This is a genomic window from uncultured Flavobacterium sp. (genome assembly GCF_963974175.1).
In the GTDB taxonomy this organism is placed as follows: Bacteria; Bacteroidota; Bacteroidia; order Flavobacteriales; family Flavobacteriaceae; genus Flavobacterium.
Map to the genome: position 1 here is coordinate 1 of NZ_CAXBBR010000018.1, position 56,538 is coordinate 56,538.

The 56,538-nt window shown below is 33.3% G+C and carries 45 protein-coding genes; 16 read left to right on the top strand and 29 right to left on the bottom strand.

All coding sequences use genetic code 11. The annotated features are described in order from the left end of the window. Positions 1-1,149 precede the first annotated feature (1,149 nt). Positions 1,150-1,560: a response regulator gene (locus tag AAC069_RS17030; protein ID WP_339921635.1), complete on the bottom strand. Its 411-nt coding sequence runs from the start codon at positions 1,558-1,560 to the stop codon at positions 1,150-1,152. Between the two features lie 4 nt (positions 1,561-1,564). After that, positions 1,565-3,277: a PAS domain-containing protein gene (locus AAC069_RS17035; RefSeq protein ID WP_339921636.1), complete on the bottom strand. Its 1,713-nt coding sequence runs from the start codon at positions 3,275-3,277 to the stop codon at positions 1,565-1,567. Positions 3,278-3,436: 159 nt separating this feature from the next. Here AAC069_RS17035 and typA point away from each other — a divergent pair, with 159 nt between their 5' ends. Beyond that, complete coding sequence (typA, locus tag AAC069_RS17040; RefSeq protein ID WP_091087641.1) at positions 3,437-5,233, top strand: translational GTPase TypA; 1,797 nt, start codon at positions 3,437-3,439, stop codon at positions 5,231-5,233. Positions 5,234-5,318: 85 nt separating this feature from the next. On the opposite strand, the gene AAC069_RS17045 is transcribed toward typA, so the two are convergent. The 8 genes from AAC069_RS17045 to AAC069_RS17080 form a co-directional block, all read right to left on the bottom strand. Then, positions 5,319-8,102: a T9SS type B sorting domain-containing protein gene (locus AAC069_RS17045; protein WP_339921637.1), complete on the bottom strand. Its 2,784-nt coding sequence runs from the start codon at positions 8,100-8,102 to the stop codon at positions 5,319-5,321. 82 nt (positions 8,103-8,184) lie between these two features. Continuing rightward, positions 8,185-13,242, bottom strand: a complete 5,058-nt coding sequence (locus tag AAC069_RS17050; RefSeq protein WP_339921638.1) for a T9SS type B sorting domain-containing protein — start codon at positions 13,240-13,242, stop codon at positions 8,185-8,187. Positions 13,243-13,266: 24 nt separating this feature from the next. Further along, entirely contained in the window at positions 13,267-14,724 is a 1,458-nt protein-coding gene (locus tag AAC069_RS17055; RefSeq protein WP_339921639.1) for a T9SS type B sorting domain-containing protein, read from the bottom strand. Positions 14,725-14,787: 63 nt separating this feature from the next. After that, positions 14,788-15,549 (bottom strand): choice-of-anchor L domain-containing protein, encoded by a 762-nt coding sequence (locus tag AAC069_RS17060; RefSeq protein WP_339921640.1) that lies wholly within the window; start codon positions 15,547-15,549, stop codon positions 14,788-14,790. Between the two features lie 69 nt (positions 15,550-15,618). Further along, positions 15,619-16,455, bottom strand: a complete 837-nt coding sequence (locus AAC069_RS17065) for an ABC transporter permease (protein WP_339921641.1) — start codon at positions 16,453-16,455, stop codon at positions 15,619-15,621. A 4-nt stretch (positions 16,456-16,459) separates the two neighbouring features. After that, positions 16,460-17,374: an ATP-binding cassette domain-containing protein gene (locus AAC069_RS17070; RefSeq protein WP_339921642.1), complete on the bottom strand. Its 915-nt coding sequence runs from the start codon at positions 17,372-17,374 to the stop codon at positions 16,460-16,462. A 72-nt stretch (positions 17,375-17,446) separates the two neighbouring features. Then, positions 17,447-17,839 (bottom strand): response regulator, encoded by a 393-nt coding sequence (locus tag AAC069_RS17075; protein WP_339921643.1) that lies wholly within the window; start codon positions 17,837-17,839, stop codon positions 17,447-17,449. Beyond that, entirely contained in the window at positions 17,829-19,658 is a 1,830-nt protein-coding gene (locus AAC069_RS17080) for a PAS domain-containing protein (RefSeq protein WP_339921644.1), read from the bottom strand. Before AAC069_RS17080 ends, AAC069_RS17075 begins: the two co-directional genes overlap by 11 nt. A gap of 340 nt (positions 19,659-19,998) precedes the next feature. Between AAC069_RS17080 and AAC069_RS17085 the strand changes: the two genes are divergently transcribed. Both AAC069_RS17085 and AAC069_RS17090 read left to right on the top strand, forming a co-directional pair. Beyond that, the gene (locus tag AAC069_RS17085; protein WP_091087619.1) at positions 19,999-21,063 is read left to right on the top strand and encodes a hypothetical protein; all 1,065 of its coding nucleotides are present in this window, start codon (positions 19,999-20,001) and stop codon (positions 21,061-21,063) included. 45 nt (positions 21,064-21,108) lie between these two features. Beyond that, a complete protein-coding gene (locus tag AAC069_RS17090) occupies positions 21,109-21,987 on the top strand; it encodes a hypothetical protein (RefSeq protein WP_339921645.1) in 879 nt (292 codons plus the stop codon). On the opposite strand, the gene AAC069_RS17095 is transcribed toward AAC069_RS17090, so the two are convergent. Next, entirely contained in the window at positions 21,970-25,698 is a 3,729-nt protein-coding gene (locus AAC069_RS17095) for a metallophosphoesterase (RefSeq protein WP_339921646.1), read from the bottom strand. The genes AAC069_RS17090 and AAC069_RS17095 overlap by 18 nt on opposite strands. 25 nt (positions 25,699-25,723) lie before the next feature. Between AAC069_RS17095 and AAC069_RS17100 the strand changes: the two genes are divergently transcribed. After that, complete coding sequence (locus tag AAC069_RS17100; RefSeq protein ID WP_339921647.1) at positions 25,724-26,926, top strand: Pycsar system effector family protein; 1,203 nt, start codon at positions 25,724-25,726, stop codon at positions 26,924-26,926. On the opposite strand, the gene AAC069_RS17105 is transcribed toward AAC069_RS17100, so the two are convergent. The 8 genes from AAC069_RS17105 to AAC069_RS17140 all read right to left on the bottom strand — a co-directional run bounded on the left by AAC069_RS17105 (position 26,923) and on the right by AAC069_RS17140 (position 34,054). After that, on the bottom strand, positions 26,923-29,292 hold the full coding sequence (locus tag AAC069_RS17105; RefSeq protein WP_339921648.1) for a GAF domain-containing protein: 2,370 nt from the start codon (positions 29,290-29,292) through the stop codon (positions 26,923-26,925). The two genes, AAC069_RS17100 and AAC069_RS17105, sit on opposite strands and share 4 nt — an antisense overlap. 394 nt (positions 29,293-29,686) lie before the next feature. Further along, on the bottom strand, positions 29,687-29,929 hold the full coding sequence (locus tag AAC069_RS17110) for a hypothetical protein (protein ID WP_339921649.1): 243 nt from the start codon (positions 29,927-29,929) through the stop codon (positions 29,687-29,689). Positions 29,930-30,168: 239 nt separating this feature from the next. Beyond that, a complete protein-coding gene (locus AAC069_RS17115) occupies positions 30,169-31,227 on the bottom strand; it encodes a nucleoid-associated protein (RefSeq protein WP_091087598.1) in 1,059 nt (352 codons plus the stop codon). Positions 31,228-31,319: 92 nt separating this feature from the next. Beyond that, positions 31,320-31,859: a hypothetical protein gene (locus AAC069_RS17120; RefSeq protein ID WP_339921650.1), complete on the bottom strand. Its 540-nt coding sequence runs from the start codon at positions 31,857-31,859 to the stop codon at positions 31,320-31,322. A gap of 100 nt (positions 31,860-31,959) precedes the next feature. Then, a complete protein-coding gene (locus AAC069_RS17125; protein ID WP_339921651.1) occupies positions 31,960-32,568 on the bottom strand; it encodes an HPP family protein in 609 nt (202 codons plus the stop codon). Between the two features lie 273 nt (positions 32,569-32,841). Next, positions 32,842-33,231, bottom strand: coding sequence for a VOC family protein (locus AAC069_RS17130; protein WP_339921652.1), 390 nt, complete (start codon positions 33,229-33,231; stop codon positions 32,842-32,844). Position 33,232: 1 nt separating this feature from the next. Continuing rightward, entirely contained in the window at positions 33,233-33,493 is a 261-nt protein-coding gene (locus AAC069_RS17135; protein ID WP_339921653.1) for a hypothetical protein, read from the bottom strand. Positions 33,494-33,496: 3 nt separating this feature from the next. Next, positions 33,497-34,054, bottom strand: coding sequence for a sugar O-acetyltransferase (locus AAC069_RS17140; protein ID WP_339921655.1), 558 nt, complete (start codon positions 34,052-34,054; stop codon positions 33,497-33,499). Between the two features lie 278 nt (positions 34,055-34,332). On the opposite strand from AAC069_RS17140, the gene AAC069_RS17145 reads away from it, so the two are divergent. The 6 genes from AAC069_RS17145 (at position 34,333) to AAC069_RS17170 (ending at position 40,228) form a co-directional block, all read left to right on the top strand. Further along, the gene (locus tag AAC069_RS17145) at positions 34,333-36,492 is read left to right on the top strand and encodes a TonB-dependent receptor (RefSeq protein ID WP_339921656.1); all 2,160 of its coding nucleotides are present in this window, start codon (positions 34,333-34,335) and stop codon (positions 36,490-36,492) included. Between the two features lie 215 nt (positions 36,493-36,707). Beyond that, the gene (locus AAC069_RS17150) at positions 36,708-37,358 is read left to right on the top strand and encodes a hypothetical protein (RefSeq protein ID WP_339921657.1); all 651 of its coding nucleotides are present in this window, start codon (positions 36,708-36,710) and stop codon (positions 37,356-37,358) included. Between the two features lie 39 nt (positions 37,359-37,397). After that, complete coding sequence (locus AAC069_RS17155) at positions 37,398-38,735, top strand: 2TM domain-containing protein (protein ID WP_339921658.1); 1,338 nt, start codon at positions 37,398-37,400, stop codon at positions 38,733-38,735. Positions 38,736-38,737: 2 nt separating this feature from the next. Further along, positions 38,738-39,049, top strand: a complete 312-nt coding sequence (locus tag AAC069_RS17160; protein WP_339921659.1) for a 2TM domain-containing protein — start codon at positions 38,738-38,740, stop codon at positions 39,047-39,049. 15 nt (positions 39,050-39,064) lie between these two features. Further along, positions 39,065-39,418 carry a 2TM domain-containing protein gene (locus tag AAC069_RS17165; RefSeq protein WP_339921660.1) on the top strand — a complete coding sequence of 118 codons (354 nt, stop codon included), beginning with the start codon at positions 39,065-39,067 and terminating at the stop codon, positions 39,416-39,418. Positions 39,419-39,472: 54 nt separating this feature from the next. After that, positions 39,473-40,228 (top strand): LytTR family DNA-binding domain-containing protein, encoded by a 756-nt coding sequence (locus AAC069_RS17170; RefSeq protein WP_339921661.1) that lies wholly within the window; start codon positions 39,473-39,475, stop codon positions 40,226-40,228. A gap of 108 nt (positions 40,229-40,336) precedes the next feature. Here the strand turns inward: AAC069_RS17170 and AAC069_RS17175 are convergent, their stop codons facing one another. From AAC069_RS17175 to AAC069_RS17200, 6 genes are all read right to left on the bottom strand, one after another. After that, complete coding sequence (locus AAC069_RS17175) at positions 40,337-40,519, bottom strand: CsbD family protein (RefSeq protein ID WP_339921662.1); 183 nt, start codon at positions 40,517-40,519, stop codon at positions 40,337-40,339. Between the two features lie 220 nt (positions 40,520-40,739). Continuing rightward, a complete protein-coding gene (locus AAC069_RS17180; RefSeq protein WP_339921663.1) occupies positions 40,740-41,513 on the bottom strand; it encodes a CDP-alcohol phosphatidyltransferase family protein in 774 nt (257 codons plus the stop codon). 61 nt (positions 41,514-41,574) lie between these two features. After that, on the bottom strand, positions 41,575-42,597 hold the full coding sequence (locus AAC069_RS17185) for a COX15/CtaA family protein (protein WP_339921664.1): 1,023 nt from the start codon (positions 42,595-42,597) through the stop codon (positions 41,575-41,577). 60 nt (positions 42,598-42,657) lie between these two features. Continuing rightward, positions 42,658-44,085 carry an HD domain-containing protein gene (locus AAC069_RS17190; RefSeq protein ID WP_339921665.1) on the bottom strand — a complete coding sequence of 476 codons (1,428 nt, stop codon included), beginning with the start codon at positions 44,083-44,085 and terminating at the stop codon, positions 42,658-42,660. Between the two features lie 74 nt (positions 44,086-44,159). Beyond that, complete coding sequence (locus AAC069_RS17195; RefSeq protein ID WP_339921676.1) at positions 44,160-44,729, bottom strand: L-threonylcarbamoyladenylate synthase; 570 nt, start codon at positions 44,727-44,729, stop codon at positions 44,160-44,162. Between the two features lie 130 nt (positions 44,730-44,859). Next, positions 44,860-45,936 carry a glycosyltransferase family 1 protein gene (locus AAC069_RS17200; protein ID WP_339921666.1) on the bottom strand — a complete coding sequence of 359 codons (1,077 nt, stop codon included), beginning with the start codon at positions 45,934-45,936 and terminating at the stop codon, positions 44,860-44,862. A gap of 205 nt (positions 45,937-46,141) precedes the next feature. On the opposite strand from AAC069_RS17200, the gene AAC069_RS17205 reads away from it, so the two are divergent. After that, entirely contained in the window at positions 46,142-46,912 is a 771-nt protein-coding gene (locus AAC069_RS17205; RefSeq protein ID WP_339921667.1) for a lipopolysaccharide kinase InaA family protein, read from the top strand. Here the strand turns inward: AAC069_RS17205 and AAC069_RS17210 are convergent. The 3 genes from AAC069_RS17210 to AAC069_RS17220 all read right to left on the bottom strand — a co-directional run bounded on the left by AAC069_RS17210 (position 46,909) and on the right by AAC069_RS17220 (position 49,647). Further along, positions 46,909-47,703, bottom strand: coding sequence for a glycosyltransferase family 2 protein (locus AAC069_RS17210; RefSeq protein ID WP_339921668.1), 795 nt, complete (start codon positions 47,701-47,703; stop codon positions 46,909-46,911). The two genes, AAC069_RS17205 and AAC069_RS17210, sit on opposite strands and share 4 nt — an antisense overlap. Continuing rightward, positions 47,693-48,766, bottom strand: coding sequence for a glycosyltransferase family 9 protein (locus AAC069_RS17215; protein ID WP_339921669.1), 1,074 nt, complete (start codon positions 48,764-48,766; stop codon positions 47,693-47,695). Before AAC069_RS17215 ends, AAC069_RS17210 begins: the two co-directional genes overlap by 11 nt. 65 nt (positions 48,767-48,831) lie before the next feature. After that, positions 48,832-49,647, bottom strand: coding sequence for a 2,3,4,5-tetrahydropyridine-2,6-dicarboxylate N-succinyltransferase (locus AAC069_RS17220; RefSeq protein WP_074722901.1), 816 nt, complete (start codon positions 49,645-49,647; stop codon positions 48,832-48,834). Positions 49,648-49,969: 322 nt separating this feature from the next. Here AAC069_RS17220 and ruvX point away from each other — a divergent pair, with 322 nt between their 5' ends. After that, on the top strand, positions 49,970-50,386 hold the full coding sequence (gene ruvX / locus AAC069_RS17225) for a Holliday junction resolvase RuvX (protein WP_339921670.1): 417 nt from the start codon (positions 49,970-49,972) through the stop codon (positions 50,384-50,386). Positions 50,387-50,507: 121 nt separating this feature from the next. Beyond that, complete coding sequence (locus AAC069_RS17230) at positions 50,508-52,004, top strand: malate:quinone oxidoreductase (protein ID WP_339921671.1); 1,497 nt, start codon at positions 50,508-50,510, stop codon at positions 52,002-52,004. Between the two features lie 24 nt (positions 52,005-52,028). Here the strand turns inward: AAC069_RS17230 and AAC069_RS17235 are convergent, their stop codons facing one another. Further along, positions 52,029-54,257, bottom strand: a complete 2,229-nt coding sequence (locus tag AAC069_RS17235; RefSeq protein ID WP_339921672.1) for an FUSC family membrane protein — start codon at positions 54,255-54,257, stop codon at positions 52,029-52,031. Between the two features lie 199 nt (positions 54,258-54,456). Between AAC069_RS17235 and def the strand changes: the two genes are divergently transcribed. From def to mazG, 3 genes are all read left to right on the top strand, one after another. Next, on the top strand, positions 54,457-55,044 hold the full coding sequence (gene def, locus AAC069_RS17240) for a peptide deformylase (RefSeq protein ID WP_339921673.1): 588 nt from the start codon (positions 54,457-54,459) through the stop codon (positions 55,042-55,044). Between the two features lie 96 nt (positions 55,045-55,140). Further along, a complete protein-coding gene (locus AAC069_RS17245) occupies positions 55,141-55,620 on the top strand; it encodes a DUF5606 domain-containing protein (RefSeq protein WP_339921674.1) in 480 nt (159 codons plus the stop codon). 111 nt (positions 55,621-55,731) lie between these two features. Continuing rightward, the gene (mazG, locus tag AAC069_RS17250; RefSeq protein WP_339921675.1) at positions 55,732-56,514 is read left to right on the top strand and encodes a nucleoside triphosphate pyrophosphohydrolase; all 783 of its coding nucleotides are present in this window, start codon (positions 55,732-55,734) and stop codon (positions 56,512-56,514) included. Positions 56,515-56,538 lie beyond the last annotated feature (24 nt).

The window sequence follows — 56,538 nt, forward strand, 5'->3', positions numbered from 1 at the left end:
GTCGCCTTTCTTTGAAAACCCCGTTCTAACGAACGGGGTTTTTTGTTTTTAACCTAATTACAAAACGAATCAAGTTCCTGATAAACCCTATTCATCTATTTGAATAGGGTTTTTTCGTTTGTGCGAAAGTCAAGGGAAACTGTTGTAGGTGTAAAGTTTAGAAAATGGCATATATTTTTCTGTTTGAAAAGGGAATTCAATATTCTTAAGACTACTAAATTCCATTATAAACACTTTTGTTTAGCATTATAAGGTTGCACTGAAGTACTAAAAGATCTCTTGTCATAGTATTTCTAAATGGTTTGATATTAGTTAATAATTAAGTTGATCGATAGATTGTGTTGTATAACCTGAAGCTCGATAGATTTACTTTTTCCATCCATGGATCTTGTTTTGTAGCCCTCTTATTTTTATTTGACTTTTTTTAAAATAGTTTACGTTAATAATTGTATGGGATTATTGGCTCTTTAGATTTTAGAATAAAATTCAAATGATACAGTGTTTACTTTTTGCTTTCGCCATAGGTTTTTCTATTGTTTTGTTTTCTAAGTCTTTGACTTTCTGTCTGTATTTAATTTTCTTCTGATTTTTTTTGTAAGTTTTTGAATATATATGCCTTAGACGTGGTATGGTTTCTGATTTTATGAAATATAAAAAGGAGAGAAGTGTTTCGTAAATTGTATGGAAATTTGTAAATATTCCGTGCTAATTTTTCCGTATTAGCTGCCTTCGAAAGCATTAATTCAATCACTGGGTTTTGGTATATCAGTGACCTTTATTATTTGTTTCGGAACTAGAATGTTAGTTTAAGGTGCTGTAGGTATGAGTGCTATAATTCTTTTTCCTTGAGGTAATAATTGCTTAATACGGTTGATTTAACTATGAATTTCAATCTATAGCTACACATAGGTTAGACTATGCTATCGTCGTAAATTGGCTGTTATTTGACATAAATTTTGTTGCTCCAGCTTTAAAATAAAACAAAATATAGAAGTGCTCAGTTTTAATTTCAGCTAAGGGTAAATTGATAATTATGCCATCGTTAGATGGTATTTATTTGTAATAGTAAAGTATTAATTTTCCTTTTTTATAGATTTTAAAAATTATAATATTACTTTAATTTAGGCCTTTAGACGGTCTTAATCTTTTTTAATTATGCTTTTTATTTGATAAGTAATCTAGCATAGAAAGGGTAATTGGTTTTGATAAAAAGTCAATTACCATGGGATATTTTTTTGCTTTTTCTAAATCTTCAGGATCAATTGTTGACGAGAGTATTACCACTTTTGTAGTGGTGTTAAAGGCAGAATAGTTTGAAGTACAAAAAGAATCTAAGAATTCCCACCCGCCCATCACAGGCATGTTCAAATCTAAAAAAATTAATTGAGGTTGTTTCTGGGATTCAGTATCATTAAGTTTGATTGAGTCGAAATATTTGAGGGCTTCTTCACCATTTTGCGCTGTAATAATTTCATTTGAAAATGTGGTTTTGCAAATTACTTTTTTGCATAACATTAGTGTTATAGGATCGTCATCGACACATAAAATTAAGTCTAGCATTGTATTATTTGTTTTTGAATGTTAAAGTAAAAATAGTTCCTTTGTCGACCTGGCTATCAATACTGATAGTGCCTCCCATAGCTTCGACCTGTGATTTTACAAGGTATAACCCCAATCCTTTACTATCTGGGTAGTTGTGAAACCTTTGGTAGAGACCGAAAACTTTATCGTGATTTCTTTCTAAGTCGATTCCTATTCCATTGTCCTCAAAAATTAATTTTGTGTAGTTCTCAAGTTCATAAGTAGAGACAGATATTTTTAGTATTTTATTTTCTGATTTATATTTTATTGAATTAGTCAAAAGGTTCAATAAAATACTCTCGATATAGGGTTTATTGATCTCTAATACGGGGGCTTTCTCAAAATCAATTGTTACGATTGGTTGATGAGTATTAATTTGTAAAGTGAGCTGGCTAAATATATTTTCAAATACTTCTTTTAATATAACTACTTCTTTTTGAATGGAAGGGTTGTCCTTAATTACCATTACTTTTGTCAGGTCATTAATCGTTTCGTTTAATAGATGGGTCGATTTGTTGAAGCCGTTTAAAATCTCTTGCAGTTCTGGATTTGTAACGGGGATGTCTTCGAGTAAATTCAATAAACCGGTTAAGTTAGATAGTGGAGCTCTAAAATTGTGAGAGGTTATGTATGAAAATTGCTTTAAATCCTTATTGTTTTGAGTTAATTCTCGCATGAGTTGTTCTTTTTCATTTTCTTGCTTTTTTTCTTCAGAAACATCTCTTTGTATGGAAACCCAGTTTGTCAAGTCATTTTCAGAATTATAAATAGGAATCATTGAAAATCGCAACCAAAACTCTTCTTCGTTTTTGGTATAAGCTATCATTTCTATTGTACTATCTTCTTTGTTTTTTATAGCGCTTATTATCTTTTTAATGTTCTTTTTATCGGAATTACTTCCACGTAGTAGATCTGGAGATTTTCCTATAACTTCAAAAGAAGAGTAGCCAGTCATTATTGAAAAAGCAGGATTTACATAAACTATTTTTGGTAATTTACGTTTGTTAAAGTTAGCTTCTGTGATGATTATTGAGTCTTTGGTTTGAACAATTACTGTTTCTAATAATTTTAGTCGTAGTTCTTCTTCCTTTTGCTTTGTGATGTCTTGAATTGCTCCGATCATTCTAATGGCTTTGCCATTTGCGTCTTTTAGAAGAAAACCTCTGTCAAGTACATATTTATAGGTGTTGTCAGCACATTTAAAGCGATATTCATCTTGCCAATTTTGTGTTTTTTGCTCAATAAAAGAATATAATTTAATAGACATTTTAATGCTGTCTTCAGGATGTATGTTGTCAAACCACCATTTTGAACTATCTCCAATTTGTTCTTGGTCGTAACCAAAAACACTTTTTATTCCTTTGCTCCAAAGTAGGTTGTCTTCCTGTATTTTCCAGTCCCAAATGGTATCACTTGTAGCCTTGGCAACAATGTCATATTTTTCATTCGATTCTTTAATTTCGTCATTTGTTTTCTTAAGTTTTTCAAAAATAACCTTGTTTCTATTGTCGTTTGCAGATAGAATATATCTAAAGGTGATGCCGGTTACAAAAACTAAAACGAGGTCTTTCGAGAAATTGTAAAGTTGATAATTGTCTAAGTAAGAGTATTGTATAGAAAGCTTGTGAAAAACGATAGCCACGAAGACGGCTATTAGTATATAAATGGTAGTTAACTGGTTGGATTTGCTTTTCATTACTCAAATGTAATTAATTATAATGAATTATAAAATACCCTTATCTACTTATTTTTTAACTTAATTTTAATATCTAAAACGTTAACAATATGTAAACTATTGTATAAATATTTTTTATATCAAAATAAAGTGTACCTTTGCACCCATTAAAAATCACAGATGGAATCTATTAGAAACATTGCAATTATTGCCCACGTCGATCACGGTAAAACAACTTTGGTTGATAAAATTATGTATCACTGTCAGTTATTTCGTGACAACGAAAACACAGGTGACTTAATCCTTGATAACAACGACTTAGAGCGTGAAAGAGGTATTACCATTACTTCTAAAAATGTTTCGGTAGTATACAAAGGAACAAAAATCAACATTATTGATACTCCTGGTCACGCCGATTTCGGTGGAGAGGTAGAAAGAGTATTGAATATGGCTGATGGAGTTTGTCTACTTGTAGATGCTTTTGAAGGACCGATGCCACAGACACGTTTTGTATTACAAAAAGCACTTGACCTTGGTTTGAAACCATGCGTTGTAATCAATAAAGTTGATAAAGAAAACTGTACTCCTGAAGAAGTTCATGAGAAAGTATTTGACTTAATGTTTGAATTAGGAGCTACTGAAGAACAATTGGATTTTCCAACTGTTTACGGTTCTGCTAAGAACAACTGGATGTCTGACCATTGGGAAAACGTTACTGATAATGTTGAAGCGTTATTAGATATGGTTATTGCTAATGTTCCAGCTCCTAAAGTTTCTGAAGGAACTCCTCAAATGTTGATTACTTCATTAGACTTTTCTGCTTTTACAGGTCGTATCGCTATTGGTCGTCTTGAAAGAGGTGTTTTGAAAGAAGGAATGCAAATATCTTTATGTAAAAGAGACGGCGTTATAGTAAAATCACGTATTAAAGAATTACATACTTTTGAAGGATTAGGTCGTAAAAAAGTTCAAGAAGTAATTGCTGGAGATATTTGTGCAATTGTTGGAGTTGAAGGTTTTGAAATTGGAGATACAATCGCTGATTTTGAAAATCCTGAAGCATTACAAACAATTACTATTGATGAGCCAACAATGAGCATGTTGTTTACAATTAATGACTCTCCTTTCTTTGGTAAAGAGGGTAAATTTGTAACTTCTCGTCATATTAGAGACCGTTTGACAAAAGAATTAGAGAAAAACTTAGCAATGAAATTAGGTGAAACTGATTCAGCTGATAAGTTTATGGTTTTTGGTCGTGGTGTACTTCACTTATCTGTTCTTATTGAAACAATGAGAAGAGAAGGGTATGAAATGCAAATCGGTCAACCACAAGTTATTATCAAAGAAATTGATGGTAAAAAATGTGAGCCAATTGAAGAATTAACTATTGATTTACCAGAGAGTCTTTCAGGTAGAGCAGTTGAATTCGTTACTTTGCGTAAAGGTGAAATGCTTTCTATGGAAACTAAAGGGGAGCGTATGATTGTGAAATTCAACATTCCATCTCGTGGAATTATTGGATTACGTAATCAATTGCTTACTGCTACAGCTGGTGAGGCGATTATGTCACACCGTTACATAGGATACGAACCTTTTAAAGGACCAATTGCTGGACGTAACAAAGGATCATTAATTTCTATGGAAAAAGGAAAAGCGATTCCTTATTCTATCGATAAATTACAAGATCGTGGTAAATTCTTCGTTGAACCAAGTACTGAAATCTACGAAGGTCAAGTAATTGGAGAAAACTCTCGTGCTGATGATATGTGTGTAAACGTAACTAAAGAGAAAAAGCAATCTAACGTACGTTCTTCTGGAAATGATGATAAAGCGAGAATTATACCTCCAATCATTTTCTCATTAGAAGAAGCTTTAGAATACATTCAAAAAGATGAATATGTAGAGGTAACTCCAAAATCGATTCGTTTGAGAAAAATATATTTGACTGAAACAGATAGAAAAAGATTTAAAATCTAATTTTATTATTTTATATAAAAAAGCCATTCGAAAGAATGGCTTTTTTTTGCTTGCTACTTAAAGTAAGAAATAGTCTGGTGACTATTTATCGTTTTAAACTAAAGTGACCCTTTGCTTCTCTACCATCTTCTAACTTAATAGTAAACCAATAATCATCTGCTGGGAGGGTAGATTTGTTATAGTTACCATCCCATCCAGGACTCGTAGGGCTTAATTGTTTGAGGAATTTTCCGTAACGGTCAAAAATGTATATTACTGCATTCTTATAAAAGGTAGTATTTAGTCCTTTTAAATTCCAATAGTCGTTATAACCATCGTTGTTAGGAGTAAAAAAGTTAGGCGCTTCTAATATTGAAAAACTTTTAATTACTTGACCACAACCATTTAAGTTTTCTACTATTAATTCGTGAAAGCCGCCAGGTACGTTTTCGAATATGACTGAATTTTGAAATGGTGTTGACGTACCATTTTGAAAACGAATCATGTATCTATAATTGTCAGGATTCTCTAAATTAACTATAATATGATTTGTAGGTACTAGATCATGAACCTCGATATCTTTTATTTTTGCCAGGTAAGACATCGTTACTTTACAGGTTCGTGTCGTTGTACATCCAACATTGTTTTTCACTACTACAGTATACTCTCCTTCTTTTGATACTGATATGGAGGCTGTGTTTTCCCCTGTTGACCATAAGTAGGTGTAGTCGCTAGTTAGTGCTGGAGCTTTTACGCCGGAGTCTAGAACTATAGTCGGATTTGGACCTTCACATAAAATCCTTTCCTCATAAGTATTTATTTTTGGAGTGGGTTCTACAATGATATCAAATTGACCTGTTCCGTAGCAACCTTCGTCATTTTCAGCTCGAATATAAAGTGTTCTGGAAGCGGAAGTATATTTCTCTTCTAATTCATTTAGTCCATGTGAAGCATTTTGTTCACTTGAATAAAAATGCAATCGCACACCTGACGGAAGATTTAATTCGGTTTTTATTGATTCCTTTTTTAAATCCAATTGGAAAAGTGCCTTTCCAGCACCTAAGTCACATTCATGCATGGGTTCTGGGAGTAATAAATTATTTTCATTGGCATGTAAAATTACGGTCCCAATTTTATAACAGGATGAATTTGGCTGGGTGACTTTAGCGTATACAACTTCGTCTGGAATACTGTTTTGGTATAGAGGTGGAATAGATTCGGTATTATTTAGATCATTCTCAGCTTCAGCTATACTATGATAGAAAAATACCTCATATTCAGTGTTTCCAAGACTAATGGGTTCACTAGCTAAATCGAGATTAAAGATTGATAGTCCATCCTTTGGGTTTGCATCTTGTGTGTCACATTGTATGAGCTTATATGGGTTCTCAGAAATAACTGGGGCTTCATATATTGTAATTGTTTTTTCTATTGGTTCCCTAGTCTCACCATTTACTGTTTTGGTTAAAGTAACGGTATAATCACCAATGTTTTGATAGGTGTGGTAAGCATCTAAATCAGTTGACGTAGTCCCGTCACCAAAATTCCATAGAACCGAATCTACTGTTTCTACCGTATTGATAAAAAAATGAGTTGAGTCTCCTAGACAATTAAATTCATACGCAAAGGAGTAAAGAAATAGTGAGGTTATGAATGGGGGTAGCCCCAGTTTTGATAGTTTGAAATTCAAATCAATTGCATTCTGTAGGTAGTTACTACTTGTTCCGTCTAATTCAGGATTATTTATGACGGATAATTTATTAAAGCCATCGGCAAAAAGAGGATAACCCGCACGGTATATTTTTTCATCTATAGCAAGCTGTAATGCTCCCGCCACATTATTTGAATTATTTATAAGTGTATTTGAGCCTGGAATATTTGAATTTTGTAAATCGAACTGAAGTAGGGAACTTCCTGAGGAGACTCCTTCTGAATTAAAATTATTTGTCGTTACGTATAACTTTTTTGTTTTTGAAGAAAATTCTACACCGTATGGGTTCGCATTATTTAATAATGTTATTCCATTATTTACAGCTCCTGTTCCGGAATTAAAATCAAAGAGTAACACATTTCCTGTATTGTGTACTTCATTTCCTTTTGGGTCTCTTTCGTTTGTTCGTCTTGTTGCAGTATTTGCTATGGCTATTTTTTTTCCATTTGGAGAAGCCTTTAAATAGCCTATAGAATTTGGCAGATAACCGCCAAGAGGTATGTTAAGAGTAGTTGTAGATTTTACGGGCGCAGTGTCGACTCCTTGAGTACTTATTTTAAATGAATAAAAATTATTTATAAAATGGGTAATTACCCAAAAAGAAATACCATCTCCATGCTGAACAGCAGTTATTTTTTCAGAACATTTAAATTTAAATTCTTCGTTATTATTAGGGTTATAAGTGATTAGATGAACATTTTTTTCAGTGTTAACAACGTCTCCAAGACCATTGTTAAGTCTCATGTCAACTTGAGAGTAGTTTAAACCATGATTTGGAGGAGGATCGTTCCTGTCGATGGTACCATTAGGGTTTTCAGGAAGTGGTTGATCTACTGTAAAAATATAATAAATATAAGGATTTCTGGGTTTTGGGACAATTATGGCAGACTGTGTACTAGATCGATTTCCCAGTAACCCAAAACCATTAGTCATTATTTGATGACTTTTATTGTATACTGTTGAGCCATCTGTATAAAAAAGTAAATTTCCGTTTTTATCAGAAATGCTAGCGCAACCTTCGCTGGTATTTAAACTTCCATTTGTTAGAGAGACAGGACTTCCTGAATTAAAATCTAAACCAGCACCATATCCGAAATACCATATCGCTGCTTCCTTTTGAGCATATGCTGGAGCTAGGATAATAGAGAAAAGTAAAATAAAAAAAGCCCTGATTGTCATAGTAACTCAAATGTAGTGAATTCTAAGTAATATTGAATTAATAATAATAAATCACTATTGCATGTTAAATATGTGAATTCACTTATCTTTTTAAGCTAAAGTGTCCTTTTACTTCCCTTCCATCCTCTAACTTAACTGTAAACCAATAGTCATCTGACGGTAGTGGGTGTCCATTAAATGTACCATCCCATCCAAGATCTGAGGGGTTGATTTTTTTAAGCAGTTTACCATAACGGTCAAAAATATAGATTAAGGATGTAGAATTAAAGTCTTTATTTGCACCTTTTAAATTCCAGTAATCATTGTACCCGTCTCCATTTGGAGTGAAAAATTTAGGTAATCCGAGAACGGCTATTGTTTTACTTATAGTTCCGCAGCCATTACTATCATTTATGTATACTTCATGAATCCCGGCTGCTACATTATCAAAGAAATTTGATAATTGAAATGGACCGTTCGGTTCGTCCAAACTATATTCATAGTTACCTTGACCAGTAACATTTACAGTAACGGTATTGGTATTTGCTAAATCTACGACAGTTATGTTTTGAAGATGTGCTATGTCTGATGCGGTGACTTTGATCGTTCGTATTCTACTGCAGCCAAAAGGACTAGTTACATTTACGGTATATAAGCCTACTGCATTAACATTCAAAAAGTCCTTCGTTTCAGTAGTTAAATTTATATTGTCTTTTGTCCATTGATAGGTGTAATTGCTTGAAGAAGTCCCATCCTGAATTGCGGCATCTAACCTTACAAAAAATGTAGGAAGATTGGAGCATACTAATTCATTCTCGTTTCCATTTGTATTTAAGTTTATATTTGGCAAAGGGTGAACAATAAAAGGAATAGTTAGTGACGCTTTACATAATGTGTTTGCTGTATTCTCAACTGTAACTCTAATATTCTGTGTTCCAGTAAGAAATGGATTTGGTAATGGGCTAGTCAATGGGTTTCCATTTTGGTCAAAGTATTTAACGACCATCCCACTTTGTCCTTTTAGAATTGTCCCTTCAAAAGTTGTTGTGTCGAAAGCAAATTTTCCGTCTTGAAGTAAGGGATTTAACTCATCATCGCATACTGTCGTTAAGGAAGTAGGTATTGAAAAAGTTTGTGGTAATGCATCGACTGTAAATTTTATTAGAGTGTCGTCATAACATTTTAATGTCGAATTATTGGTCACGACCGCTTTTATGGTTTGCGAAGTCGTTGAAAATGTGGTAGGGAATGGACTTGGTAAAGGATTATTATTTGAATCAAAATAGGTAGTTGTAATGTTGGTTTGTCCATTTAGCAATGTGGATTCAAGATTTGCCGTGTTAAAAGTGAAAATCCCATCCTGATTGTCGTCACATTGTCTAGGAATAGTTACAATATTTGCAAATGGTAGTTTTTCAACAGTAAGCGAGACATAAGGTCCAAGGCCATAACATGCATTATCAACATCACTATCGACTCTACCCCAAATTTCTTGCGTGTTTTGATAACCAATATTTCTGTAATTTGAAATATTCGTGATAATATTAATTTCTGCTAGGGCATCAGCTTGATTGCGATAAAAAGTTACAGTATAATTTCCAACTGGCAATAAAGCCTTTATAGCAGTTGCAGCACTACTAAAGTTAAAAGAAGTGACTCCATCTCTTTTATTATTGTTTGAGTTGTTGTTCCCGTTTAGATCTAAGAAATCGTCGCATTCTGTATACGTTCGCTTGAATGTATTTGGAATTTGCGTAGCCAAGACCTTCAAGGTTAATTCAGCCACACTAAAGCACCCGTTAGTATTCCTGACTCTTGCCCAAACTTTCATTACACCAGGAGTTGTATTGGTAAAAGCTAAAGGACTGCTTATTAATTCTGCCGAGTTTGCAGTTGTAGCTCCCGACAGAGAAGTATAGTATGTGAAACTTTCATTTACATAATTACTCGAAATCACATTGTTTTTCACAGTTAGATTGAATGTTGTTACCGCGTCTAAATCATCGTCACATTGAATGATCGTTACATTGTTTACAACGGGTAAAGTGTAAACGATTAATGTGGCGTCAGTTGAAAGTAAACCACAAGAATTACCAACTTTATTTAGTTGAACACGATATTTATATCCGTTCATGGCATTTTTTACACTTGTTATTAATAAAGTTTTAGTTGTAGTTCCGGAGTAGGTTGCGTTATTTGTTATTGGACTCCAAGTAGTTCCATTTGTGGATAGTTGCCATTGGTACGTGTTACCACCATTATCTATTACTGTCACTGTTGCATTTTGTAATTCACAAGTAGGTGAAACACTAGGTTGTGTTGTAATAACTATGGGTGCAGCAGTAATGTAATGGCTGTTTGGAGCCGTATAGCCAGCAGCACTAGTTACTTTGCCATTTATGGGGTCAACGGATAAAGGGCTGTTTCCTAACAAACCATCATTATTAGGGTCTAAAAATCCTGCTTCAACAGTATCAAAACACAAGTCATTATCACTGTCTAATTCAAGATAATTTTTAATCCCATCGCTATCTGTATCTCTAATGGTATAGTTAATGATGCCACTTTCGGGTACGGTTTCTAGGTTGTTTGCTAGACCATTAGCTCCAAAATTAGTGCCGTCGATAACTCCATCTAAATTGGTGTCAGGAGCATTAGAACCAGATTCAACTAAATCGTAAATTCCATCATTATCACTGTCTAAATCCAGATAATCTTTTATTCCATCATTATCACTGTCAACAGGACTTAACCCCGTTCCGAAAGCATCACTTAGTCCATCTTTATTAATATCTACAGCTGAATAGGCTATAAAAGTATTTGCCCCTTGTGCTTCGACAGTATCTGGAATTCCGTCATTGTCACTGTCAAGGTCCAATTGGTCAGGTATTCCATCAAGATCAGTGTCTTTTGGTATACATGTAGCAACAATTGAAAATGAAGCTTTATTAATTTCTGTATCAGATAAGTTTTTCTGTGTAAAAGAAATTGATTCTGTCATGAAAGAACGAAAACTAAATGTACCTGTACCAGCTGCTAATGGTACAGCGCTATTTAATCTAAATCGAATTTCGAAAGAAGAAAACTCGGTTATATTACTTTCAAAAATCCCATCATAATTAGTGTCAATTAAGAGTTGATTATTTGGGTTTAATACTGTAATAGTTTTATTAGTGGGTGATTTTAAAATAAATTCGGAATTAGAATTTAGCAAGTCACTACTGTTTGCTACTGTAATGTACTCTAACGCTAATGATACTGGTTTAGTAAAATTCATCTGATAAGTAAGGGAATTTCCACTACCAGCGGGGATCTCAGTAGTGAAATCTCCATTCGTTTTGCCTGTAAAAGTGGAAGTAGCTGTAGTAGGATTTGAAGTTAGTACTCCAGTAAAGGAGTTGGTATAATTATTTTTATTAATGATGCCGCTACTTAGATTTGAGGTGTCGATTCCAAGATTACCATAAGACTCAGTACAATTTGTAATCCCATCATTATCATTGTCGATATCAACATTGTTATTTATTCCATCATTATCAGAATCTAATGCACAGTCACTTACGGGTATTTTATCTGAAAATACATTACTTACACATCCTAGAATACCACCTTTTACTTGATAATAACCTGGTTGAGTAGGAGTATATGAGTTTGAATTTGCTCCTGTAATTGGGATGTCATTAAAATACCATTGGAATGTGTCATAGGAAGAAAAAGTACTAATATTTAGGTTTACATTTGGGATGCAGTTTGTGCTATTTATGGCTAAATTATCAGTCACGATTTCAGGCTTAGTATCAAAACCAGAATAATAACCCCCATAAGTTGCTGCCCCATTAGTTCCAAAATAAGAAACATAGACTTGTTTCGTGGATTTAACGGTAATATTACCGGAAAGACCATTTATGGTATATCTTTCGAAATTTAGATTTCCAGCTATTGAAACGGCTGTTGTTGCAATTGGCCTGCCATTGATTGAAACTGATGCGCCAGTTTCTGTTACTATGTTTAGTCCTCCATTATAGGTTATATTTCCTATTGATTCGATTAAAGGTATGTTGTCAACAATGTTTGGTGTTGAGCAGTTTATTGGCGGTACAAAAAATAAGTTTTGATTAGCTGGTGCGGCAGTGCCTCCTATACATTGATAGGCAAATAAGTTCTCAGATGAATTTACATATAAGTTTCCATTAACGAAATTACTACCATTTAGAACATAATAGCTTCCAGCGTTAATTGTTGCAATAGGAGTTGAATTTCCATTAGTAAATATTTGAGTATTATCGCTATGAGCAACTAAAATTATACTTTCTAATTCATCAGTCCCATTCCCTCTTACAAATATATATTCCTTACCTGTTTTTTCTAATGGCACAATTTGATCAAACCCTACGTCGCGGCCAGTTCCCATTGGAGCTGCTCCTGTAACTATTGTATTATTGCTTCCTCCAAATGAGCCTGAATTTACAGCTATAGGTTTATCAGACTCTACAAGAGCGCCTATCATTTTAGAGCTATTAGAAGTTGTATTCGAATAGTTTTCTAAAGCTAAAACATAACTTTCATTTTTATTTAGCAGTATTGAAATAGGACCGGTAATTGTAGTTCCGTCAGTTAAAACAGTGCCAACAGGAATGTTTGAAATAGTTACTCTAGTGCTGTTTTCAGTTGAAATAATGGAAGCGAAATTTAGCAGAGACGTATCGTATAATGGATTCAACATTGCACCTAATCTAAATACTTTCCCTAAAGCACTTTTCCCTTTAGAGACTAGACCTCCAGCATGATTATACGTTCCGTTGATATTTAAGCCGGAGTTTACTCTGACACTAGCATAAATTAAATTTTCGGATTCTATAATGTAACCTTTATTTTGAATTGTTCCAATTGTTGTTTTTGGGGTAAATAATTGAGAATTATTTCCCTGGCCAATATAATATACAAAGGGAGCAGTATTGTTGACAGTGCCTGAAATTACAGCGCCTCCATTCTCAATGATCTTGAAGTTAACGTTGGTAGTACTTGGTGTCGAAATATACAAATAATGATCTCCTACCAAATTATTTTGAGCAGTAATTGGCGGTATATAATGTGTTTTACTAAACTGGGAGAAACAGCTTATTGATAAAAAAGTAAAGAAAATAAGTAAAGTTTTTTTCATGGGCTAAAAATAGGGAAATAAGTATTATCTCTTTAAAGAAAAATGGCCTTTTATGATTTTTCCATCTTCAAACGTTAAATTAAACCAATAATCATCAGCAGTTAATGGATGTCCATTGAATGTACCATTCCATCCCACGCTTGTAGGACTTATTTCTTTTAATAATTTTCCATAGCGATTAAATATGGTTATCGTGGATTTTGGTAATAGATCTAGGTTTTCAATATTCCAATGATCATTATAGCCATCTCCGTTAGGGGTGAAATATCTAGGATAATCTAATACATAGAAGACAAAAGGAGTTGATATACCACAACCATTTTTATCTCTTGCATAGGCGATATAGGTTCCTGCGGCTACGCCTTCAAATTGTGGATTATCCTGAAAATAGGAACCATCAATTGAAAATTCGTAATCTCCTGGACCTGTATATTCTATTAACACTGAATTTTCATTTCCTGCGAAATCATTTATCGTAGTTCTGTTTATGGTCGCGATTCCCGAAGCAGTTATATAAAACCTTTTAGTTGCTAAACATCCGTTTGAATTGGTAACTGTAACGGCATAGTCTCCGGCAGCAGCTACTGCAATTGAATTTGTTGTTTCGCCAGTATTCCATAAGTAGCTGGTGAACCCCGTAGCGACTGATATATTTATCGTATTCCCGTTACATAAACTTGAGTTTGAATCTTGGAAATTTGGAGGAATAAAAGTATCTATAATCAGTGTAATAGGGGTAATGGCATAACAGTCGGGGCCGTTTATAATTTTTGCATAAATAATTTGTTGATAGGGAGTCGTGTTTTTAAATACATTTGGAATTACATTCTTTTTTGAAAGAGCGTCAGCTGTATTCAAATAGTATTCTACATTTAATCCATTCGGCAGTCCATTTAAAACCGTTGGCGTTATTTCTGCATTTAAATCAAAAATAGATAAGCCATCTTGAGTGGTATCTACATCGCAGGTCATAAATGGATTTAATGGCCCAATAATTTTATTAGAAATTTGGAGTGTTAGTTCAGCATAATTTACACAACCGTAAGAATTGGTAACTCTTGCGTACAGGATTTGATTTTGGGATTTGTTAGCATACGATGTCGAATTTGTAATCGCGTTTACTGAGCCTGTGGCTTCTGCCAATGATTCATAATAAACAATCGGACTTAAAGAAGAATCATTATTCTTGATTTGAGCATCTACTTTAGTTAAGTCAAAAAAGGAAACTCCGTCTCCATTGTCATCGCATTGCACCAAAGTTGTATTGTTCAATACAATTTCAGGAGTGTATTCAATTTTTATTTCATTCGTCGCGGTGCACGTTGTGGGGTTTAGCGTGATTTCAACTTTGTAAGTTCCGGAATCTTTAACGGTATACGATGGGTTTACTTCACCAGCGATTAATGTATTGTTTTTATACCACTTATAACTATAAGTTGTAGGTAGTTTAGTATCTATAATGTAATTTTCGCCAAAACACACACCGTTATTTGTGGCCAGTAACCTATCTGCGCCTAAATCTATTTTAGATACAAAACTACCAGCTTAAAGGAAAACAGCGGAGTCGAAATATTCAAACTCATCATCTGCGATTACCAATTTGATATGATATAAAGTTCCTGCAGTAACAATTGTTTCTGCGGTCATTACTTTTGTTTGTCCACTATAATTTATAGGGCTTGAATTAGGTATACTAGTATTTAGTTGCCCAAAATAGTTTTCATTTATTGCAGCGCAGGATTTAGTAGCTCCTGAAGTAGGATTTGTATAGCTGATAGCGGGATGTATGTTTGTAGATGAGACTGGGGTAGAAGACCCAGGAATTACGGCCAAATTTTTGTAACTACCAGTACTTCCTTTTTCTTTTATTAAAAATGCAAATCCATCGGAATATTCGCAAGGGAAAGCGTCTTGATATTCATTTGAAGCGAAAATATAATTGAAACTAATGAAGTTGGTCAAGGGTATGAAATCAAATTCTAAAACAGTTGCATTTATCGATTTAATATTTATTGCTTGATTTAGATCAGCATCGCCTAACCATAATTTACCACCACCTCCGGAATTTCTAAAAAATGGCCCAACTGAGTTAGCACTGCTCCAAGTGCTCAAAAGCACACCTTCGGCAAAGGGAAAGCCACTTGGTCCTGAATTGAAATAACTATAACTGTTTTTTGTTCCTGAAAAGGTGTCTCCTGACGCATTAGAATTTGAAGTAGTAGCGCATGTACTGTTGTTTGTCAGTATGTCTACAAGATTTTGTGCAGTATAAGTATCGTTTACAGTAAATGACTGAGCCTTTCCCATAATGGGAAAACAACAAAGAAAAACACAAAGTAATATTGTTTTTAAAGACTTCATACACTTGTAAAGGTACTATAAATCTCTGTTTTTTAATAACTTGTATGATAATAACATAAAGATAATTGACCATGACAACACTATTAAAAGTGAAGAAAAATGAACACTGTAATCTTTTACACTGTCTACTCCAATTTGTGTTCCTATATTTTTTATCACCGATAATCTGGAAAAAGGCTCAATTATCAGGTTAGACATCGACTCTAGTGGAAAAAGTTGAGTTATATAATCCGCTATTTTATTATCAGGAAATATTTTAAAAACTAAAATTCCTTTTGCTATTCCTTCTATGATATTCCATACCAATAGAAACCCAAGGGCAAATGCAGATCGCTTTACTAGTATTCCTAAAAACAAACAAAAAGAGAAAAAGCCAACTAATTTGACAAAGAATGCCACTAGGTATTCCATTTCAGAAAAGACTACAGATAGCTCTGTATACGAGGAAAAGAGGTAGCCTAGAATTAAAGACATAAGAAATACAAAAACGGTAGAACAAAAAGAAAATAACAGCACCGTCAAAAATTTAGACAAAATGAACTCTTTTTTACTCAAACCGTCAATTAAGTTTTGTTTTAAAGTACCGTAACTATACTCATTAGCCATCATGGAAACGATAACAATGGCTAAAAATAATTTTAAAACTGCTGCAATATAAGTGTTGAAGTGATAAATAAAGGGGAAATTAAATATACCCATTTCAGCAAGATGAATTTTAAAAAAACCAATATCAAATTTTATAGAAGCAATCATTGCTATAAAGGAAAGTAGAATGAAATAGGTCAACGTCAAAACTCGACTAGCTTTGTTCATCCATATTTTTTGCAATTCAATCGATAATAATCTTTTCATTTTTTTAGTTTTTAAGTGTTGGTGAAGCATTTTTTGTCAATTCTAAAAATTGCTCTTCCAAACTGTGTTTGCGTTTTACCAAATGACTTAGATTAATATTTTTTTCGCAAAGAAATTTATTTAAAGCGGCGGCTTCTAAGGGACTTTTTAGATATACAAAAACCTTTTCGTCCTCTTGCTTAATACTCTCAATAGCGGGATGTGTGCGTAAAGTTTGGATTAAGTTTTCAGAATCTTCTGCTTGCAGTTCAAAGAAACCTTCATTGGAAGACATGCCATGTACACTTCCGGAATAGAGAACGAGTCCTTTTCTTAACACTAAAACATGTGTACACACTTTTTCGACTTCATCTAATAAATGAGAGGCAAGTAAAATAGTAGTTCCTTGCGATGCAATCTGTTTTATAATATCTCTAATTTGATGAATTCCCTGAGGGTCTAAGCCGTTAGTAGGCTCATCTAAAATCAATATTTCTGGATCATTTAATAGGGCAGAGGCAATCGCTAAACGTTGTTTCATTCCTAAAGAAAAGGTGCTGAATTTACTGTCTTTTCTTTCGTCTAAACCTACAAGTTGTAGTTTTTCCTGAATTTTAGCATAACTGATATCCTTTATTTTACAAACTAGCCTCAGGTTTTCTTGTGCTGTCATATAAGGATAGAAATTAGGCCTTTCGATAATTGCTCCTACTTTTTTCAAAGCATCGTGGGTTTCCATTTTTCCGCCAAACCAGCTGTATTCCCCTGAGGTTTTATTGACCACATTTAAAACAATTCCAAGGGTTGTTGATTTTCCGCTTCCGTTTGGTCCTAGAATACCATAAACGTGACCTTTTTTTATTTCGAAGGAAATATCTTTTAAGGCTTGTACGCTTCCGTAGCGTTTGCTGAGATTTTTAATAGAAAGGATGGTTTCCAAAATGTTCGTTTTTATATTATCTATAGGACGAACAAATTAACGAATTGTTACCGTGATAGCAAAATTAGTTTCTTAACCAATTAATAGGGTTGCTTCTTCTAATTTTTGAGCGGTAATTGGTTTCATGATATAACTTTTTACAATGTCATATTTCTTTACCATTTCAATATCAGAGGGGTCAATGGAAGAGGTGACAATAAAAATGGCGATTTCTTTCTTAATGGGTAATTTTACAAATTCATCAAGGAATTGCCATCCATCTAAAATAGGCATATTTAAATCAAGCAAGATGACGTCAGGTAAACTTGAGGGCTTATCACAGTTTTTAGCCAACTGATTTAATGCAATTTGAGAATTGTGAAAAGATACTATTTCTTCACAAAATTTATTTTTTGAAATCAACATACTCATTAATTTAATCGACAATTTGTCGTCATCGATTATATAGGTTGTTTTATTTTTCATTTATAAAAATTTTAAAAGTAGAGCCACAGTCTAATTTACTTTCTACTTCAATCTTCCCGTCCATGGCCTCTATTTGGTTCTTAGTTATATATAATCCTATTCCTTTTGCATCTTCGTTGCCATGGAACGTTTTGTACATTCCAAATAATTTATGGCCGTTTTTCTTTAAATCTAATCCTAGTCCATTGTCCTTAAAGCTAATAATAGTTTGGGATTCATTAATTTCGTAATTGATTTCAAGAAAAGCTTTCCGTTTTGGCGATTTGTATTTTATAGCATTGGTGAATAAGTTAAGTAAAATGCTATCTAGATAAGCGGGGACTACCTTCACCATTAAATTGTCAGGAATAGTGTCGATAATTGATATTTCACTTTCTTTAATAGCCAATCGCAAGGCCATTTTTGTCTTTTCTATTTCGTCTTTTAAAGAAATCGTGATTTTTTCAACGTTTGTTTTTTGCTGAATAGTTATTATTTCGTTTAAATATTCGATCGTTTCAGAAAGTTTTGCAGTCCCTTCTTTAAATAGATCAAAGTAAGAAAGTTTTTCGTCTATAGTTTTCGAATCCTCAATGATATCGACAACCATTTCTAAATTGCTGGAATGTGATCTAATATTATGGGAAACAATGTGTGCAAAATTATATAATTTACTATTTTGTTGACTTGTTACTTCTAAGAGATTTTTAAGTTCAATCTCTTTTTCTATCCTTTGAGTAACATCCCGTCCTACACCAACAAAGTTTATAAAATTATTTTCGTTATCAAATACGGTTGTGATATTTAATTCAAACCAATATTTTTTTTTCTTTTTATTGTAATTCAGAATCGTAATTTTTATACTTTCTTTATTCTGAATAGCTTTTCGCATTTTGGCAGTGGCTTCAGGATCTGTCTCTGGGCCTTTAGACATATAGCCAGGTCGCTGGTCTAGTACTTCTTCTAAGCTAAAACCTGTCAATTCTAAATAGGCCTTGTTAGCCCAAATTGCTTTTCCCTGTGCATTAGCAATGACAATGGTGTCAGTAGTTTCAGAAGCTGCAAGAGATAGCATGTTTAAATTAGCTTCTACATTTTTGCGGTCACTTATATTTCTAAAAAAACAAACCAGATAGGTGTGATTGTCTACAATAAACTTCTTGCCTGAGGCAACTTCCACTGGAATATTAGATTCTGTCTTTGTTTTTAAGTAGGTTTCATTAACGAAGTGGATATCGTTTTTTAATTGATTTGCAAGAAATCGTCTAATTCCTTTTCTTTTATCAATTGGGAATAGTTCTGAATTATGAAGGCCTAATAATTCAGCAGGGTCATAGCCAGTGAGTTCATATACTCTTGAATTGCAGTCTGTAATTATTCCAGTTGATGAGTCAATAATGATGATGGCATCATTTGCACTAGAAAAGATAGAGGAGAATTTTTCTACGCTTAATTCTAGTTTATGAATCAGGTTTTGTTCTTTTGTAATATCCTGAAAAGTACCTATTAAATGAATTGGTTCGCCGTTTTCGAATTCGACTTGGCAAACACATTCGACATATTTGGGATTGTTTTTGGCTGTTGTAATTTGGAATTTTTCGTCAAATGGAAGCCCTTCTTCAACTGCTTTTTTTATGTTTTTTTCGAATCGAGTTCTTACTTCGCCCTCCGAAAAGAAATTGATTGCATATCCTCTTATTGGTTCAAAATCTTGAGAAACCTCAAGAATGCTTTTTGTGACAGCGTCCCAATAAACGGTATTGGCTTTGATGTCTATTTTCCATATACCGATTTTAGCAGACGCAGCTGCTTTAACATAAATATCATGTTGGTTTATCATAGTAGGTTTAGAGTATCGATTTAGCCTTGGGGGCTTTCAAATGTAGAATAAATATATTCCCTACTGTTTTTTTTAGTAATTAAATTGGTAATATTTTCGGGTTAGACGATTGCTTAAATGGTAAGTAGTTGTAGGTCAGTGATTTTTTTTATTATCGTAGAATGTTTTAAAAAGTACAGGATAAAATTTTTCTTACGCTAGTATGTTGAGACAGTGGATACTAGTTTTAATTTTTAAATACTTGGAAACGGGTCTCTTAGGCTTGTCAAAAGTTAAGAAGTTTGCGTTTTATTATCTTTTACTTATAAATTGATGTAAATTTGCATTAAATACACCCCTAATGAGCGATTCTGAAGTACTGTTTAAAAAACCATCCTATCCTATAAATAATGCCCTTTTTGATTATTTAGGTCGTTTTGATCGAATCTCGAAAGTTCCCGTAGTTTATGATGATTTGTTGCGTTTCTCAGGAGCGATAAACGTTTATGATAAGCAGGAGGTAGATACCTTATGGATAAGGGTTTATTATAATGAATTTGAAAGAATGGAAATTGATCTTACTTTAAAAAAGATTTATTCGCTTTTGCATTCTGATGGTAATTTAGATATTATTAAGTTTTTGAATGTAGATTCAATCGATTATTGCACTTTTGGGAATTCTAAACCTTTTCGAATAAAAGTTAGAAACATATTAAATGATAATTACACTCATTTTTATGTAAAAAAAGCAGATGCTTCGCGTGTATATGGACTAGAGTTAGAGCACATTTTATCTCCTGACAAAATCAATTTCTTAGTATATGAAGATACATTAATTGAAGAACATATTATGGGAATTCCAGGAGATGTATTTATAAAAACACTTTTGGAAGATTGTAGTGAAACCGAAAAAGCACAGATAGCAAAGGAATTTGTAAAGTTTAATGAACGTTGTATGATACGTCTTTTAGGAGATATGAGGGCGTACAACTATGTAATTGTGCCAATTCACGATTTTGATCAGGTAGTCTATAGAATTCGCCCTATTGATTTTGACCAGCAATGTTATGAGGGGAATTTCAAAATTTATAGGCCACAATTCTTTAAAGAGAATTATCCTATGGTAAAATTAGTCAAGGATAAATTGCAGGATAGCTCCATTGAACAATATAAAAATGAAGAACGTGCGGTATTAGCTAAAAGGATCCTTTCGGCAGAAACACGTATTAAACGATTATTGAAGATTATGGGAAATGACCTCATTGCCCCTGATGAACATGTACAGCGACTAAAGAATGATTTGTTTGTATTTACAAATGATTTGAATTTTAAAAATGCTAAAAGGATGGGAAATGTTTTAACAGCCGCCTTCCGATTTGTTACCAGAAACTATAAAAACGCCAATTTATTTAAACCTGGGTTTTAATCTATAATTAAAATTCTTTATTGTTATTATATAATTCTTCAAAGTATGAGAAACCCAATTTCGATTCTGCTATTGTCAATATTGTTATTGTCTTGTAAACAGGATTCAAAATTAATAACATCGCTTTACGCACTACCGAACAAATTAAAAGAAGTTTCAGGAATAGCTTATTCAACTCAATCTAGCTTGCTTTGGGTTCTTGAAGATAGCGGTAATGCAAATGCAATTTATGGGTTAAGCCCAAAGGGGGAATTGGAAAAAAGTATCACAATCCAGAATGCTAAAAATATCGATTGGGAAGACATTACTAGGGATAGCGAAGGGAATTTATACATAGGGGATTTTGGTAACAACGAGAACAACAGGAAAGATTTATGTATTTATAAAATTGCTAAAGATTCTTTACTAAAGAATACGATAAATGCTTCTTATAAAATTTCATTTGAGTATCCTGAACAAAAAAAGTATCCTCCAAAAAAGAAGGATCTTCTATACGATGTAGAATCTTTTTTTGAATTTAAGAATAACTTTTATCTTTTTACGAAAAACAGAAGTACTAAATTTGATGGTACAACCTTCCTCTACAAAATTCCCAATATAGCTGGTTATCATCAGGCAGAATTACTTGGAGAATTTAAGACTGGAGGTAGTTTTGAAAACAATGCCATTACGAGTGCAGCCATAAGTCCAGATGGATCTAGAGTGGTTCTTCTATGTCATAGTAAAGTATGGCTTTTTAAAGATTTCACTACAGATGATTTCTTGTCAGGAAAAGCAAGTGAACTTAAACTTCATCATTTTTCGCAAAAAGAAGCCATTTGCTTTAAAGACAATTCAACATTATTGATTGCTGACGAAAAGACTAAAAAGATAGGTGGTTTTGTTTATGAAACTACCTTAGAAAGACTAGAAGCCCAGCCCTAAACCAAAAGTGATACGTCCTTCATCATCGGCACTTTTAAAATAAGTTAATCTTGTCGTTATGCTATTGAGACCATTAAGCCAGATACCGCCACCCATGGATTGATGCCATTTATTTGAGGTTTCTCCATCTAGCCAAACTCTTCCATAATCAAAACCACCGAAGACTCCATAGGTCATAGGAACGATACTGTTCTTGATTTTTCCAATTGAATATCGAATGTCACTGCTTTGAAAAAAGGATTGGTTTCCTAGAAAACGCTGGTTTCTAAAACCTCTTAAATCATAATCTCCACCTAAAGTTGCACCCTGGTAAAAGTCATAATTATTGTTCAAGATCGCTTTCCCTTTTAATAAGGTAGCTAATACAAGTTTTCCGTTCGAATCAATTTTATGGTTAAAATTAAGTTTAGACTCGATAGCAGGGAAATTACGTTTTGTATCGTTAAGATTTATTTTCCAACTTCCACCTATTGAAAAACCCATTCCCATGGTCGGCAGTGAAGGGTTATCATAGTTTTCATAACTGTATTTTATACTTGCCCCAGCAAATTGTTGACTGTCAAAAACTCTGGGGTGTACACTGTTTGGAATTGCTACAAAACGATTACTAGTGCTTTCTACATCAAAACTTTCAAGAGAAGTCTGAAAAAGAATAGTACTTCCATAAAGTCCTATTTTTTTAATTTGTGGTGCTATTTTGAACATTCTAATGCGAACTCTATTGTAATCCATGCCGTATAACTCTTCTATATTTAGACTGTTGTTTCCGTAACCAAAATAGTTAATGGCAAAATTTGGGCTGGTAATTTGGGATTCTAAATTAAAGTCCCAATTCCCAGCTATTTTAGGAATATGGAGGTTGTATAGTAATTCAAAACCTTCAGTTGCAAAATAATAATTAGCTTTTAGCGTGTGTTTTCTAGTGTATGGATTTTGTTTAAAATGATTGATCGTGTAGTTTGCAATAATACCAAGTTTTATTCCGTCATCAGGGTTAAAACCAATAGTCGGCATACCTGAAAAGGCATTGTATTTTGGTTTTTTATAATCATAAAGATTCGCCTCATAATCATCAGTCAGGAACTTTTTAGTTTTTGAGTCAATGGCAAAGCTGTTTTCCTTTGATTTAAAATCAATGATTTTAGTGTTGTGACCATTTGTAATGGTATAGATATCATGGTTCTGCCCACCAATAAGTCTAATGTTTATACTTGATTTTTTATTGCCTGTAACTTCAAATTCATCATCATCATCTAAGCCATACACCCAGATATTCTTAGTTCTTGAAGCGTTGGATAATTTAGTATACTGTAGTTCATCGCCCTCTTTTTTTATTCGATAAACACTAACTTCAATTTTATTTTTAGCAACATGATGAATTATAAATTTGTCTTTTTTATTGGTGCCAACGATCAAATCCGTTTTTTGTAATACACGGTTGTACTCGCTCGCATATTTTACTAACTGTTCTCTTCTCAATTTTAGTTTCTGCTTTATTTGGTCTATTGTCTCGTCTTGTACTTCTTTAGGTAAGTTGTCAAAAGCGTGGTCTATAGTTTCGTCAGACAGGTTTTCTTGAATGTACTTCGCCTGTGCAACCCAATCTTTTTCTGTAGCAGTTTTTAAAAAAGCAAGGTCTAAGGGATACGGTTCTCTATTGAACCACTTAACATTCTTAATATCATCCTTGAATGTTTGCATATGTCGAAGTGCTGGAATATTCATTAGGATTGAAAGCAAGGCGCCATCATATTTAGAAAAAGCTTGATCTCTATCACGAGGAATAGGTTTATAAATAACTTTATTGCCTTTTTTGTATTCGGCCCAGCGCCATTGATCATAATGTCTGTCCCAGTCACCGATGAGCATATCAAATAAACGCGCTTTTATGTATTCGTTTTCGTCAACGATATATTTTTCATCCTTGTGTAAGTTCTCTAGTAAATCTTCAGTACTAATTATATCTTCGGGTTTTCCAAAGGTCTCTAGGTCTTTTTGACTTTCGGAAGGACGCTCTTCAACTAAATACAATTCATTCCCAAAATCAGCATTAAAAGCTCCTAATGCTTCTTGTTTTGGGATAAAATACAATTGAGGATTTGTATGGAAAACACCAATTCCATCGGCTAAATTACCAACGGCCAAGGGCGTATAAGGATGTGCGGTAGTATAAAAATCATATAGGAAATTTTCAGCATAGGTATTTTTAAATTCATGTTCTACATATTGATCTTTGAAAGCAACACTTTGCAAAAAGCGTCCCACACTTTTCTTTACAGCGCGCATTACATATTCTTTACCGTCCGGGTCAGTAAGTCTCAGTGAAATAGATTGATGTCCGCCGCCAGCTCTTTCAGGTGATAGACCACCATACAGCGTGTCTAGTGTCGCTACTTGTGCTTCTATCAAAGTGCCATAATATTTTCTATAATGGGTCCCAAAAATAAAATTATGAGTAGCACTTTTGTCAATCATTTCAGACGTGTAAATAGATGTCTTTTTTGTGGAAGGAAATTGACTTACATAATCAACTTTAATTTCTTTTTTAGGATAAAGTACTGTTTTTCTGAATAATAATTGAGTTTGATTGTTGTCTCTACCGTAAAATGAAACTATTGTTTTTCCGTTGTTATAGGTTTCTAATGTAGTATAACCATTTTTCCCATAGGAGAAATCATTTGAATTTATTGCTCTTGCTGCCTCAGATTTAGATCCTGCACCGCTTATAATTTGCTTGATATTATCATTGTCAATATATTGTAAATTATGGTCATGACCAGAAACTACAATTACATTGTCTTGGCTCTGTAAAATGGTTTTCATTCGTTTTACATAAGCAGTATATTGTTTATTTTGAATGTCTTGAGGACTAATTCCAGAGGTTTTTCTCAATAAATTAATAAAGGAACCTATAACTGGTAAAGGGATTTTTTGTTCTAATGGGAAAATCTGTTTTTTTAAAGAAAATTGCCCACCATGACTGCCATTGGTCATCAATGGATGATGCAGTGCCATAATGACTGTTTTATCTTTGTTTTTATTTAAGATACTTTCTAATTCTTCAAAAAAAGCTTCTCTACTTTTAATCGAACAATCATCATTTAGTGTTGGAGTTTTATCCCAGTCTTCAAGAAACCATTGACTGTCAATCGTAAAAAGAATTAGGTTGTCATTTATTTTCGTATCATCAATAGGGCAGCCTTTTCTGGGTGAGAATGATTTTTTATCATCAAAGTAATTCGTAACTATTTCTTCTTGTCTTTCTAATCCTTTTATTCCGTTATACCAGTCGTGATTTCCGGGGATAAAAATAGTTTTACCCTTGAAATTTTTTGAAATTTTTAATTGGTTTTGTAGCTTATTGTGAGCGATTTCATAGTCGATTTTATCTTCTTTTGGAGGCATTCCTTTTGGATAAATATTATCTCCTAGGAATAGAAGTGTACTCTGTTTATTAGCTAGAACAAGCTTTTCATGAAGAGAGTTTAACACGTTTTTCGCATTTTCCTTGTCAGCGTTCCCCGCATCACCAATTAAAAAGAAAGTATGGGCAATTTTTGAAGTGTCGGTTGCGTTATCAGCCACAGGATTTTCAATCTTATTTCCAAATTGTGGATGATGTGTCGCACAAGACTGTAATAATATTAAAAATAAAGCTAGAGAATGATATATTTTATTTTTGTAGAAACGATTATCCGAAAACAATTTCATAATTTAGTAGTATAAAAATTTACATATGAATCTTATAGAAGAAGCCGAAAATTTTGTTTGTAAATTACTCAAAGATAAACTTTCTGTTTTATATTTCTATCATGATTGCAACCATACTTTAGAAGTAGTAACTGCAGTTCAAGAACTTTCTAAAGAGGAGAAATTAAGCCCGCTGGAAAGTGAAATATTACTTGTAGCAGCATGGTTTCACGATACTGGATATATATACGGATGCGAAAATCATGAAAATCATAGCATAGATATTGTTTCTGATTTTTTAAAGGAAAAAGATAAATCAGAAGAATATATACAACAAGTTTCTAGTATTATAAAAGCAACTATTTTCGATTATATTCCTCAATCTCTTCTTGAAAAAATAATTAAGGATGCTGATTTTTTTCATTTCACAAAGGAAGATTATCCAATAAAATGCAATCTACTAAGAAGGGAATGGGAAAGTACAAATAGAGTAAAATATACTGATTTAGAATGGGCTCAAGAAAACTTGAGAATGTTATCTCAGCGTCATGTATATTATACTGAATATGCCATTGAAAATTGGCAGACTCTAAAAGAAAAAAATATTAAAGTAATTGAACAAGAAATACAAAATATGCAAAACGATAGTAGCGATTTACTGGAAGTAACTAAAATTAAAAAAAAGAAAACTAAAAAGGAAGATAAGAAAGTAAAACCAGATCGTGGAGTTGATACTTTGTTCAGAATAACACTAAGTAATCACACTCGTTTAAGCGGAATCGCAGATAGTAAGGCCAATATATTACTATCTGTAAACGCTATTATTATCTCGATTGCATTATCTTCTTTAATTCCAAAATTAGACAATGCTAATAATGCTCATTTGATAGTTCCAACTTTTATAATGTTGATGTTTAGTGTGGTATCGATAATTTTCGCTATACTTTCAACGCGTCCCAAAGTTACAACTGGAACTTTTACAAGACAAGATATAGAAGATAAAAAAGTGAATTTACTGTTTTTTGGAAATTTTTATAAAATGCCTTTAGTCGAATACGAATGGGCAGTAAATGAGATGATGAAAGACAATGCATATTTATACAACTCTATGATTAAAGACTTGTATTTTCTAGGTGTTGTTCTCGAAAAAAAATATAGATTATTAAGGATTACCTATAATATTTTTATGATTGGAATAATAATTTCAGTTATCGCTTTTGTAATAGCATTTAATTCCGTGAGGCTTTAATTCAATTCATCAAGCAATTCCTGATACGTATATCTCTTGTCAGGGGAGTTTTGGTCAACAGTATTTGAAACTTTTACTCTTAGTGCTTTAAGCCCCGAAACACCTTGTAATTCTTCGACGTCAAATTGCTCTATTGTTGGTTCAAGGATTCCTTTAAATTGTAAGAACTTGATATATTTCAAGTATTCAGTTTCCTCATAATTATGGGAGTACACGATCGTGATTTTCTCTTTTTGGGTAATTCTTTCGGTTGTTCCTTTGATGTTGGATTTATCAATACGTTTTTTTACCACTTCATAACGGGCATTATAGGTTCCGTCAACATCAAAACGTTTTTCATCCATTCTGAAACGAATAGAAATAGGAGAACTAAACACTAAAATCAAAGAAGTTACATCTAGTTCATAAGGCAATGCTGATTTAAGCTGATGATGTTCTAACTCCATTTTGCACAGAGTTTGGAATTGCCATAATCTTAAATTATTCAGATACATTAAATCAAAGGGTTTTGAAGGAGCAATCGAGGCGCCAATATAGAGATTGTGCTCGACTCCATCGGTTTTAAACCTTTCGAAATAATGAGGAAATATACTTTGTGCTTCCAGCTGTTCTTTGTCTAGAACCGTAGCCATTTTTTTATTGATGATTGACATTGCGTCATCAAATTTTTTACGTGCTTGATAAAACAAACCTGTTTTTGGATCTAAGTCTTCAAAATAGCTATTTATTAATAACTGACATTCGCCCTCAATTTTTGAATTAGATAAAATGGGGTGTATTTCTTTTTGAATGTAGTTTTGAATCTGTTGCTCTGTATCTGCTTTTAATTCTAATTGCAATTCTTTAGCGTACGATTGCATTTCAAATTTTCGTTGCTCCAGTAGAGGAAGTGCACTATTTGCTTCTAAATTTTCAAAAATGGCAGATAATACATTCAGTTGATTTTTTAAATCTTCTTTTACAGTTGCGTTTCGGTGTTCAGAGGAGCCTTTAATGTCAATCTGACCATACAGTGGATACACTTCTTTGAAAACAATTTCTTTAAATATATAATCCTTATTAGAGGTGTTTGTTTGAAAATATTTTTGTGCCTCATTTCTAAATTTCCAGTAAACACTAGAGTGTATTGCAGTATATTCGCGTTGAATGATGGCTTCTAACTGGTTCTCTAAATCGATGCTGTATCGTTCCAAAGTATCTACGATATAAGGCAGTATTAGATCCAGATTGCTAGCATTAATACTATTTAGTTGTCGTGGTTTGGATGAAACGAGTTCCATGATCCCTAGCAATTTATTATCTTTTATCACCGGTGCCAGAATACAGCTTTTTATGTCCTGAGCTAGTAAATGTTTAGCAAACTTTTCATTACCGGGGATAGTAGAGAAATGCTCCACATTTGAAATTGAAAATGGTTTTTTATCTTCTAGAAGTGTGCTGAATGAGCATCCGAGAAAAGCTTTTTCGCAAGGAATTTCATTTTCATCTAGTAGAATGAAGCTTTCTAGTTCCCCGTTTTTAAAGGGAGGTTTTATAAACTTGCCTTCTTCTTCATTATATATAAGGAGGCCCATTCTTAAATCAGGAACTTTAAATATTGATTTAAAAATAGTATCTGAATTCTTATTAATATCATTTTGCCCTTTTTCAGATTTTAAAAGATTACTTTTTAAATTAGATATAGCACTTTCCTTAGTAGCGTCATAAAGCGTGACTATTCCAAAACCTTTTAGAATCCAACTTTCTGAAGGGAATTTCTGTTTCCATAAACCGATAGTACTATAATTGTCCATCAATTCATCAATATCTTCAGATGATAATGGAATTGCTTTTTCTGTGGGGTATATCTCTATGAAATCAGCATTGTAGAGAATGCGGTAATGATTTAGAATTCCGTTTGAATTTGGGATGTCGTAGAATAGAGGCTTGTTGTGATCAAATTGCTGACCATAATAGGAGTTTAATATGAGGATACAACTTAGTATATAAAATTGATCATCGTTATAATCTCTAATGGTAAGATCAAATTCTCCTGCGTCATTTAATATTTTTTTGAATCTTTCAGAATAATTAAAAGTCAAATTTTGAAACGGAATAGTAACCGCTTTAATCTCATTATTTGTTAATGGAGTAGGGAAGAGATCAGTTAGTAAATATTTTATAATTGTTTTGTTCTTTTCAATTATAGACAAGTCGACAATACCAGTTCTAAATTCAGGTATTGGTTCAATTTCTTTTAACACCGCCTTTGCATAATTAGAACGATAATCAATATCTGACAATGCTATTTCTTCCAATGATTCGATTAGTTTATGAAAGGAAATCAGCGTTTTAAAAGGGCTGTCGTTAAATAGTAAGGTGTTCATTATGAAGTGGATTTAAAAAGGCAAAATTACTAGTAAATGAGCTTTTTTACCTCTGTAAATTTATAAAAAAAAACTCCAACCACTAGAGTAATTGAAGGTTTTATATTTTAAGGTTTAGAACAAGCTTTACTAAATGGCCTAAATAAACTGGAGTTTTCTGCATTGCTAACTAAGACTATAAAGTCTACAGCTTATTTTACTTTGAACTTGAGCGTTGGTTCATTAGTAAGGAACATTAGTAAAATCGGGAAATAAAGATTTCATATTTTGATCTCTTTTTTTCGTTTTAGATTTTGCTTCATAAGTAAAATACAGTGGGTCAGTAATAATATTAGCATCTTTTGTGATTTTTAGAGGGTTAAAGAAATAGTATTTAATCAAAATATTAAGGCTTCTAAATATGCTGAAGACTTTTCTTTACATAAAAATTTTTTAGAGTATTATTTATATCTTTTAATTCAGGTGTTAGAAACGTTTTTTTTCCGCTTTCATCATTTGTTAGTTCTAATTGACATACAGTACATTTATATTCCTTCAAATGATTAGTAATTTCACGCGTAGTAATTATTTTATGGCCAAAAAGTAAACAATATAATTTTTTACTTAAAAAATTTTCTTTGATTTCGACTGTACTCATACTAGTGGCGTTTAGATAGATTTGGGCTTATAAAACTATTAAAAAATCGATTAAAGAAACAATTTAATCGATTAAATACATGTTTTATGAAAATAAGTAAAAAATATCTTATAAATATTAAAATATTTATGTGCTAATAATAAAGTTGCGAATTAGTTGGTTACTAGAGTGTTAAGAAAAAACCTCAATTACTTAGTAGTAATTGAGGTTTTTTTAAATTTACAGAAGTAAAAAAAGCTTTACGATTTTTCTTCTTTATTGAAATAAACTAAATAGTAATACATCTGTTTTTCTTCGTCCCAACCTTTTTCAACATATTTCTCTGCACTTTCTGGATTGATGAAATCCATTTTGATTTGAATGTGTGTATCTAAGTTGATTACATTTTTTATTGATTTGCGAGCATCCGTAACTGCAGCATTAGCAATAGGGAATGAGGTTACATCTTCAATGCTATATTTTTCCCCTTTGTCAACCTTGTAATTTTTAAATTCCGGAATTAGGTCTGGATTGTCCAAAACTTCATTCAAAAAGTTAGTCTCTTCAAATTGATCATTTTTTGCAAAATAATTTACAGAACGGTTCATGAACATCACTTCTTCTTTTTTGTCTTCAGCAGGAAAAACAACATCTTTTGCAAAGTTTTGACAGAACTTCAAGTATTTTTTAGTGATAAAGTTTTCATCTTCAAAAGCATCAACAGATAAGAAATGCTCTAACCAGTATCTCGCATCATAACGGTTGCTGTCCACAGTCAATATTTTGTATCCTTCTTCTTTTTTATGATTAAAAATGATACATCCTTTATCTAATTTGCTTAAGTTAATCCCTTGTTGCAGGATCATCTCTAAATGTGTTCCTTTTTCTTCAAATTGTAAAAAGTCAGCTTGCAACTCACTTTTAAATATACCTATGGCATCAACGACATTGTTATCAATATTAACGTTTGTTAGATATGTAACATATACCTCTCCATTCTTAATATGAGGATGGTTCGATTGTTCGAATAAATGATTAGTGATATTCTTTGAATTTTCATGTAAACTAGCCGGATTTTCAAAAATGGCTGAAGCAAATTTATACATGTCGTTATAATCTAAATCAACTTCATGCGCAAACTGAAAATAGTTTTCTTCTTTTTCTCTAAAAGGTTTCAAGAAAAACTCTTTTATAAGGGGCACAATCTCATCTTGAAGACTAAAAGGTTGCTCTGATAAGAAGATAGCTTCGTTACGACTTTTGTTTCCTACTCTATGAATAGAAAGTGTCTCGATGTGAGTGTTGAATAAGTTAATCATTTTGTGTGTTTTATTTTTTAGATGAAAAAGCCAAGATTATAGACAATAGAGAAGTCTTTAATCTTGGCTCTTGATTCTTATTTTTTACTATTCTAATTCCAGTTTTCGTCAGATCCAAAATCTTCAAAACTGTCGTCTCCGCCAAACATGTCCAAATCATCTTCATCTAATCCGTCTTCATAATCATTGGCATAATCATCAGCATTGTCTGCTTCAAAGCTTTTTTCCATTGCCTCATCAGGCATTTCACCATGAGAAAATAAAGTTTCGGGATATAAATTTCCTGCTTCTTGCTCTTCAACTGCAGCTAATTCAACTAAGAATGTCCACATATTAATAAAATCATATACATAAATGATTTTTGTATTTTCAGCATCTAATAGATCTGATAATTGGTAAGAGCTCATTGTTTTTTGCTCTCCAACAACATCGCCTGTGTCAAAAAGCGAAATTTCATCTTCTTGGTTCCAAGTCTCATCACAAGTATAGAACGAAGCCACTTCCATACCGTCAAAACCAAAGGAATTGAAGATGGCGTTGTGTAAATCTTCTAGAGTATCATCAGCAAGTATTGCTATGTCTCTAAATATATCTTCCTCTGCGTCTAATATTACCCTGAATTTGTAAACCATAATCTTTGTTTTTATTGAATGGTCAAAGGTAAAATTTAATTTTAGATTTAAGTTTTCAGAAAGAGGATTTGTTGATAAGATTTCTATAATGGTATAATTGCTAAGCCTGCAGCTTTTTAGTAATGCGTTTTCTAAAAGTATGATACTTTTTATGGTATTTGTTGTTACTAGGATAGCTGCGATTTTCAGTCAGATTGTTGACTATTAAGGCAACGAACAAAAGAATAAGTACTCCAGTAAGTATTGGACTCAATACATACCAGTAGCCTAGATCTTTTATTTTATCAGAGCTAATTACGGCTATCAATGCAGTAGCGCCTCCAGGCGGATGTAACGTTCTGGTTATTTGCATTAGTATAATCGAAAGAGAAACAGCTAGAGCCGATGTCAACCAAATAATATCAGGTAATAAAAGTTGTACTGTAACACCAACAATTGCTGATAGAAGATGACCTCCAACGAGGTTTTTTGGTTGGGAAAACGGACTTTGAATAATACCGTAAATGAGCACGCTCGAGGCACCAAAAGAACCAATCAGAAAAACAGCATCAGATCCTGCGAAATTATGAGAGTTAAAATAAGCAATACTTCCAATACCTATAAACGAACCGACAAAAGCCCAGAAGTGTTCTTTAAAATCAATTAATGTTTCCTTATAAAGGATGTATCTTGTTTTGCGATATCCTTTTTTAATTTTCTTTATTGGCATGAGTTTTTATTTTGAGAGACTGGCAGAATATGAGTATACCGAATAAGGGTAAATCATCTTTGCTGTATTTTTCTTAAGCGAGCTAAGACATCTTTATTAATTCGAGCTGTATTATTTATCTGAAGATTTATTATAAACCTTAGTTTTTTAAAAGGCTTTTTTTAAGTGCAGCAAACTTAAAGAATTAAAAAAAGACAATACCTTAATATGAATCCATAACCGGATTTTTTATGAAAGGTTTATGACTACTATGATTTTAGAAATACAATTCGTTTATATTTCGTAAAATTCTAATGGAAGTCCATCTGGATCTGCAATAAAGAAAAAACGCTTGGCTGAAAATTCATCTATTCTGATTGTTTCTGAAGAGATGTTATTTTGGACTAAAAAATCACGCGTCTGCTCAATATCATTTACTTCAAAAGCCAAATGACGTAATCCGCAAGCTTCAGGACGGGACAATCTTTCAGACGGATTAGGGAACGAAAAAAGTTCCACAATATATTCGCCATTCAAGGCTAAATCGAGTTTGTAGGAATCCCGTTCTTCTCTATAAATTTCTTGAAGTATTGTAAGTCCTAAAATTTCGGTGTAAAATTGTTTTGATTTTTGATAATCGGAACAAATAATTGCGATGTGATGTACTTTGTTAAGTTCTAGCATTTTATTGTAAATAAGTCATAGTGGGTAAATTAACTTCGGGATTTTCCGCTAAAGCTTGTGCGTGTAATTGGTCAATTAGCACTTTCGTTTTTTCGATAGAATCAATTTTAAATAAAAATAAAACTTCTTTATCGTTATCTGCATTTTGCCAAACATTTTCTAAATACATTCCTTGCGAAGCATGGAACTCTTTGTCTTTTTCTAAGATCTCTATAATATTCGTAATGGGTACACTAGTGAGTTTTGCTAGTAAGTATGGCATAATTTATTGATTTAGTTTCCTGATTACTTTTGCAGGATTCCCCACCGCCAACGAATTATCGGGAATGTCTTTTGTTACAACAGTGCCTGCTCCAATAACGCATCCTTTCCCTATTGTAATTCCAGGACAAATCACCGTATTTCCGCCAATCCAGCAATCGTCACCAATGGTTATTGGCAAAGCACTTTCTAGCGTTTTTCTAAGTTCAGCCTCCAGTGGATGTGTTGCAGTATACAATTGAACATTTGGTGCAAAAAAAACATTGGAACCAATCGTTACTTTGGCGCAGTCCAGCACCACGCAGTTGACATTGAAATACACATTCTCGCCACAACTAATATTATAACCATAATCACAATGAAAGGGAGGCTCAATATACAAGTTCACACCCGCATTCGGAATCAGTTCCTTGATAATATCTCGCGCTTTTTTTGTTACCCTATATTCGGTAACATTCAATCTATGGAGCAGGTTTTTAGCGCGTCGTCGGTCTTTTACTAAGGTCGCATCTCCGGCCAAATAATATTCTCCGGCAATCATTTTCTCTTTTTCGGTTGTCATTCTAGCTATTTTAAATATTATTTTGAGCATGCCCTTCGCAAAAGCTACGGTCGGGCTATTCGTTACAATCTCTCTTGTCTCGTTTTAAAAACGAGACAAGAGAGGATTTTCACTTCTATCCCTCATGCAAACCGCGGGCGTAAATATTTACGATTGGATGTAAATATAAACCAAAATTAAAATCACTACAACTCATCCTCGAAATTTGACAGTTCAGTTCCTTTAAGTTTTTAAAAGAAGATAATGTAAATACATTTGGACTATCAAAATCAAACCACATGAAATCAGTCATAACAGTTGTTATTTTATTTTTTGCCACAAGCGTATTTTCTCAAACCATCATTTCAGGGAAAATAGTAGACAAAAAAGGAAAACCCATCGCCGGAGCTAACATTTATATTGATGGGACGTATGACGGCGCTACGACAAATGAAAACGGACAATTTTCTTTTACGATTACAGTAACTGGAAGCCAAGTTCTAGTCGCTAGTTTTCTGGTTTACGAAACCTTTAAAACAACAATTGATGTCGCTAATTTTCAAGACAAAACTATCGTTTTAAAAGAGAGCAGTAACACTCTTGATGCAGTAGTAATTTCGGCGGGAACTATGGAAACAGGTGATAAAGCAAGAGTTTCTGTTCTTAAACCTTTAGATATCGTGACTACTGCAGGTTCGGCAGGAAATATAATAGCTGCACTGCAAACCTTACCCGGAACGCAAAGCGTAGGTGAGGACGGCCGACTTTTTGTTCGTGGGGGCGAGGCCAGTGAAACCCAAACTTTTGTTGACGGAATTAGAGTAGCACAACCTTACAATGCAACGATCGGGAATGTGCCTACACGCGGACGCTTTTCACCTTTTTTGTTCAGCGGAATCTCGTTTTCTACAGGAGGTTATTCAGCCGAATATGGGGAAGCGCTGTCCAGTGTTTTACTTTTAAATACAGAAGATAATCCCGATCAAAACAAAACTGAAGTCTCCTTAATGACCGTTGGTTTAGGCTTAGGAAATACCCAAAAGTGGAAAAAAAGCTCCCTCAGCGTAAATGCTTCTTATATCAATTTGGCGCCTTATCAAGCCACTATTCCTCAAAATCTGGATTGGAATAGTCCATTTCAGTCTTTGTCTGGAGAAAGTGTGTATCGCTATAACTTCAACAACGGAATCTTGAAAGTCTACGCTGCATTCGATTCTTCAAAAATGGATATCAATCAAGAAAATATAAATGGGCCCGAGAAAATCAGAGTTGATTTAAACAATAATAATTTCTATTTCAATACTTCTTACAACGGTCGTTTTGGTGACGGTTGGCAAGTGGTGACCGGATTGAGTTATGGATACAGCAAAAACCAAATAGGATTGGGTTTAGACAACGTTAATAGTGACGAAAACGCAGCGCATTTAAAATTAAAACTAAAGAAGAACTTTTCTAATTATTTTAAGTTATCGTTTGGGGGTGATTACTTCATTACCAAATTTGGCGAGAGCTTCACTCCCAATTTAGGCACAACGAAATCAAACGGCTATAATTCAAATATTGCAGCAGCCTACACCGAAGCGGATATTTTATTTTCTAAAAAACTAGCCGCCAAAGTTGGTTTAAGAGCTTCTTACAATGATTTGCTGGAAGAAAGTACAATTTCGCCACGAATTTCAATGGCCTACAAAGTGGCTAAGAATAGTCAGTTTTCTATAGCCTACGGAGATTTTTCTCAAAGTCCAAATGTAGATTACATCAAATATTCTAAATACCATCAGTTTGAAAGTGAGAAAGCATCACATTACATTCTTAATTTTCAATATAGTAAGGATAATCAAACTTTTAGAGCTGAGGCCTATTACAAGGATTATAGTAATTTAGTGAAATACGATACGCAAGCTATTGCTTACAACTCAGTTTTCAACAATAAAGGTTCGGCTTACGCCAAAGGATTGGACATTTTTTGGCGAGATGGGAAAACCATCAAAAATCTAGAGTATTGGATTTCCTATTCGTACATCGATACTAAAAGAGATTATAAAAATTTTCCAACGGCAGTCACACCTAATTTTGTGGCCAATCACAGTTTGTCATTAGTAACTAAATACTTCATCACAAATTGGCGTTCGCAAGTAGGTTTTACCAATTCATTTAGCTCAGGACGACCGTACAACAATCCAAACGAAACCCAATTCATGAACGGAAAAACGAAAGCGTACAATAATCTAAGCTTCAATTGGGCGTATTTAATTAGCCAACAAAAAATTCTGTATTTCTCGGTTTCAAATGTATTAGGAACGCAAAATGTCTACGGATACGATTATGCTAAAAACCCAGATACAAATGGAATTTATAATAGAAGGACAATTACACCTACAGCAGATCGATTCTTTTTCGTCGGTTTCTTTTGGACGATTAGCAAAGATAAAAAAGACAATCAGTTGAAGAATTTATAGATCAATTTAAGAGTTTCAAAGTCTCACAGTCCTATATTTTTCATGTTGTTTGTTCAAAGGGTGTGAATTTCGACTCATTAGACAGTTCATCCTTGAAATTCAACAGTTGAGTAATTATAAATTTTTACAACAGTATTTCTAAGATACTTTTGAAGTATAAATAATCAAGTTTCAATCATCAATAAAAAAATCATCAATCTTAAAAACTAGAAATCATGACTAAATTAATCACCGCATTTGCACTATTTGTAATTACATTGCTTTCAGCTCAAGGGCAACAATCTGTAAATCCTGCAACTGGAGGACAATTTGAACAAGGAATGGGAAAGGCTTTCGGACTTTGGGGAGAAGGTAAAAACACCGAAGCTTCTGATTTATTCGAAAGAATTGCCGCTGCTGAACCGGCGAAATGGTTGCCAAATTATTATGTAGCTTTGGTAAATACAACCGCTGCTTTTGGAATAAAAGATAAAGAAAAAATAAATTTACTACTTTTAAAAGCGCAAAATGCTTTGGATTTAGAAATGGCAAAAGATCAAAATAATGCAGAGCTTTATGTGATGCAAGCCATGATCAACACCGCCTGGATTGTGTATGACCCCATGACAAACGGACAGAAGTTATCTGGCCCAACCATGGAACTATATGCAAAAGCAGAAGCAATTGCACCAAATAATCCTAGAGTAATCTTCTCAAAAGCGGAGTTTGAAATTGGAGGAGCCAAATTTTGGGGGCAAGACACTAAACCGATGTGTGCTCAAATTGACAAAGCCATCGAGCTTTTTGCTACTTTTAAACCTGAAACTACTTTCTCTCCAAAATGGGGATTGGATAGAGCATTAATAGCGCAGAAAAATTGTAAATAAGTCGAAAGGCACTATTGAACTTTTTAATGATAAACTCAAATGAATAAATTAATACGAGAATTTCCAAGAGCTTTATTTATATCGATCTTAATATTCATTGTTTTGACAATAATCCCTGTTGTAAATGGAGGTGAAGTAACTTTCAATAATCATTTAAAGGTTAATTTCTTATACACCCTACTTTATGGGATGACATTATACTGCATGAATGCGATACTTTTTATGTATTTAGATTCTGTTTTTATAAACAATAGATATGCTGTTAAAAGGTTAATTATTGGGTTTTTAAGCTCGTTTGTCCTTTCATTATTTGTAATATTCTTATTAAGGGTTTTTGAAGATGTAATAATTGAAGGAAATACTTTAAGTGCGTTTTTGAAAGAGGAGAAACCTTCTAATTATATTGTTGCATCAATAGTTTCATTTGTTGTTCTTTTAGGAATCCATGCACTTTATTTTTACAAAGCCTATAATGAGAACAAAGTAAAAGAGCAAAAAATTATTGCTGGAACCGCATCGGCTAAATTTGAGAGTTTAAAGAATCAAATAGACCCACATTTTCTCTTTAATAGTTTGAATGTTTTGAGTTCTTTGATTGAGGAAAACCCTGAAAATGCACAACGATTCACCACTTCATTGTCTAAGATTTATCGCTATGTCTTAGAACAAAAAGACAAAGAACTGGTTTCAGTTGATGAGGAATTGGCTTTTGCCAAAACTTATATGAATTTACTTAAAATGCGTTTTGAGAATAGTTTGTTTTATGAGTTACCCACATCGATCATTGACCCAGAAGCAAAAGTAGTTCCACTTTCCTTACAGCTATTGCTGGAAAATACGGTGAAGCACAATGTAGTAAGTGAAAAAAGGCCCTTGCATATTCGGATTTTTGTTGAAAAAGGCTATTTGGTTGTGGAAAATGATTATCAAAAAAAAGAAGTGCTACAAGATCACAAAGGAGTAGGATTGCAAAATATCATCAATCGATATGGAATTATAACCGAAAGGAAAGTGATGATTGGACAAAATGAAAAAGTGTTTACAGTTAAAATACCAATTTTGACCAAACAAATATCGGTTATGGAAACAACGACAGATTATAATGAAAACAACGCTTATTATAGGGCAAAAAAGAGAGTGGAAGAATTGAAAGGGTTTTATGGAAACCTGATTTCGTACTGTATTGTAATTCCTTTTTTGATTTTTATAAATCTTAGGTATTCTCCACACTTTCAATGGTTCTGGTTCTCCGCTGGGGGTTGGGGTTTTGGACTGATAATGCATGCTCTTAAGGTTTTTGGATACAGCTCGAACTGGGAGGAAAGAAAAATTCAAGAGATTTTAAATAAAGAAGATAATAAACAAACATGGAAATAGTCATGGAAAATAAATATCAAAACGAAGACCGCTATTTTAAAGCTAAAAAGCGAGTGGAAGAGATTAAAGGGTTTTACGGTAATTTGATTGCGTACATTGTTGTCAACATTGGGCTCTTAACAATTAATTTATTAACATCACCGAGTCATTTGTGGTTTTTTTGGCCGCTGTTAGGATGGGGAATTGGAGTTTTTTTTCACGGTATGAAAGTCTTTAATTATATGCCATTTCTAGGAAAAGACTGGGAAGAGCAAAAAATTAAAGAGTTTATGGAGAAAGAAAAGGAAAAAGATCAAAAAGCAAATTGGAAATAATCAAATTCAAACAAGATGGGACGATTAAGAAGAAGAATGTTCGAGAATGGTGCTTCAGACATTGACGGTCCTGATGCACGATATGACATAGCATATAAAAGGGTGAAAAGGATTAAAGGGTTTTATGTTCACTTATTGGTTTATGTGCTTGTAAATGCCTTTATATTGATTTCTATTTTTAACAGGAGTATGTTTGGGGACGAAGTTTTTTGGCAATGGCAAACCTGGAATACCGTTTTCTTTTGGGGAATTGGCTTAATAGCGCACGGATTGTCAGTTTTTGGAAGAAATATTTTTTTTGGATCTAATTGGGAAGAAAATAAAATTCAAGAATTTATGGATAAGGACAAAAATAATAAATGGGAGTAGCTATTTTAGCTAATTCAAATTACAAACAATTTTCAAACCGAAAATAATTTTATATTGAAAACAATCATAATTGAAGACGAAAAACCAGCTGCAAGACTGTTGCAAAGAAAGCTCGAAAAACTAAATGTTGAGGTAGGAGTGATGCTTCATTCTGTTGAAGAATCCATAGCCTGGTTTTCTAAAAATGAACATCCGGATTTAATTTTTTTAGACATACAATTGTCGGATGGATTGTCGTTTGAAATTTTTGAAAAAGTCGAAATAAAGAGTGCTATAATTTTCACAACTGCGTACGATGAATTCGCTTTACGAGCGTTTAAATTGAATAGTGTGGACTATCTTTTAAAGCCCATTGACGAAGATGATTTAGAACAAGCGATTTCGAAGTTTAAAGAGCGACTGCCTAAAAAGGAAAAGTTACAATTGGATTTTGAAGAGATAAAAAAAATGCTGGGCAATCCTTTTGAGAAAGAATATAAAAAAAGGTTCACTGTAAAGATTGGTCAACATTTAAAAGTTATTTCGATTGAAGAAATTGAATGTTTTTTTAGCGAAAATAAAGGAACTTATATTCACACATTTGACAATAGAAATTATCTTGTTGAATCAACTTTAGAGGTTTTAGAACAAGAATTAGATGCAAAAGAGTTTTATAGAATCAACAGAAAATTTATAATTCCTATGAAAGCAATTAAAGAAATTGTGCTTTATAGTAACTCTCGCTTGAAAGTAATTTTGCCTTCTTATGGAGAGGATGAGGTTATTGTAAGTAGAGAAAAAGTAGCCGATTTTAAAGTATGGATTGGGTAGCGAAAAAGCATAAAAAACTCTTTCAAAGAAGCACGTTTTTATTTCGTTTTAAATAAAGTAAAACACATTTTTCTTTGAAACAGTTTTTAGTAATTTTTGAACTCGAAATTAGTCAAATAATGATTTAATTTCTTTCTCTGTCTTACCTAATTTTTGTTGTAGTTTTCCCCACATCACATCTTCTTTTCCTTCTTCAAATAACAAATCGTCATCGGTAAGGTCGGCAAATTTTTGTTTTAGCTTCCCTTTCATTTCATTCCAGTTTCCTTTAATCTCTTCTGAATTCGGCATAATAGTGTAGTTTAATAGTTACTAAATTATCTATTACAAAATTGAATAAAAGCGAAAGAAAAAATGTTGTACAATTCTTTAAAATTGTTGTAAAATTGCTTTAGGGTATAAGCTTCAGGAGTTATTCTTTATTGTTAAACGTATTAAGTAAGTTAGTAGTTGTAAGTATCTGGTAAATAGTTATTTTTAAATCACATATAGATTTTATCTATGGTCATTTTTAAGCTTTAAGAAACGATTTTCTTATTCCGATTATGACGAATATAAGGAAAGAATATCCAATAAAAAAAGGCGCGATATATTCAATGTAATTCATGGCTAACATCAGCGAAATTATCAGTAATTGAAACCCTAGTCCATACAGTGAAACGAAAGTCATAAACCAGTTTGGGAATGTTTTTACCTTGTATGCGCTGTTGTCCAAAGCATGGATAATCTTGTCAAAGCCCCCGTAAACGACTGTGTATATTTTGAACAAAATATCGACTGATTTTTGAGTTTCACCGGCTAATGCTCGAGGCGATTTGTATTCGAAAATCTTGCTGGTTTTATCTCCTCCTACCGATTTATTTCTCAAAATAACATAGTAGTAATTGTATAAAGTTCCTTGTAATTGAATGCAGAAAAAAGCGCCTAAAGTGAGCAGAAAAGAGGTGTTTGAAACGTAGCAAATTGCACTCAAAAAAAGGAAGTTTAAGATGATGTCAAAAACGCTATCGAGGTATCTTCCAGTATAAGAAGGAGTGTTTTTTAATCGGGCAAGTTCACCATCGGCAGCATCGATACCTGATTTTAAAATAATGAAAAAACCAGCTAGGTAATAGTGGTTTTCCAAAATACAATAAATCGCAATTAGCCCAGATATGCCAAAAAGAAGCGTGACATGGATAGGTGTAAATCGAGTGTTTTTTAATCGATTCGCGAGCATTTTTCCAAACGGTCTTCCGTAATCTGACAGGTCAAGGAAGCTGTCTTGCGCAGCAAGTTTAGACATTTTTTATAGGAACAAATAGAAATGTGACAATATAGTCAAAGGTAAATATAGTGATAAGTTGTTATTTTGACAACCTATGTAAAGTAAATGTCATCGCCGATAAAAGGAAAAAAGCATTGATTTGATGTGTTAATCCTAACCACAATGGTACACCGTATAATAGGGTAAAAACCCCTAGAGCAAACTGTACAAAAACGAGTATTACAAGTAGGTTTATACCGAGAGATTGTGCACGATCTAAAGTGATTTTTCGACTCTTAAAATAGAGTAAAACTATAAAACCAACCACAACATAAGCTAAGGTTCGGTGGATAAATTGCACACCACTTTTACCTTCCGTAAAGCTTAATAGTAAGTTTTTTTGTTCTAGAAAAACACTGTCATGGATGAATTGGCCATCACTCATCATTGGCCAATGATTGTGAATTAATCCTGCATTTAAACCTGCAACAAAACCACCATAAATGATTTGGATTAATAAGAATACTAATGCATATCTCGCAATTGTTTTTAAAGGTTGTAAACTGTTTTTTCTATTTGGATAGATTAGATCTAAGGCTACCCAAAAAGTATAAGCAAAGGTGATAAATGCAAAAGTCAAGTGTAGCGCTAGTCTAAAATGACTAACATCTGGATTGTTAATCAAGCCGCTTCGAACCATAAACCACCCTAAAAAGCCTTGGAAAGCACCCATTCCTAAAAGGACGATGCACTTGTTTATCGTTGCTTTATCTAATTTCTTTTTGATTAAAAAATAAAAGAATGGAACTATAAATACCAAACCAATAATACGACCTATAAAGCGGTGAAACCACTCCCAGAAATAGATAAATTTATAATCAGAGAGTTGAAAGTCGTTGTGAATGTTGATTTTTTGATATTCAGGGAACTTCTTGTATTCGTCAAATGCTTCTTGCCATTTAGCTTCTGATAAAGGCGGAAAAGTGTCTGTAACTAAATGCCAGTCGGTCATCGATAAACCGGAATTGGTCAATCTTGTAATTCCTCCTACGGTTACCATTAAAAACAATAATACGCAACCAGATAATAACCAAATAATGACTGATTTATTCTCTTTTTTCATTTTTGAAACTAATTTTGGCAAAGATATTTTAAATAAAAGAAATCCTTAACTCAACAATCGTTAAACTTTAATTAACCCCATTTTTTGCGCTCTTTTCATCATAAAACCATAAGCAGCGTCATAATCATTCAGAATTTCTCCTTCTAATATAGCTTCTTTTATCGCTTCTTTAAGCATTCCTATTTCTTTTGAAGGTTTCAGGTCGAAAATCTCCATAATCTCTTCTCCTGTTATCGGAGGTTGGAAATTACGGACATGATCACGCTCTTCTACTTCTACAATTTTCTTGCGAACAATTTCAAAGTTACTATGGTACTTCTTGAATTTATTCGGGTTCTTAGTGGTAATATCCGCTTCGCATAATGTCATTAAATTCTCTACGTCTTCTCCGGCATCAAATACCAAACGACGAACAGCAGAATCTGTAACTGTTTCTTGCGATAGAACAATTGGACGTGAGCTCATCATTACCATTTTCTGAACAAATTTCATTTTTTGGTTCAACGGCATGTGCAAGCGTCCAAATATTTTTTTGACCATTTTACCGCCAAGAAATTCATGCCCATGGAAAGTCCAGCCCTGTTTTTTGTTGAAACGTTTGGTTGGCGCTTTTCCTATGTCGTGTAATAAAGCTGCCCAACGCAGCCAAACATCATCAGTGTTCGGGCAAATATTATCTACCACTTCTAGTGTGTGGTAAAAATTGTTTTTATGGGTTTGACCTTCAATCTCTTCTACTTGATTCAAAGCCGTCAATTCAGGTAAGATAATATCTAAAAGCCCCGTTTTGTATAGCAGTAGAAAGCCTTCAGAAGGTTTGTCTGTCGATAGAATTTTATTCAACTCGTCAACGATCCGCTCTCCAGAAATAATTTTGATACGTTCTGCATTTTTTGCAATGGACTGAAATGATTTTGCTTCTATTTCAAAACCCAATTGATTAGAGAAACGGATGGCTCGCAACATACGTAAAGGATCATCAGAATAAGTGATGTCTGGGTCAAGAGGAGTTCTTAGGATTTTGTTTTCTAAGTCGCCTAATCCTCCAAAAGGATCTGAGATCGCTCCGAAATTATCAGTATTCAAGGATAATGCTAGCGCATTAATAGTGAAATCACGACGGTTTTGATCGTCTTCAAGAGTTCCGTTTTCGACAACGGGATTCCGACTTTCAAAATGGTAGGATTCTTTTCTTGCTCCAACAAATTCAATTTCCGTATCTTCAAAACGAAGCATGGCAGTACCGTAGGTTTTGAAAACCTGTACTTTGGGTTGTTTTGGAAGTAGTTGAGAAACTTTTAAAGCCAATTCGATTCCGCTACCAACGGCAACAATATCGATGTCTTTTTTAAAATCTCTTTTTAATATCAAATCTCGCACAAATCCGCCAATTACATAACTATCAATGTTAAGTTCTTGGGAAGCTTGTGAGATGACTTCAAAAATTTTATTGTTTAAAAACTCTTTATAGGAAGTTTTAATATTCATTATTATGTGTTTAAAGTTTAAAGTTTAAGGTTGCGAAACCTTAGAAACTAAAAACCGTGGCTGAGAACTAATTGCTATTTACGGATTATTTTTACCTGAGCGTCATTCGACAATTTAATAATTGTAGATGGTTTTCCGGCAATTTTATCGCGCTGCAAATTTACAACATAGTCCACACCTTTGATAATCTCTGGACTGATTTCTTTGAAACTTTTTGGTGTAGGTTGGCCAGAAATATTTGCTGAAGTAGAAACCAATGGTTTTTTCATCTTTTCCAGTAATTTGAAACAGAATGGTTCTTTTACGATTCGGATTCCTAAGGTTTTATCTGAAGCAATTAAATTAGGAGCCACGTTTCTAGGGTTGTCCAGAATAATAGTGGTAGGGTTTTCAGATAAATCCATGATTTGCCATGCCACCTCAGGAATATCTTTAAAGACGTTGTACATCATTCGTTCCCCGTTCATCAAAACAATCATGCTTTGGGTTTCTACTCTTTTTTTGAGCTTGAAGATTTTAGCAACTGCCTCTGGGTTTGTAGCATCACATCCAATTCCCCATACGGTGTCTGTGGGGTAGAGGATTATTCCGCCTTCCTTTATGATTTCGTATGCTTTATGAACTTCTTCGTTAAGATTTTCCATCATTGATTTTTTTATGTTGTTCTAAATTCTTTTAGGTTTTATTATAGTTTTATAACTATTAATCTGCTTTTCATTAGAAATAGTAGTGAACCTAGAAATAGGTTTTTTAGCATGAAATAAATAAAATCTTTTAAAAAAGACATTTTTCATATACTTTTAAATATTCAGCAGCTGCCACTTTCCAGTTGAAACTTGCGGCTCTTTCTTTCATTAATAATTCCATTTCGGTTTTATTATTGTAAAAATGATTTAAGCCTTCAATTAGTGTTTCTTTCATATATTCAGGATCGAAATTATCCCAATAATAAGCATGTTTTCCACCAACTTCAGGTAGTGAAGTTTTGTTAGATAAAAACACGGGTTTGCCAAAATGCATTGCCTCGATAGGGGGAAGACCAAATCCTTCACGAATTGATGGGAAGACAAAAGCATGACACTTCGATAAGTAAAATTGTTTAGCAATATCACTTACTTTACCAGTTAGAAAAACTCGATTTTGTAAGTTATTTTCTTGGATGAAGCGTGCTATCTCTATTCCATATGGCTTATTGCTATTCCCTGATAAAATCAAATTAAAATCAGTAAGATGTTTCATCATTTTTACTACAGAAAGGAAGTTTTTGCGTTCTAAAAAATCTCCAATCGAATATAAAAAAGGTTTGTCTGTAGGGATATTTGAAACAAAAGTAGAAGTGTCTAAAATTGTCGAAATAGGATTTCCATTGTGAATTATATATTCCGGGATAGTTGGGACATTAAAATATTGATGTGTTTGTTTTTTTGCAAATTCGGATATGTAAGTAATAGCGGTTGCTTTTTTTAATTTTTCAATAAAAGCTACGTTTTTCTTATGGTTCATATCCGACGAAATTTCTTCAACAAAGTTTACATCGTGTATAGTTAAAAGATATTTTGAGTCAAATCGGGGTTCTATCTTAGAGTTTTGGTTTACAGAATGCCATAAATCATACTTTTTGAATGGTCTTAAATGTTTGTACCGATGTGCACCAATGTATCGATGGTAATTAAATTTATCACCGAATTCAGATTTCAATTTACTAGGATTGTCAGAATTAAGGTAAAGGTTTAAATTGTCAAGGGGAAGGCTTTCTAGACCTTTTATTAACTCGTAATTAAAAGTACCGAGTCCACTTGTTCTGTTTTTTATATTATGTGTTTCCAAAAAAACACTTTTATTTTGTGTCATTACAATAATTTTCGACGAAAATACGATATTAATTTGAAGTCTAAATTGGTATGTGTATTTTTGTTGGTTGGTAATGGTTTTGAGAGCTTGTCTCTGAAATTTGATTACTATTTGTGAGAGCCGCGAATTCATATAGGATTAATGTAGCTTTTTGAATCCATTTACAATCAAATAGAGCTTTTTTTGAAAGCAAAATAAAATAAAAATGACAATAAAACTAATGTTCTCTAAGACGGTTCAAAATTCTAAAGGAATCCTTCGCTTTATTAAAGAATTTAATTCTGATTTAGGAACTGTTTTTGGAAATGGAGACAGAAACGTAATCAAACTATTTGATCTTGATGGGAAAACAATTAATATCAAGTCGTTTAAAATTCCAAATATTGTCAACAAAGTCGCCTACAAGTATTTTAGAAAATCTAAAGCTAAACGTTCTTTTGAATATGCTACTATTTTGTTAGAAAGAGGAATAGGAACTCCAGAACCACTGGCCTATTTTGAAAATTTCAATAGCATAGGTTTGCGAGATAGTTATTATGTTAGCGAACATTTAGAAGCCAACCTTACTTTTAGAGAATTAGTGGAAATCCCAGATTATCCAGATAATGAAAATATTTTAAGACAGTTTACAAAATTCACTTTCGATTTACATGAAAAAGGAATTGAATTCTTAGATCATTCTCCTGGTAATACGCTGATTAAGAAAGAAGAGAAGAGTACTTATAGTTTTTATCTAGTTGATTTAAACCGTATGAACTTTCATGAATCTATGGATTTTGACATGAGAATGAAAAACTTCAGCAGGCTTACGCCAAAGAAAGAAATGATTGCTATTATGAGTAATGAGTATGCTAAATATTATGCAGAAAGTGAAAGTACGGTTTTTGAAAAAATGTGGCAGTTTACCGTTCAGTTTCAAGATGAATTTGCGAAAAAACGCAGGTTGAAAAAGAAATTGAAGTTTTGGAAGTCTTAGTTATTTAAGCGGATTCTTTTTAATTCCTGAAAGCGAACATAAACGCTATAGGCGTTGAGGTAACAAATAATAATGCCTTTTTTGCCATCCAATATTCCCATTCTAATGACGTATTGATATAGAAATTGGTATACGGGTCTCACATAAAAATGAAAAAAAGTAGGTTTTGTTCCTTTGTTGAATTCTTCAATTGCTTTTAATTTACCGTAAACGCTCATTTTTTGTCTGTATTCGTCGTAACTGCGAAACGAATAATGAATTAGTTCATTCTTTAATTTTCCAATTTTTTCAGAAACCGTTAACTTTTCATGAACAATCTTTCCTAAATCATACTGAGCCTTTTCTTTCTTGAAAAGTCTAATTATTTTATCGGTTTGCCATCCACTAAAGTGTAATTTGATGTTTTCAAACATAAAGGCACGACGGCAATAATAGGACGAAAAGGAGTTTTTGTCATGAATGGTTTCAATAATCTCCTCTTTTAGTTCAGTTGTGAGTCTTTCATCGGCATCCAAAAAAAGGATCCAGGAATGAGTGGCTAAACTAATGGCATAATTTCTTTGGGATGGATAATTTTCGAAAGGATGTTGTACCACTTTTACATTCTTATGATCTGCTGCTATTGCCACGGTTTTATCCGTACTAAAGGAGTCCACGACAATTATCTCATCGGCAAAATTCAAGTCGTTTAAAACGCTTTTTATATTGTGCTCCTCATTATAAGTGATAATTAGTGCAGTCAGAAATATTTTATTGGATGATATTTCGTCTTTACTTCTATTAATTGTCATTTGATAGATTCTTTAATAGAAAAGACTTTAGTTTATCTTTAAATAAGTTAGGTTTAAATTCTTTATATAAGCTAAGAGTATCCTGTTTAAGTTCCTTCTCTGTTTTTTGCGATAGCAATTCCGGTTTATAATCATTTAAATGTACTGACATGTGATGGATGCCATCTTCTAATGTGGCCCAGATTTTCTTTTCAATCCATGGAGAAAAGATTATAAATGAAGGTTTTCCTAGTGCTTTAGCCATATTTATGGCGCCGCCGTCATTCCCTACAATTAAATCGCATTGATTCAATACGCCAATAAACGCTCTCAAATCACCACCCAGTAAATCAAAATATATTTTTTCCTGGGTTGATGGTTTACAACTGTCAAAAACAGTTTTAGCATCATCGACTTGCTTTGGGAAATAATTAAAAAGAATATTCACATCGGTATTGTCTGCAATTGTATCAATAACGGATGTTATATAGTTTAATGGATAGGTTTTTAGTTTTTCACTACCCAAAAGGCTAATCATGACCGTTTTTCTATCTTTTTTAAGTTTATATTGTTCAATAAGGGAGATAGCATGCTCATTTTCCGCTTTAGTAACAAATAATTTAGGTAGCGGATCAATCTTTACCGCCAAATCAAGGGGCTCTATAAGTGACAACCTTCTTTCGATGGCTAAACCCAGATTAGTTTTTGGGAATTCCTCAAACGCGACATTGTCAGTATACAGAAAAGTGCGTCCTTTTTTCTTATAAGATATTTTTCTTTTGGCTCCACTCAATAGTACGATTAACCAACTTTCCAATTTTGAATAAGCATCAATTAATAAATCGTATTTATTGGCTCTGATTTCAAGAGCTAAATTCAGTAATTCTTTTTTGCTTTTTCGATGCTTTTCTTCAAAACGAATAATCGTATCAATATTTGGATTGCCTTCTAGAACAGGAGTAGTTGATTCATACACCAAATAATCAATTTGAGCATTAGGGTAGGCAAGTCTAAGGTTGTTGCATATGATACTGCTAACCAATACATCCCCAATCATTTTTTGCTGTATAACTAGTATTTTCATAAGATAAAAAAACCTCCCTTTTTGAGGGAGGAATATACAATATAATATTTTATTACAAAATAAATTTAAACAGCTACGTCATATTCGCGTAAAGCGTTATTCAAAGATGTTTTTAAGTCAGTAGATGGCTTACGAGTCCCAATGATTAATGCGCAAGGAACTTGAAAATCACCTGCTGCAAACTTTTTAGTATAGCTTCCTGGAATCACAACTGAACGAGCAGGAACAAAACCTTTCATCTCTACTGGCTCATCACCAGTCACATCAATAATTTTTGTAGATGCAGTCAAACATACGTTGGCACCAAGAACAGCTTCTTTCCCAACATGTACCCCTTCGACAACAATACAACGAGAACCTATAAAAGCACCGTCTTCAATAATTACTGGCGCAGCTTGTAAAGGTTCAAGAACTCCTCCAATTCCTACACCACCACTTAAATGCACGTTTTTACCAATTTGAGCACAACTTCCTACTGTTGCCCACGTGTCAACCATAGTTCCTTCGTCTACATAAGCACCAATGTTTACATAACTTGGCATCATGATTACACCACTTGAAATGTAAGCACCGTAACGAGCAGATGCTCCCGGAACTACACGAATTCCTTTAGCAGCATAATCTTTTTTCAATTCCATTTTATCATGGTATTCAAAAATCCCTGCTTCCCATGTTTCCATTTTTTGGATTGGGAAATACATAACAACTGCTTTCTTAACCCATTCGTTTACTTGCCATGCATCACCTTTTGGTTCTGCAACACGTAATTTACCGGAGTCTAATAATTCTATAACCTCTCTAATGGCTTTTGTAGTAGTTTCTTCTTGTAACAAAGCTCTGTTTTCCCAGGCTTGTTCTATAATTGTTTGTAATGAATTCATGTGTGATAATTTTTAGGCAAATATAAGTTTTTAATGCAAAAACAAAAAGTCAAATTGCTTTGAAAATGTTACAAAAATTTCAGACTAATGCTGAATGTTTTGTCCGTTTTTCCGAATAGCTCATGAAGTTGGTTTTGATTAAATGTGATTGTAGTAGATTCGGTAAGCTCTTAAGTATTAATTTCGAAAAATAACATCAACTTTTTTGATTTTATTCATAATAAAATAAAGGGGATTTGATCCAAAACGAATAAGAAATGAAGATTTCCGTTGTTGCTGAGAATCGGAAAATTAAAATAGTTATCTTTGAAAAAAAATAAAAATGCCTAGAGTACTTGCGATAGATTACGGACAAAAACGCACCGGCATTGCGGTGACAGATGAAATGCAAATCATTGCTTCTGGATTGACAACGATTCCAAGTCCAACAGCCATTGCCTTTTTAAAAGATTATTTCTCTAAGGAGAAGGTAGAGGCAGTGCTTATTGGCGAGCCTAAACAAATGAATGGGCAACCTTCAGAAAGTGCTTCTATAATTAAAGGTTTTGTAACTCATTTCACCAATCATTTTCCAGATATGAAGGTGATTCGAGTAGACGAACGCTTTACCTCAAAAATGGCTTTTCAGTCCATGATTGATAGCGGTTTGAAAAAAAAACAACGCCAGAATAAAGCGCTTATTGATGAAATTTCTGCTACAATAATGTTACAGGATTATTTGAACCGAAAAACGTTTTAAATAGTCATCCTTAAAGGACTATAAATGGCTAAAACGTTTTCGTAGTTTGTAACTTTTCTCTAGCATTTTATGCTTTTTTTTGCAATTATAAAAAGTATCTTTGCACTTTAAAATTTTTGCTATGCCAGACACAACAATTCGTTCAAATACTGAAGTAGTTCTTATAGGTGCTGGAATCATGAGTGCCACTCTTGGATTAATTCTGAAAGAACTGCAACCAGACATAAAAATAGAGATTTTCGAAAGATTAGATATGGCAGCTGCCGAGAGTTCTGATGCATGGAATAATGCAGGAACTGGGCATTCTGCTTTTTGTGAACTCAATTATACTCCTGAAAATGAGGATGGAACGATTGACCCGAAAAAAGCAATTAGTATTGCTGAATCTTTTGAGGTGTCTCGCCAGTTCTGGGCTTATTTAGTAGAAGAAAATAAAGTTCCTTCTCCTGAAAATTTTATCAAAAGTATCCCGCATCTAAGTTTTGTTTGGGGCGATAAAAATGTTGAATACCTAAAGAAAAGATTTGAAGCTTTACAAAAAAACCAACTTTTTAAAGATATGGTTTTTAGTACTGATTTATCGCAGTTGAAAGAATGGATGCCTCTAGTAATGGAAGGTAGAGATGAGTCAGAAAAAGTGGCCGCTACAAACATGGCTATAGGTACTGATGTGAACTTTGGAGAATTAACCAGAAGTATTTTTAGTTATTTAGATACTCTTGACGGAGTAACTATTCATTATCACCATGAAGTTCAGAAATTGAAACAGCGTGATGATAAGTCTTGGAGAATAAAAATTACTGATTTGGCTACAGGCCAAAAAAGAAAAGTATATACCAAATTTGTTTTTATAGGCGCCGGTGGTGGCTCATTGCCACTATTAGAAAAAGCAGCTGTTCCTGAAGGAGATGGTTTTGGTGGTTTTCCTGTAAGTGGACAATGGCTTAAATGTACAAACCCGGAAGTAATTGCAAAGCATGCCGCAAAAGTATACGGTAAGGCCAGTGTAGGTGCGCCACCTATGTCTGTTCCACATATAGATTCAAGAATGATTAACGGAGAGAAACAGTTGTTATTTGGCCCTTTTGCCGGGTTTTCAACTCGTTTTTTGAAAAATGGTTCCTATTCGGATTTACCATTATCTATAACTACAGATAATATTTTCCCAATGCTATCTGCAGGAATTAAAAACATTCCGCTTACAAAATATTTGATTCAACAAGTACGTCAATCTACTGAAGACAGAATAAATGCTTTACGTGAATACGTTCCTAGCGCAAAGTCAGAGGACTGGGTGATTGAAAGAGCGGGACAACGGGTTCAAGTTATTAAAAAAGATAAAAATGAAGGTGGGATACTTGAATTTGGTACTGAGGTAATAACTACCGCTGATGGATCATTATCGGTTTTACTTGGCGCTTCGCCAGGTGCTTCAACCGCAGTTTCGATTATGATTGACTTAATTGGGAGATGTTTTAAGGAACAGCTAGCTTCTGCTGAATGGCAAGAAAAACTTAAAAAAATGATTCCTTCCTATGGTCAGGCATTGAATGAGAATCCTGCTTTGTCAGACGAAATAAGAAAAAATACTGCTGCAGTTTTAAAACTAAAAAATTAAATTTATAAAATGAACTTCAATGATTTATTGGAGTTCATTTTCTGTTTTTATTAATACTCTGGTAGTTTTAACTATATTTTCTGATAGATTAGTTAACCATATTAACTGCTCGATTACTAATTGTGCTTCCTGCATTTTTAATTGAAATGCGTCTTCGTCAATAGCATTTTCTTCTTTTAATTCTTTGGCTCGAATTTTATTTAATTCGATAAACCGTTTGCTTAAATCCTCGCTGACTATATCTGCTTTAGATTCTATTCCATCTTCTTTTAATAGAGTTATAGCATCTTTGAGATTTTTAATGACTTTGTCTACCACAACATTAAATGCTTCTGAAGCCGCAGATGTTTTATGCGATTGTATGTAGGTTCCTAAGGAAGCTGCAGACGACAATAGGGTGTGATTCAGTACGGTCAGTTTATAGACTTGTGCTAACTTACTTTGTTTTGATTTAGGCTCTTGAAGCATTCTCTGGAAGGAGGCCATCAGATTTCCAACTTCGATAAAAGCATGTTTTCGAGCTAAACGATACGAAGTAGGAACCTCTCCTTTTTTATTGTAAAACAAGGATATTTGCTTTAAATAATTTCTATTTGCTTCAATAGATTTTTCTAAATACACTGGAATTTTAACAAACTCCCAGGAAGGCCACAAAAAGTAATTGGCTAGAAAAGATAAAACGGCTCCAACAAATGTATCTAAAACTCGATATTGAATTACATCTTCGATATTAGGGGTTAGAATTCCATATATAAAAATCACATAAATAGTTACGAATGTGGCTCCAACTTTATAATTAGTTGGTGTAAATGAAAAGCCAAAAAGCATCGCAATAATAGCGAGTCCGCCAAGGATTGTAGAGTCGTGAACGAAGGATAGTATTCCAAAAGCGATAAAACCACCTAGAATTGTTCCGAAAATTCTTTGAAAGGTTCGTTCTTTTGTCAAGCCATACCCCTGTCTCATTATAACGACAATGGTTAGCACGATCCAATAGGCATTTTGAAAGGGTAGTATTTTTCCAATAATAAAGCCAATCAAAATGGTAATAGTCAATCGGAGTGAATGTCTAAAAACAGTGGAGGAAAAACTGAAATTTTCGATCAGTGTACTTATTGGATAGTATTGTGGTGTAATGAATTTTTCTAAATCTTTATCTTTTCCTTTTAAGTCTTGTGATTTGACAACGGTTGTAAATGCGCGTTCGAGTGTTTTGTTTATCTCCACTTGCTTTTCAGCATAATGCAACATGTTTGTTAGCATTAAAACACCTTCTGAGGCGTTATCTTTCCCTAAATCATTTTCATAATTTGTAATTGCCAGTTCTAAGTCATGTAAATCAGTAATAAGGTTGTGTTCAGAAATGTATTTCTCACCGTTTTCAATGCTTTCAGATACTTTTTTAAGGCTTTTTGCAAGGTTATAGGCAAGGTTTTGGTAGGTTTTTAAAACCCGTGGATGAGCGTCAAATTTTTGGTGTAGCTTATTATGGTCGAATGAAGTAGCGATAGCCAACTCCATAATTTCCACTAACGAAATGAATACCAAAAGCATTTTTCGATTCTGATTAGAAGAACCGGAATCAGTTCGATTCCTGATAAGCACTTCTCTTATGTTTTCGTGAATAGTGTTTAGTTGAACCTGTAAATTCAATTGTTTTTCGGTGATTGCTTTTCGGTCTGAGTTTAATTCCCATAAGTCACCTCTTAATTTTAAATAATTAGAGGTTAATTTGATGCATTGGGCAATTTGTAATTCAGCATAACGATGTGGTCTTATGTAAAAAAAAACTACAGAAATAAGTAAGTAGAATAAGCCTCCTAAAAGCAGTAGTCCAGAATACTGAACTCTGTCCCAACCTATTTGCAAATGAGCAAAAGCCAATGAGATTGTCAGTAAGGCTGAAAACGAAACCATTGTCGCTCTTTGTCCATAGACTGAAATCATTGATAAGAAAAACAATAATACAGTTAAGAAAGGATAAAATAGCCAGGAGTAGGGATAGACTAGGTTTATTAATAAATTAACTCCGGAAACGATTAGAATGGTAACAAGAATTCCGTTAATTTTATGTTTCAGATTACTTGGGATATCACTGGGATAAACAAGAATGGCTCCCAGGGCTATAGTAAAACCAATTTGGAAATTGCCTAAATAAGAAAATAGCAAAACTGGAATAGCCGCCGCTAATGTTATTTTTAAAGCATTTGTAAAATAAGTACTGTCTATATTCTTTTTGACTTTAGGAAACATATAATAAGTATTGCATACAAATATAAGTATTGTACGATTTATCCATAGCTGAAAACGCTTTGATTTAAGTTTAAAGTAGAAATAAATGCTAAATATCCTTTAGGAATTATTCATTGTCTAAATTTTTACTATTTTTGCCAACCGTATTTAAGGAATTAAAATTCTTAATTTATGGCTGATAATACTTAAAATAACAATAATGATTTTACCAATTGTAGGATATGGCCATCCTGTTTTAAGAAAAGTAGGAGAGAATATTTCTCAGGAAGATGCTGACTTAAAAGAGACGATCGCTAATATGTATGATACGATGTACAATGCATGTGGAGTGGGACTTGCTGCGCCACAAGTTGGCAAAGCACTTCGTTTGTTCATAGTTGATACGACACCTTTTAGCGAAGATGAAGATTTAGAAGATTCAGAGCAACAAGAATTGAAGGGGTTCAAAAGAACTTTTATCAATGCAAAAATGTTGAAAGAAGATGGTGAAGAATGGTGTTTTAATGAAGGATGCTTGAGTATTCCTGACGTTCGTGAGGATGTTTACAGAAACGAAAGAATAACTATTGAGTACTGTGAAGAGGATTTTGTAGTGAAAACAGAAGTTTTTGAAGGTTTGATAGCGAGAGTTATTCAACATGAATACGACCATATTGAGGGAATCTTGTTTACAGATAAAATTTCTTCACTTAAAAAACGTTTGATTCAAAAGAAACTAAAGAATATTACTGAAGGCAAGACATTCCAAGATTATAGAATGCGTTTTATTGCTAAAAAAGGAAGGTAATACATTTCCATATGATATGTTTAGGCATGGATTTTTTGGGGGCGGGGTTAATAAAAAATATATACAAATCGAATTCTTAATAATAATTAAAATAATATGAATTTAGAAAAAATACTAGCCATTTCTGGGAAACCAGGTTTATATGTACTTAAAGTGCAAACGCGTACTGGTTTTGTTGCAGAATCATTATCGGATGGAAAGAAAATCACGGTAAATTTAAAAAGCAATGTAAGTTTATTATCTGAAATTTCAGTTTACACTTATGAAGGTGAAAAACCATTAGCAGAAATAATGGACAAAATCGCTGCCAAAGAAAGCAATGGTCCTGCAATTTCGCATAAAGAAGACAATGCTACATTAGCTGCTTACTTTAAAGAAGTTTTAGCTGACTATGATGAGGAAAGAGTATATCCATCTGATATTAAAAAAATATTGAATTGGTACAATATGCTTGAGGCTAAAGGTTTGGTTGTTGATGCAGAACCAGCTGCAGCCGTTGCAGAAGAAACTCCTGCTGTTGCAGAAGTAGAAGCTGTTGCTGAAAAACCAAAAAAAGAAAAAAAAGTTAAGGAATAATTCATTCTGAATTTTATAAAAAATCCTGTCTTCTCTAATTTTAGAAGACAGGATTTCTTATTTTTACGCACCCGAGGTCAAAGACTGAACTGACAAGGAAAAACCAATGCTATGAATACTAGAGAAACTCAACTTAAGGCTTTTGATCGATTATTAACTATCATGGAGGAGTTGCGCGAGCAATGTCCTTGGGATAAAAAGCAAACACTTCAAACCTTGCGCCATCTTACCATTGAAGAAACCTATGAGCTCGGTGATGCTATCCTGGATAATAATCTAAACGAAGTCAAGAAAGAATTGGGAGACTTAATGTTGCATATTGTCTTTTATGCTAAAATAGGAAGCGAAACAAATGATTTTGATATAGCCGATGTTTGCAATGAAATTTGTGATAAATTAATTCACCGTCATCCCCATATTTACTCAGATACTGTTGTTGCCAATGAAGAAGAAGTAAAACAAAATTGGGAAAAGCTAAAACTCAAAGAAGGAAGAAGTTCTGTTCTTGAAGGCGTTCCTAAAAGTTTGCCTGCTTTAGTGAAGGCAAGCCGAATCCAAGATAAAGTAAAGGCAGTGGGATTTGATTGGGATGAACCACATCAAGTTTGGGACAAAGTACAAGAAGAATTAGAAGAGCTGCAAGTTGAGGTGGAAGCTGGCGATCAAGATAAAATGGAATCCGAGTTTGGTGATGTTTTATTTTCGATGATTAACTACGCCCGTTTTCTAAACATAAACCCCGAAGATGCTTTGGAGCGCACCAATAAAAAATTCATCAAGCGTTTTCAGTATTTAGAAAGCAAAGCTGGCGAATTAGGCAAACCCTTAATGGACATGACCTTGGCTGAAATGGATGTGTTTTGGGAAGAAGCGAAGCGGCTTCCGAAAAATTAGGAATTGGAAAATCTATGATTTTCA

What these genes read in the sequence shown, in the direction of transcription:
- AAC069_RS17030 (WP_339921635.1), bottom strand. Translation starts at nt 1,560, where the DNA reads ATGCTAGACTTAATTTTATGTGTCGATGACGATCCTATAACACTAATG.
- AAC069_RS17035 (WP_339921636.1), bottom strand. Translation starts at nt 3,277, where the DNA reads ATGAAAAGCAAATCCAACCAGTTAACTACCATTTATATACTAATAGCC.
- typA (WP_091087641.1), top strand. Translation starts at nt 3,437, where the DNA reads ATGGAATCTATTAGAAACATTGCAATTATTGCCCACGTCGATCACGGT.
- AAC069_RS17045 (WP_339921637.1), bottom strand. Translation starts at nt 8,102, where the DNA reads ATGACAATCAGGGCTTTTTTTATTTTACTTTTCTCTATTATCCTAGCT.
- AAC069_RS17050 (WP_339921638.1), bottom strand. Translation starts at nt 13,242, where the DNA reads ATGAAAAAAACTTTACTTATTTTCTTTACTTTTTTATCAATAAGCTGT.
- AAC069_RS17060 (WP_339921640.1), bottom strand. Translation starts at nt 15,549, where the DNA reads ATGGGAAAGGCTCAGTCATTTACTGTAAACGATACTTATACTGCACAA.
- AAC069_RS17065 (WP_339921641.1), bottom strand. Translation starts at nt 16,455, where the DNA reads ATGAAAAGATTATTATCGATTGAATTGCAAAAAATATGGATGAACAAA.
- AAC069_RS17075 (WP_339921643.1), bottom strand. Translation starts at nt 17,839, where the DNA reads ATGAAAAATAAAACAACCTATATAATCGATGACGACAAATTGTCGATT.
- AAC069_RS17080 (WP_339921644.1), bottom strand. Translation starts at nt 19,658, where the DNA reads ATGATAAACCAACATGATATTTATGTTAAAGCAGCTGCGTCTGCTAAA.
- AAC069_RS17085 (WP_091087619.1), top strand. Translation starts at nt 19,999, where the DNA reads ATGAGCGATTCTGAAGTACTGTTTAAAAAACCATCCTATCCTATAAAT.
- AAC069_RS17090 (WP_339921645.1), top strand. Translation starts at nt 21,109, where the DNA reads ATGAGAAACCCAATTTCGATTCTGCTATTGTCAATATTGTTATTGTCT.
- AAC069_RS17095 (WP_339921646.1), bottom strand. Translation starts at nt 25,698, where the DNA reads ATGAAATTGTTTTCGGATAATCGTTTCTACAAAAATAAAATATATCAT.
- AAC069_RS17100 (WP_339921647.1), top strand. Translation starts at nt 25,724, where the DNA reads ATGAATCTTATAGAAGAAGCCGAAAATTTTGTTTGTAAATTACTCAAA.
- AAC069_RS17105 (WP_339921648.1), bottom strand. Translation starts at nt 29,292, where the DNA reads ATGAACACCTTACTATTTAACGACAGCCCTTTTAAAACGCTGATTTCC.
- AAC069_RS17110 (WP_339921649.1), bottom strand. Translation starts at nt 29,929, where the DNA reads ATGAGTACAGTCGAAATCAAAGAAAATTTTTTAAGTAAAAAATTATAT.
- AAC069_RS17115 (WP_091087598.1), bottom strand. Translation starts at nt 31,227, where the DNA reads ATGATTAACTTATTCAACACTCACATCGAGACACTTTCTATTCATAGA.
- AAC069_RS17120 (WP_339921650.1), bottom strand. Translation starts at nt 31,859, where the DNA reads ATGGTTTACAAATTCAGGGTAATATTAGACGCAGAGGAAGATATATTT.
- AAC069_RS17125 (WP_339921651.1), bottom strand. Translation starts at nt 32,568, where the DNA reads ATGCCAATAAAGAAAATTAAAAAAGGATATCGCAAAACAAGATACATC.
- AAC069_RS17130 (WP_339921652.1), bottom strand. Translation starts at nt 33,231, where the DNA reads ATGCTAGAACTTAACAAAGTACATCACATCGCAATTATTTGTTCCGAT.
- AAC069_RS17135 (WP_339921653.1), bottom strand. Translation starts at nt 33,493, where the DNA reads ATGCCATACTTACTAGCAAAACTCACTAGTGTACCCATTACGAATATT.
- AAC069_RS17140 (WP_339921655.1), bottom strand. Translation starts at nt 34,054, where the DNA reads ATGACAACCGAAAAAGAGAAAATGATTGCCGGAGAATATTATTTGGCC.
- AAC069_RS17145 (WP_339921656.1), top strand. Translation starts at nt 34,333, where the DNA reads ATGAAATCAGTCATAACAGTTGTTATTTTATTTTTTGCCACAAGCGTA.
- AAC069_RS17150 (WP_339921657.1), top strand. Translation starts at nt 36,708, where the DNA reads ATGACTAAATTAATCACCGCATTTGCACTATTTGTAATTACATTGCTT.
- AAC069_RS17155 (WP_339921658.1), top strand. Translation starts at nt 37,398, where the DNA reads ATGAATAAATTAATACGAGAATTTCCAAGAGCTTTATTTATATCGATC.
- AAC069_RS17160 (WP_339921659.1), top strand. Translation starts at nt 38,738, where the DNA reads ATGGAAAATAAATATCAAAACGAAGACCGCTATTTTAAAGCTAAAAAG.
- AAC069_RS17165 (WP_339921660.1), top strand. Translation starts at nt 39,065, where the DNA reads ATGGGACGATTAAGAAGAAGAATGTTCGAGAATGGTGCTTCAGACATT.
- AAC069_RS17175 (WP_339921662.1), bottom strand. Translation starts at nt 40,519, where the DNA reads ATGCCGAATTCAGAAGAGATTAAAGGAAACTGGAATGAAATGAAAGGG.
- AAC069_RS17180 (WP_339921663.1), bottom strand. Translation starts at nt 41,513, where the DNA reads ATGTCTAAACTTGCTGCGCAAGACAGCTTCCTTGACCTGTCAGATTAC.
- AAC069_RS17185 (WP_339921664.1), bottom strand. Translation starts at nt 42,597, where the DNA reads ATGAAAAAAGAGAATAAATCAGTCATTATTTGGTTATTATCTGGTTGC.
- AAC069_RS17190 (WP_339921665.1), bottom strand. Translation starts at nt 44,085, where the DNA reads ATGAATATTAAAACTTCCTATAAAGAGTTTTTAAACAATAAAATTTTT.
- AAC069_RS17195 (WP_339921676.1), bottom strand. Translation starts at nt 44,729, where the DNA reads ATGGAAAATCTTAACGAAGAAGTTCATAAAGCATACGAAATCATAAAG.
- AAC069_RS17200 (WP_339921666.1), bottom strand. Translation starts at nt 45,936, where the DNA reads ATGACACAAAATAAAAGTGTTTTTTTGGAAACACATAATATAAAAAAC.
- AAC069_RS17205 (WP_339921667.1), top strand. Translation starts at nt 46,142, where the DNA reads ATGACAATAAAACTAATGTTCTCTAAGACGGTTCAAAATTCTAAAGGA.
- AAC069_RS17210 (WP_339921668.1), bottom strand. Translation starts at nt 47,703, where the DNA reads ATGACAATTAATAGAAGTAAAGACGAAATATCATCCAATAAAATATTT.
- AAC069_RS17215 (WP_339921669.1), bottom strand. Translation starts at nt 48,766, where the DNA reads ATGAAAATACTAGTTATACAGCAAAAAATGATTGGGGATGTATTGGTT.
- AAC069_RS17220 (WP_074722901.1), bottom strand. Translation starts at nt 49,647, where the DNA reads ATGAATTCATTACAAACAATTATAGAACAAGCCTGGGAAAACAGAGCT.
- ruvX (WP_339921670.1), top strand. Translation starts at nt 49,970, where the DNA reads ATGCCTAGAGTACTTGCGATAGATTACGGACAAAAACGCACCGGCATT.
- AAC069_RS17230 (WP_339921671.1), top strand. Translation starts at nt 50,508, where the DNA reads ATGCCAGACACAACAATTCGTTCAAATACTGAAGTAGTTCTTATAGGT.
- AAC069_RS17235 (WP_339921672.1), bottom strand. Translation starts at nt 54,257, where the DNA reads ATGTTTCCTAAAGTCAAAAAGAATATAGACAGTACTTATTTTACAAAT.
- def (WP_339921673.1), top strand. Translation starts at nt 54,457, where the DNA reads ATGATTTTACCAATTGTAGGATATGGCCATCCTGTTTTAAGAAAAGTA.
- AAC069_RS17245 (WP_339921674.1), top strand. Translation starts at nt 55,141, where the DNA reads ATGAATTTAGAAAAAATACTAGCCATTTCTGGGAAACCAGGTTTATAT.
- mazG (WP_339921675.1), top strand. Translation starts at nt 55,732, where the DNA reads ATGAATACTAGAGAAACTCAACTTAAGGCTTTTGATCGATTATTAACT.